A 55613-nucleotide genomic window follows, 5' to 3' on the forward strand; every position below is an offset into this window, starting at 1 on the left:
CCCGCGTCGAAGAACGCCTGAAGCTGTTCATCGGTCGGGTTGCCACGGGTTTCCATCACTTGCAGGGTGAAGGTGCGCAGCGCTTCGAGTTTGGGCGAAGGCAGTGGGGTTTCATTGCGCAGAGCCTGGGAGATTTCGTCTGATACCTTCATCATCTTTGCGATGCCGGTGTGCGCGGGCACGCAGTAATGGCATTCGTTTTCCACATTGATGGTCTGCCAGACGACGGTCTTCTCATTGTTGTCGAAATCGGTCTGCAAGAACAGGCTGTGCAGAACTTGATAACCTTCAAGGTGCTGTGGGCTTTCTGCCATCACCTTGTGCAGGCCCGGCAAACGGCCAAAGGCGGCCTGGGACTTTTCCAGCAGTGGTTTGGATGCTTCGGGTGCGGATTCGATATCATGAGACGGGAAAGTGGCCATGTCGGAACTCCTGTTTCTGGCGCGATGGGTGGTATTTAGGGTTTCTTGAGTGATCACTCAAGTATATATTTGAGCGAACGTTCAAAAATTGGTGATGCCGATGCCCCGTAAACCCGCATATGATCGCGACGCGTTGATCGAGAAGGCCCGTGACATCTTTTGGCGTCAGGGCTGGGCTGGTACGTCGCTGAAGGACCTTGAGCGGGAATTGAAACTGAAACCCGGCAGTTTCTACGCGGCTTTCGGGTCGAAGGATGCGCTTTATGCGTTGACGCTGGAAAGCTACACGCAAGAAGGCGTGGCGCGCCTGAAAGCCCTTGCTGAAAGACTGGGGCCGAAGGAAGCGCTCAAGGCGCAACCTCGTTTGGTCATCGAGGCGGTCGAGAACCCGGCAAAGGCTTGCATGTTGGCAAAGACATATGCCGAGTTGCAGGCGAAGGATCACGCGCTTGCGGATCAGGCCGCGCTTCACATGGCGGAAATGAAGGCGTGTTTCGCCGACCTGTTTCGCAGCGCCCAGGCTGCCGGTGAAATCCGGCCTGAACATGACCCGGATCGGCTGGCGGCCCGGTATCAGTCGGACATTCTGGGGCTTCGGTTGTCGGCCGAACGCAAGGATGTCGATGCGCTGGAAATCGCGGCGGATATCGCTTCTGACATCGACCGGTTATGAGGTGGATTCGGATGGGCAGAAAACGACCCGAGCACACACAAAATATTGGGGGATCGCGTGACAATCCCCACCAGAAAACGTATAAGGTACCAAAATAATATAGGTACTGACTGAATGTCCGAAGACGCACAGGCTCCTCAAGAATACGGCGCAGATTCCATCAAAGTTCTCAAGGGCTTAGAAGCCGTTCGCAAACGCCCCGGGATGTATATCGGGGACACGGATGATGGATCGGGCCTGCACCACATGGTGTATGAGGTCGTCGACAACGGAATTGACGAAGCGCTGGCGGGTCACGCCGACCATGTGACCGTGAAAATTCACGCGGATTCCAGCGTTTCGGTCAGCGATAACGGCCGCGGAATTCCGGTTGATATCCACCCGGAAGAAGGCGTTTCTGCGGCAGAGGTCATCATGACCCAGCTGCACGCGGGCGGCAAGTTTGACAGCAACTCATACAAGGTGTCGGGCGGCCTGCATGGCGTGGGTGTTTCGGTGGTAAACGCCCTGTCGGATTGGCTGGAGCTGCGCATTTGGCGCGCGGGCAAAGAGCACGTGGCGCGATTTGAGGGTGGTGAAACGGCAGAGCATCTGAAGGTTGTCGGCGAATGCGGCGATCGTACGGGAACCGAAGTGCGGTTTCTGGCGTCGACCGACACGTTCTCGAATCTCGAATACTCGTTCGAGACGTTGGAAAAACGGCTGCGCGAACTGGCCTTCCTGAACTCGGGCGTGCGGATCATCCTGATCGACGAACGCCCTGCCGAGCGGCTGGAGACCGAGCTGTTCTACGAGGGCGGCGTCAAGGAATTCGTGAAATACCTCGACCGATCCAAAACGCCGGCCATGCCCGAGCCGATCTATATCAAGGGCGAGCGCGACGATATCGGTGTCGAGATCGCCATGTGGTGGAATGACAGCTACCACGAAACGGTGCTGCCATTCACCAACAACATCCCGCAACGCGACGGTGGGACCCATGTGGCTGGGTTCCGGGGGGCTTTGACCCGGACGATCAACAACTATGCGCAGTCCAGCGGGATTGCGAAAAAGGAAAAGGTCAGCTTCACCGGTGACGATGCGCGCGAAGGTTTGACCTGCGTATTGTCGGTGAAAGTGCCCGATCCGAAATTCTCGTCCCAGACCAAGGACAAGCTGGTTTCCTCCGAGGTCCGTCCGGCCGTCGAAGGTCTGATGAATGAAAAACTGGCCGAGTGGTTCGAAGAAAACCCCAACGAGGCCAAGAATATCGTCGGCAAGATCATCGAGGCTGCGTTGGCCCGGGAAGCTGCGCGGAAGGCGCGCGAGCTGACCCGGCGCAAGACGGCGATGGATGTGAACTATCTGGCGGGCAAGCTGAAGGATTGTTCCGAGAAGGATCCATCGAAAACCGAAGTCTTCTTGGTCGAGGGTGACTCGGCTGGTGGATCGGCACAGACCGGCCGGGATCGTCTGACGCAGGCGGTTCTGCCCTTGCGGGGGAAAATCCTGAACGTGGAACGCGCCCGGTTCGACCGGATGCTGTCGTCTCAGGAAATTGGCAACCTCGTCATGGCGCTGGGTACGGGCATTGGCCGCGATGAATTCAACATCGAAAAGCTGCGCTACCACAAGATCGTCATCATGACCGATGCGGATGTGGACGGCGCGCATATCCGGACCCTGTTGCTGACCTTCTTCTATCGGCAGATGCCAGAGCTGATCGAGGGCGGGTACCTCTACATCGCACAACCGCCGCTGTACAAGGTTTCCCGCGGAAAGTCAGAGGTTTACCTGAAGGATCAGGCCGCTCTGGATGACTATCTGATCAATCAGGGCGTCGAAGGCGCGGTTCTGAAACTCGGCTCGGGTGAGGAAATCATCGGCCAGGACCTGACCCGCGTGGTGGACGAAGCGCGCCAGTTGAAACGTGTGCTGGACGCGTTTCCAACGCATTATCCGCGTCATATTCTGGAACAGGCCGCCGTGGCTGGGGCTTTCGTGCCGGGTGCAGTGGACGCCGATCTGCAAGGTGTGGCTGACAAAGTCGCCGCACGGCTGGATCTGATCGCGTTGGAATACGAACGCGGTTGGCAGGGTCGGATCACACAGGATCACGGCATCCGGCTGGCCCGTATCCTGCGCGGTGTCGAAGAGGTCCGCACGCTGGATGGCCCGATGCTGCGCTCGGGCGAGGCGCGCAAGACCGGAAGCTTTACGCAGAGCCTGCAAGAGATCTACAACTCTCCGGCCACTTTGAACCGTCGTGATCGCAGCCAGATGATCCACGGTCCGCTGGACTTGTTGCGCGCCATTCTGGAAGAGGGTGAAAAAGGCCTGTCCTTGCAGCGCTACAAAGGTCTGGGTGAGATGAACCCTGACCAGCTGTGGGAAACGACACTGGATCCGGATGCGCGGACACTGCTGCAAGTGCGCGTGGATGACATGGTCGAGGCGGATGATCTGTTCACCAAGTTGATGGGTGACGTCGTGGAACCTCGTCGGGAGTTCATCCAGAAAAACGCCTTGAGTGTTGAGAATCTGGATTTCTGATCATGGTGTAGGCCAAGCCGGAGCGGCCAAGCGACAAAAATCTCTGCCCGTTTCTGCACCCAATAAACTATGCATCCCAACTGGCACTAACGTTTCGATTGCAATTTAGAGCGACGAGATGGCCTTGATCACTGCTTCCCGGTTCTGAACAGCGCCGGTTTGTAGATACTCCATGGCTTTGAGAGCAGCTTCATGGGCTTGGACAGATGACCCGCCAACACAGTCCTCTACAACGCGGCAGAAGTAGTCTGATTGGTGACCATCGACGAATGTGTAGTGCACACAAACATCTGTCAGCCCGCCGCACAACACAAGTGTTTCTACCTTTAAACCGCGCAGCAGGATTTCGAAATCGGTTCCAAAAAACGCAGAATACCGCCGCTTCGGGACGATGTAGTCACTTTTGCGATATCCCATCTCATCTTTTGCAACTTCCGTTCTTGGATCACCTTCGAGACAGTGTATGTCTTCGTCACCATCCAGTTCACGGCCGAAGTCTATCCTATCGGGACGATGGATTTCTTGGATGAAAATGACTGGCACTTTGTTCTCATGTGCGGCATCAACCAAATCACGCGCGGCGATCATGCGCTCTTTGCAGCCCGGCATGTTGTCGATGGAGCGTACTTCGCTGTCATCAATAAACGTGCTCTTTTGAATGTCGATTACGATCAGGGCAGGTCTACCCTCGATCAGTTTCCTGGCTTGTTTGGTTTTAGTTGTCATGTTCGACCTCTAATTTGCCAGGTCGTCCTGAAAAACGCCCTTACTCGGCCGGGTCGTCCCAGCGGGCAGATCAGTTTTACTAGATGCGCTAGTGAGTACGGTAAAGAGCGCGCTGCTCTGTTGTGGAATGAAAAGCATGTGTTCGCGCCTAGGGCAACATTGCCCGCACAGCTGCCGTTAGGGGTAAGCGCAGAGAGAGTCTGCGCCGAGCGTAGATTGAGCAATAGTGCGAGCGGAACCAACGGCGGCTATGCAACTTCACCTATCGCTAATAGTGTAAGTACATGAACAGATTTCGAAATGCCCAACCCTCTGATGCAATTCGATGCTTTGAGATCGAGACTGATGCCTATGAAGGCGACGAAGCAGCTACCCTCGAAAAGATAGCAAAGAGAATCGAAGTCTATCCCGATGGTTTCCTTGTTCTTGAGGTCGAAGGTGAGATTGTTGGCTTTGTGAATTGCGGATGTGCGTACAACGTCGAAATGTCTGATGAGGAATTCAAAGAACTTGTAGGGCATGACCCTGGCGCGCCAAATGTTGTTATTATGTCTGTCGTCGTGGATTCGGCGCATCAAGGAATAGGCCTATCGCGGGCATTGATGAATGAATTCGTCGACCGCATGAGGAAAATGGGCAAATCCGCGATCTTCCTTATGTGTAAAGAGCATCACGTCCCTCTCTATCAGAGATTTGGGTACAAGTATCTTCGGCCATCAAGCTCTGATCATGGAGGAATGACTTGGCACGAAATGTCTATGGAAATATGAACCGTTGTTTGGTTGAGCCACGGTGAGTGGACATTTAGGGCCGACCGAGCCGCGCTACATTGAAAGGGATCTGCCGCGACCTCTCAATTGAGTTGTGTTGTTCGGTTTTGGGTTGAATTATACTAGTCAGATTGCACTCTTGATTGAGTTTTAATGCGTTAAAGTTGATAGAATTACGCTACGACAATCGAAGTTTGAGCGTGTATAGTGAACCGCGCAAACTTTTGGGCAAATCGTGCAAACTTATGCGCAAATGCTGCGTAAAAATATGGGCGAAGACCCCCAGATTTTCTGAAAAAAATAAATGTTAGGAATGCAGCGTTATGCGCACGCCTACATCATGTGGTAGCAAGTTCCTTTGCCGAACAGACCTGCGAATGAAGTCGGATGAACAGCTTTATCTGACTGGTCCCTTGAAATTCTGGACTGATCATTCCACATCTATGCCATGAACAAAGAAACCCTTCCAATTGCCGACATCAAGTCGCCCGCAGGCCCGGGTAGGCCTCGTGCCTTTGACGAAGCCGATGCTTTGGAAAAAGCCTTGTGCGTATTTTGGCACAAGGGCTACGAGGCCGCGTCGGTGGACGATCTGACCAAGGCCATGGGTTTGAGCCGTTCCAGCTTTTATGGAACCTTCGGAAATAAGCAGGCTTTGTTTCGCAAAGCCCTCAGCCACTATTCAAGACGTGGTTTGAAAGCTTTGCGCGACGTCGCGGACGCGGGCGGAAATGACCCCGTCGGCGCGATAATGGAAGCCTTGGCGAATCCGCAAGGAGGTCGTGACGGCTGCATGCTGATCAACTGCCTTACCGAGCTTGCCCCGCATGATGATGAAGTGGCCGATCTCGGGCGACATCATTTGGAGAGCATTGACAAAATTATTGCGGAAGCGCTTGAGCCTTCAGATCCGAGTCTGGCGCTCGACAGGGCGCGCGCCTATGCCTCCCTTGCTATTGGCACGCTAGCCTTGCGTAAGGCGGGCGTTCCCGCTGAGCAGATATCGCAAACCCTGAAACAAGCCCGGTTGGTGATTTCGCCATAAGGTCTTCCGCCACCATAACGAAATGAAACCTAACACAAACTCAAACAAGAGACAGTGAGCACAATATTGGACTAGTTGGTCCAATAATATCTGAACGAAGTTTACCAAAGAAGGAAGCAGCAATGGCTGATGAAAAACTGTTCTCGGGCATCAAAGCTGGTGCAATCGAGCTGAAGAACCGCATTGTCATGGCGCCACTTACCCGTAACCGGGCAAGAGCTGAGGATGACAGTGTCCATGAATTGCAGGCCGAGTACTACGCGCAGAGGGCAGCTGCTGGTCTGATCATCACGGAAGCATCGCAAATCTCGCCCCAAGGCAAAGGCTATGCCTGGACGCCCGGCATTTATTCCAAAGCACAAATCGACGGCTGGAAAAAAGTGATTGAGGCCGTCCATGCCAAAGACGGGAAGATCGTGATCCAGCTTTGGCATGTCGGACGGATTTCGCATTACAGCTTGCAGGAGGGTGGTGAAGCCCCTGTCGCGCCATCCGCAATTGGCGCTAAGGCCAAGACGTTTGATGGTGAGCAGTTTGTTGAAACTTCTGAACCGCGAGCTCTGGCCATCGAAGAAATTGCTGACATTGTTGCGGACTACCGGAGGGCCGCGGAAAACGCCAAAGAGGCTGGTTTCGACGGTGTAGAGGTCCATGCAGCCAACGGATACCTTATCGATCAGTTCCTGCGCGACGGGTCGAACAAGCGTAAAGACGAATACGGTGGTCCTGTTGAGAATAGAGCGCGATTCTTGAAAGAGGTGATGGACGCTGTTGTCGACGTGTGGGGCGCAGACCGCGTCGGTGTCCGCCTCAGCCCGTTCTCGGACGCAAACAACATTTCCGACAGCGACCCACAGGCGACATTCTCGCATGCGATCAAATTGTTGAATAGCTATGGGTTGGCCTATCTCCATCTCGTAGAAGGGCAGACCGGCGGCCCGCGCGATATTCCTGAAGGTGGTGACCTAAAGGCGCTCTATGAATTGTTTGACGGAGTTAAAATGGGCAACAACGCTTATGACCGAGACATGGCGATTGAAGCGGTCGAGACCGGCGCCGTCGATCTGGTGGCCTTTGGTCGGCCGTTTATTTCCAACCCGGATCTTGTCAACCGGCTGGAGAAAGACGCCGCACTGAATGAGCTCGATCCAACCACTCTCTACGGCGGCAATGAAAAAGGGTATACCGATTATCCGGCACTGGAAGAGGAAGCAGTCGCTGCAGAGTGATACATCGCTCTTAACCCCATAGCGACAGGCTATGCCAAGCAAAGTGAGCGCGCCGGCTTGGACGCGCTCACCCAGCAACTACGGAGATCTCTATTCTTAAGGCGAGGGCCTATCACCAGCCTGCAAATGAACTGCTGCCATATGATCAGGGTTGAATGTATCCAATCAGGATGCATCCTTGATTGAGAGGCGCCCGGTTTTAGTTGAGGAAGAAGTGCGGTGACTACAATCAATTGAACGCGTTTCTCGAGCCGCGCATTGTCGCAAGTAAATCGTGCAAAATAGTTCAGTCTTTTGGCGTAGTCTTTGCGGTTACGGCCCCTTGCGTTGCTGAATCCCGCAAAGGTCCTCCTTAGGAACCTTGGGTTCCATGCAGCCTTTCTTGCTTGGACTTTCGCAAATGTCTCCGATGCGCAGAAAGCGGGCTGTGCAGAGCCGTCCGGATCCGTCAATTCTTGCAATCTTCAATGGCTTTCAACGCTGTAAAGCCTTCGGACCAAGACCAATCATTCGAGTTCAACGTCGCATTGTACCTCTGAATGTGACATCAAGGATTGACCCTAGAACACTTTGCATCGGCTGCGATACGACGTGTTTGATCAGTATCTAGTCAGAGTATCAAGTATCGCTTGCCGCGTTGCGTCATCATTGTGGAAGATCCTGCCGGCGAGAAACTCCGATGGAAACTCAGGCCACGTTTTGCGCATTTCAGTGACCAGTCGTTGTGCTTCTTGCGAATGTCCCAGCTGATCCTGCGCAACGGCCTGGAATAGGAGCGACGGAGCACTTACGGGCGCACCGGCAGCGGGCGCGCCTTGAAATGCTTCGACAACCTTTTCGTAATTCCCGAGCATAAGCTGCGATACACCCCAAATATTACGTGCGCCAAAGCGGCCCGATCCTGACCTTAGTCTTTCGGGATTGCTAACCTCGGCAGCAAGTTCCGGTGCGTTAGCCAGGATGGCTGTGATGCCGACAAGATCCAGGATATGACCATCATTCGGAGCAAGTTCGACGGACATTCTTGCATATTTCTTAGCCTCGACTGGATTATTTTTGGCAGCCAATACCCAACCGTTTGCGCCGTTTGCCCAGGCATCTGTCGGAGACAGATCAAGCGCCCTTCCCGACATCTCCGAAGCCTTGCTGATGAGGTCATCTCTTTGCGCTGTGTCGGGGGACAAAATAGCCAAAGTCGCCAGAACTTGTGCCGATCCGGCGTAGCCATCGGAAAGTGCCGGGTCCAACTCTGTGGCATGTTGGAACATTCCCAATGCTATTTGCTGTCGTTTGACATCGAAAACAGGAAAAAACATTCCTCTGGCTTGATCCGCAAGGTTAGCCGCCTGAAGTCTCGTCAAGGACTGCTCACCAAGGGCTGCTCTTTCAGCCTGTCCTAGGGATTGGGTTGGGGGCAGAACCACATTGCTATCTTGAGCCAGCCAAAAGCCAATTCCAGCAATCAATACAAGACAACCCAGTCCAAGCGGCAGCATTTTTTTCAAACGCGGATGTTCTGCTAGCACATCGCTACTCGGTACCTCTGAAGTGTCGTATGCTGTCGTATTTTTTTGCGAAAACCGTGGCTTGTATCCACCCGGATCAACAAAAATGCGAACCCCTTTGCCGTTCCATTGATCTTCGTAAAACTCATGAAGCAGTCGACGCAGCCGTCTGGCTTCAACGCGAACGAGATTTCGGCCACCGGTGCCATCAATACTTCGACCGTAAACTTCGACTGCGATTGCTTTGCCACGGATTTGGGCGCCGCGACCAGCGAGAGTTTCTTCGACCACGTAAGTAATAAATTGCTGGAGTCGCGGCGAAGCCTGGAACGCGACGCTTGAAACAACGCTCTGAAGTGCCTGTCGGACAAGCTCCGGCGATGGCGGTGCAATATCTTGATCTATCGGCAATTCATTAGCTTGGTTCAAAGCAAACTCACCCCCAACTCACGGTGACTCACTTGGACTGCATCGTCAACCGCACTCATCTTGATCTGAGAATAGATAGTGGGAACCATGGATAATCCAGTGACTTGGGAACTGAGTGACGAGCTTCCAGAGCTTTCCGATGCGCTCTCAGGGTTTAACGAAACGGATGCGTTGCTCAGCGAGGCAATCGAAGACCTGAAGAAAGTATCGGCACTGTTGGATGACACATCAATACCAGCCCCAGAGCGCGCGGAATGGACCCACATCAAATCTGAGCTGATCAACGAGCTTCGCCGGATGGTGAAGCGAAGCCTTCGCAACACTTCTAACTGAGGACTGGTCCATGACTAAGGAAGACACTGGGAAAGACCTGGACAACAAACAGGGGCAACCAACAGAGCAAATCGAAGACCCGTCGCGGCGGAGTGTTCTAAAGGGCTTGGCCACTGGAGCGGCCGCGACAGGGGCAGCTGGGTTTGCGGCAGGAAGTGCCGAGGCCCACGAAGGAGATGGCCCCCTGGGAGAAACACTCAAGAACCCATATGGCGGTCGACCCGCAGGCGGCATATCATTGCCAGAGTACTTCCGCCCGACGAAGTACATGACCGGTTCAAACGCGAACTATTTTCCACTGAGTGAGGAGTTGGGGCCAGATGAGATGCGCATCTCATTCTGTGGTTCAACACCGTATCCACCGCGCGAAGATCAGGCGGGTACTTGTATCATGGTGGAGTTGGGGAATGGAAAGCGGTTCTTTTTCGATTTTGGATCCGGTTGTGTCCGCAACATCATTGCCATGCAAGTACCTGGGCAACTGATCAACGACATCTTCATCTCTCACCTGCATGTCGACCACTACGCCGATATTCCCTATATTTACCCATTCCGTGCCTGGTCGGGTGGCTACACGCCATTGCGCATTCACGGTCCCTCTGGTCGGACACCGGAACTTGGGACCGCCGGAATGGTCAAAGGCATGCAACAGATGCTCAAATGGCATCTGGAGGCCTTTGATGTGTTCCCGATTGGGGACGGCTACGAGATCGAAGTCAACGAATTCGATTTCCGTCAGGAAGGCGGCATCGTTTATGACGAAGATGGCGTGACTGTTAGGTCCTGGCCACGAAGCCACGCCAAGGACGGTGCGGTTGGCTATCGGCTCGATTGGAACGGGCTGAGCTTTGTATGGACCGGCGATGGTCGCCCGGATGAGCTTTCACGTAAATACGGCGAAGGTGTTGATGTCTTTGTAACCGAAATGTCGGGACAGGATATTGGTCAGCTGATGACCTACAAATATGGTATCCCACAGGATCTCTTTAACTACACCATCGATACGCATCACACCTCCCACTATGCCGTGGGTAAGCTCTTTGCTGACACAAGGCCGCGTTTGGGAATGGTGACACACTACACGCAAGACGAAGACATCGACGCTGAAATGCTGGCTGGTATTCGCGCTCATTACGACGGTCTGTTCCAATGGGGTCTCGATGTAGCCGTTGTGAACGTGACCAAGGATGCAATTTGGTACAGGAAAGCTGCACTGCCCGGAAAATCCGGTACCGTTCCGCCATTCCGGGAACTGGCTGCGGCAGCCGAGGCCGGACGTATTGAGCTTCCGGATGAAATCACACTACCGAACCCGAGGCTCACCCGAGCAGATCAGCAAGACCAGAAGTACAGAGATATGGAGATTGATCCACGCGAGTACTACCCAACTGACGTTTTCCGAGCACCCGGCGGGGACTGGCCGCAGGACTTTACCATCAAAGTTTCGGATGTAATCGGCACGCGTGATGAAGACTGAGAGGAGATCGAACGATGATTGAATTTGGTTCGACTTCTGCGATCCCCGTGACGATCCTTACCGGCTTTCTAGGAGCCGGTAAGACAACACTATTGAACCGCATCCTGACAGGCAATCACGGGTTGCGGGTTGCGGTTCTGGTAAATGACTTTGGATCCATCAATGTCGATGCCGATCTTGTAGTCGGCCTCGAAGATGATGTGATGAGCCTGGCTAATGGTTGCGTTTGTTGCTCGATACGAGATGACCTGATCGAAACGGTGGAAGCCGTACTTGCCCGGCCTGAGAAGCCGGAATACATCATCCTTGAGGCAAGTGGTGTGTCCGACCCGTCGTCTATCGCGATGACATTTACCGATCAGAAGTTTCGGGACATGATCCGCTTGGACAGCCTAATGTGTCTTGTCGATGCGGAACAGCTATTTGCCGCGCCGGAACAAATGGAACTGAAGCTCCGTCAAATCGCGTTCTCGGACATGGTTATTTTAAACAAGGTCGATCTCGTCGACAGGGCAGCTGTTCAGAAGGTGCACGATTGGCTTGGGTCTCGCTTCCGTCGATATCGCCTGGTCGAAGCTGTCAATGCCGACGTCCCACTGGATATACTTCTTTCCGTTGGTCGCTTTGCCGCCGAACAGCTCGAAACAGCGATACCCGATCATCACGAACATGGACCAGATTGTGGTTGTGACCACTCTGATCACTCGGACAGTTTCTCAACAACCATGATGAAAGCTGAACGCCCAATAAGCCTATCTTCTCTCCGGAACGCAATTCGAAAGCTTCCAGGCGATGTCTATCGCCTCAAGGGTTTTGTTTTTAGCGAGGAGGACCCGGATCATCGCATTCTCGTTCAGGTCGTTGGAAAACGTATGGACATCGCAAGGGATGGGGTATGGGGCCGCCGAAAACGCGAAACAAGGCTTGTTGCAATAGGTGCACCGGGTGCCCTGTCAGAATACGAGCTTTCCGATGCGTTGTTGGCGACCGCATAGCGGCAAGTTCAACCAAACTTGCTTGCGTATGAACCTTTATTTCCAACTCGTAACTGCCCGAAAGCCCGCAGCGCCGAGGACCAAATAAGGAGAAACACCTGATTGCTGAAACAGATTGGGAAATTGGTTCAAGCGATCACATGACCCGCACCTGCCACTGCGTTTGTATTATCGGGCACGGCTGTATGCGCGCAGGACGTCTCAGGTCCAGAACTTGACGATGCAGCCCCGGAACCCGGATTGCCGAGTACAGCCGGAGGACAAGATGCCGAGTTGTTTTCTGCTTTCCACGGGCCCGAGGCGTTACCTCGGGTCGCAAATCTCCTTTTCTGGGGATCTAGGGGCAAAGACAGGATGCCTATATTTTTTCAACCGAGGAAAAAATGGAAGCCATGCAGCGGGTGACGTCAGTGTTTTAACAAAGTCAGGCGAGGTCGGAACAAAGCACTGCGCGTCAGTGTTGCCCGCCAATGTTCCCGGTGAATTGCGTGCGGAGCTTCTTATCAGGGACTTTGGGAACGATTCCGACGATCCACCCGTGGCAGTCGAAGTTATTGGCTACCTGCATTTCATCGAGGCCGCACTTGATCTCCCAGGCGCGATTGTAGCCGTAACTTCGAAAGCAATTATTGGCTGAACCACGATAGGCAAAAGGCATTAATCTGATCCAAGACACCCGCCGAGGCGTATTTATCAAGTACCTCTTAACAAGGAGAAAAGAATGCTTCCACCCAGCATTATCGCTGCGACCCTTGGATTTTTCGCAGCCACTTCGCTTCAAGCTGGTGTTCAAATTCGCTTCGTAGAGGGCGCACCAAAGGACCGTTTTGTTCTGACAAATGTCGGAACGTGCGACGTCGAAGCCTCGACCGTCAAGATTGACTTGTCGCAATCTGCCGGACGTTTGATTTTCGACGTTACCGAAAAAGGCGCGGGCGTGGAGGTATTTCAACCTCTCGAATTCGTTGAAGGTGCTGAGGCACTGCGTCAGCTTCCTTCGGTCGTGGACGGGCAAAATACAATTGAACTTGAGATCGCCTCCCTCGCGGCAGGGGAACAACTCGCTTTTACCATCGATGTAGATGACACCATTGGGCAACGCGAAATCACTGTTTCTGGGTCGGAGATCGAGGGCGCCATGGTGTCATATACTGCCTCGGATGAGACCAATACTGCGACCTTCTCTTCCGAAGCGTTCGTCAACCTGACGACCAAGGATTGCTGAGAGCTGCCCGGCAATGTCGAACTGGTTGATCCGCATAGCATTTCTTGCGCTCATGCTCGGAGGCGGCATCCTGATCGGGATACTAACCGCACCCGGTGCTTGGTATGCGCAACTTTCTAAGCCTGCTTTCAATCCACCAAATTGGATTTTTGGCCCGGTTTGGACGGCGCTTTATGTTTTGATCGCGATGGCGGGCTGGCGCCAGTTCGAAGCAGACCGGAGCTCGGCCGCCATGAAGTTGTGGTGGGCGCAGATGGGGCTGAACTTTTTGTGGTCTCCATCCTTTTTCGTACTGCAAATGCCGTGGGTTGCCTTTGTGGTCATTGTTGCGTTGCTGGCTGTCATCTTCGTGTTCATCGCTCGGGTGAGGAACTCGGATCCAGTCTCCGCGCTGGCCTTCCTGCCGTATTGTGCATGGGTCGCATTTGCCACGGTGCTTAATCTTTCCATTGCGATACTGAATTGAGACGGAACAACATGCGTGCCAACTTCTTTGGGCTTTTTTCGGGTCTTGTTATGCTCGGATCTACAATGGCACAGGCTGATGAAAACCTTGCTGAGGACTTTTCCAAGTCTCCAGAGACGCGTTGGGACTATGTTGCGGACACAGTCATGGGAGGAGTCTCTTCAGGGCAAGTGCAGTTTCGTTCGGAAGGTGATGTCGCATTCGCGCGTCTGACCGGAACCGTCAGTACAAAAAACAACGGTGGCTTCATCCAGTTCCGACGCAAGTTGCCTGATCGGCCCGATGCGGGCGTATCGGGCGTAAGGCTGTTGGTCCGGGGTAACGGCGAGCAATACTTTGTTCACCTCAGGACACGTGGCACCGTACTTCCTTGGCAATACTATCAGGCCGAGTTTCCAACTTCAGAAAACTGGACCGAAGTCTCTTTGCCTTTGTCAGACTACAAAGCTTCAGGTGCCATGTTGCGCGCTATTCCCGTCGCTGACGAAATCACCTCGGTTGGAGTTGTAGCCTATGGGCGCGATCACGCGGCCAGTGTGGATGTCAGCGAGATTGGGTTTTACTGAAGGTCGCCCGGGCGATGGCCAGAAATATGTCTGGGCGTCCCCCTTTCGGTGTAGCCGCGCCCCCCAAAATAAGGGCGACATGCCATCAGATTATTTGTTAAAAAGCCCTAAAGCTGCGACCCAATTGGCAAAATACTCAGGAAACCGGAAATTATGTGATCCCAGGCTGATCCTGTCGGCTCGGATTCATACTCAAGGACGTTGCCATCATCATCTCTTGTCGCCCATTTAAGCTGGCCAGCTTGCTCGAGTGTGACGTGATATGTGTATGCGGGCAGCGCGTCGTCCAAGGCACCCATCGTCTGTGCAGTCAATGCTGGCGAGTCAATCAGAATTCCCATCTCGGTGTTGATGTTGACAGACCGGGGGTCCCAGTTGAACGACCCTACGAACAAGTATCGGTCATCAACCGCAAATGCTTTGGAGTGTAGGCCTGATCGCGATTGAGCCCAGTTAATCCCGCGGCGTTGAACTTGATAAGCGTCGGGACGCAGTTCGTAGAGTTCTACTCCACCGCGTAAAAGTGCTCGGCGTTTTTTAGCGTAGTGTGCGTAAACGGGTGCGACGTCGTTAGATGCAAGTGAATTGGTTACGACCTTTACGTCGACCCCGCGCTTCTCGAGTTCGGTCAACCATTTCACACCGTTGTTGCGCGGCACAAAATAGGCGGACACGATATTCACCTCACTGCGGGCATTTTCAAAATACGGAAGCAATCGAGACGCCAGAACGGGGTCTGAACTATCCAGACCCGCCGCTTTTGAAGGTGGATCAGAATATAGTTTCGCAGGCAGCCAATCCAGTGACAGGGCTCCATCTGCAAAGTTCTCTTGTGCTGACTTTCTGAGGGCGGCGCCGTACTGCGTTTGCTTCGCTTCTTCGACCAGTTCCTTCAACCTGCCTCGCGCATCGCTAAGGTCAAATTCTTCGGGTTCCCCAACGACCGCACGCGCCGGAACTGCGAACTCGCTGTTCCAGTAAGAGTCAAAGCTACGCGACACTTCGCGTACAACGGGGCCTGCGGCCAGCACATCCAAATCAGCGTAGTTCATTTCCTCCCGGGCCAGAAAGTACTCGGCACCGATGTTCCTTCCACCCACAATCGTGAACACATTGTCTGCCGTCATGGACTTGTTGTGCATTCTTCGATTGATGCGTTTGAAATCTGTGATACCCGCAATCAAAAGACTCTGATCCCGCCAAAATGGATTGAATAGCCTGATCTCAATGTTTTTGTGATTGTCCAACGCGGCCGTCATCGCGTCATAGCTGGACGTGTCCATGTCATCCAGCAACAATCGGACACGAACACCCCGATCTGCTGCCTGCAAAAGACTGGCTGCAAAAAGGTGACCTGTCGGGTCGTTGTGTAGAAGGTAGTATTGCGCGTCTATCGTTCGCTCGGCAGCAGCCGCCAACAGCAGCCGTGAAACAAGCGCTTCTTCTCCATCACTGATCAGCTTGATGCCTGACCGACCGTCTTTGGGGTCCCCAAGGCGATCGGCCGCCTGGCCCAGAGCCGTGCCCGAATTCGCCGGCAGCGCAGCCGATGCTGTCTTTTCATATGTACGGGATTTTGGAGCGCAAGCGACAAGAAACAGCGCGCAACAAACCCCAATCACGAACTTCCATTGCGCCATAGGTTTCCTCCAACCGTATGCCCTAGGTGACTACGCCGGACCATGCGATGGCAAGTTTGTTCTATGACGCCTGAGGTTGTTTCGTTTGTAAGTGTTGATTTCGCATACCAGCAATGGCGGAATTGTCAGTCTGATGCCGGGCGACGGTTTCGGAGTTCCGCAGCCGCCGCCGAACTTGGCGCAAAGCTCAGGGTAGGAAGGGCATGAAATGCATAACACGATTGAGATGTAAGTTCACGAGCCGCGCTCAGAAGGGAAAAGTGACCTGAAAATCAGCATCGGAAATAGCGACTGGCGAAGTCGTCGCGGGCTATGCCGGTACGGATAATTGGGCGACGTATACTTGTATCGGATCGACCGTAAACCTTGCTGCTTACCTTGGGACAGAGACGCAGAAAACCGGAAGCCTGCAATTGATTGATCAAGAAGTCTTCGATCTGTCGGTGGCGGCATATGTGTTGGACACATTTGGTGGAGCCATGATCAAGGGTTTCTCCGATCCATTCGGCATCCATGCGCTATGACCAATCGAGCGACCTCATAAAAAGGCTGAAATACTTGAAGTATTCGACGCAAGATATGAGGGCCTAGAGCGAAAAGCAGAACAGTCAGCAAGTTCGGACTATTGGTCAGGTGCGTACCAAATTGGCGAAGTGTATGCGCGTTCCTGCGCTGTCAATGGGACATTGTCTGGCATTTGAATTCCAAACTTAACGGCATCATACGCCGTCCAGCGGGGTGTCGGAATTTCGATAACTCGGGCGTAGTAAAATGCGCTTTCTGACGGATCAAAGTCGGGATCCTGCCACACGGTTCCTAACTCAGAAGCACCTATCGTGTTGGTCCACGAGGGGATTGAAAGGTTAACTGTGGTGCCTACGGATGGCAGCTTACCAGCGGCATCTGGTTCGCGGGAACCGGACCAGGCCACATCGTAGACTTTTTCCCGTTGCTCTCCATCTGCATCTAACCAACCCTTTATGATCTGGATTCGATCCAAGTTTGCTCCCATCGGATCACGAAGCGCGTATACCAGAAAAGTAGGAGAGCCTTCCCCAGGGCCAAGATCGCCACCCATCGGCACACCTTTGGTGTATCCTACAAGCGCCAAGTCCCGCCGCAAGGCATCCTCTTCGGTAAAAGTATATCCACCGAACATACGGACGCGCATTCGGGGACCTGTTGTTGCGTAAGTTTCACGCCGATGCATCGCATCCCAGATGGCTGTGCGGGAATTCTCCTCGGCCCATACTGCTGTCAGACCGCCGGTAATATATTGCGACGACCGCAGCGCAACCGTCCCGTCAGCATACGTCTTGCTGACATGTTGGCTCCGTTCTTCGCTGGGCTCGTAGCCGGTAAATTTTCCGAAGAAATTGTCGTTGTCAGGGGCGGTCAAACCTGTGTGCGTGTCACTGGCCCCACCCAAACCAAACTTGAAAGGGTTCACCCCTAAAATTTTTTGAAGCGACAGGCCGCGAAGCAACCCGGATCGGGCATATTCGCCGGGCAGCATATCCGTCTCTTTTCGAACCGAAGCATCAAGGTTACCGAAGTCCCACGTTTCGAAGTCAGCAAATTCATCGTCAGGTGAAAGGAACGGGTGAGCCTCACCGTCCCCCTTTATCTGGGTTGGTTCATATAGCCTTTCCCATTTGTTTCGCGCTTCTGCGTATGCGGGATCCAACGGCACCCCGTCTGCAAAATCGTCAACGAGCGGGAACATCCAGCCGTTCGATAAGTTTCCATTGTGCGGAATAGCAAGCACACGCCCGCCGGTTGTTTGCTCATAGTTTTCCAACCACTTCCAAAGATCACGAGGGTTTGGTGAGCCGACCGGGGGCGTCGTTGTATAAGGCAGTATCTGCCTTGTGAGCTCAGGACCGTCGCGAAATACCACGTTTCGGTGCAAATTGTTCCCTGCAACGAGAGATGTCCATTCATAGGCTATGAAGGTGCTGAACACGCCGGGGTCATTGTACTCCTCCGCGGCATCAATAATGTCGTCCCAAACACGGGCGTAAGCGGGATTGCCGGGTTGATAGTTCAGCGCAGGGGAAACCTGTCCTTGAGCAAATGCCGCGGTAAGCTCAAGCGCAGCTGCCAAGGCGGCTTCCCCACCTTTGTTGAATTCCTCGTGGAAATATCTGCCTTGCTCATCCGCCAGGATGTTGGGTGCACCCCCAATTATGTCGGTGATTGCTCCCATCGCATCCGAATGGTCTGTAATCATGAAGAAATCGAGAGGTATCGAAAGTTTTACTGGTTGACCCGTATTAGAGATTACCTCTTCGCCACGCGCAAACCGATAAGCATCTCGCGGCATCAGGCGTGTCCCGCCGCCGCCAGCGTCCCCGGAAAGACCGGTATGAACATGGGTGTCTCCAAAATAGACTTGAGTTGGATACGCGCGCTCAGCGTAAGGTGAATAAGGGCGACCAGAAGGTCCAGAAAGCCCAGACGGGTTTATTGCATCCTGAGCAAGGATTGGGTTCCCCAAAATGAGAGCGAGGGGTAAAACATAGCGAAACAACTTTTCCTCCATAATTGGAGGCATCATAACACAACTCCGGTACGGAGTATTTCCGGCCGAGAATAAATGTCTTCTGCACTTGAGGAGTAGACCCTCGGTGAACTTCACCAAATGGCTGCAACGAGCCGGGCGCAGCAAATTATCCCGTGGTCCTAGCGGTTTAATGAACTTTCGAAGAGCCGTCCAAGTGGTTCAAAGGCTGTTGAGCCGATGCTTCTCGAGTATCCCACAAAGCATAGTCTTGGCTTGGAGCCTGTGTTCTCGATGGCGTTCACGCGCCACATCCGGCCGACCTTCACTTATCGCTTGGAAAACAACACGATGATCCTCATTGGATTTGACTGGTAGCGGCCTGATAAACAGTGTCGTTGCGCGTGCGCGACGAACCTGGTCGCTCATCATGGCCACAATCGCTTCGACCCGCTTGTTGCCACCTAAACGCACGAGTTCCTGATGAAACAGCTCATCGGCCTCGGCCCAGGCTTCAAGGTCTTCGGCTTCGATGGCTTGGTCCATCTTTGCAATTGATCCGGCGAGTTCCGCCAATTCATCTTCCGAGTAACCCGCTTCGGCGGCGCGCTGTGCTGCGAGACTCTCGAGTTCCGTCAATATGTCGTAAATTTCACGCATATCATCTGACGAAACAGGCAGTATCCGCACGCCCTTCCGGGGCCGCATTTCCAGCAAACCCTTACTTTCCAACATCAGCGCAGCTTCCCGTATCGGGGTGCGGGACATGCCAAGGGTCTCGGCGAGTTCCGATTCCAGATGGTCAGTTCCGGCAGCAAGTTCGCCGGACAGGATCATCCGTCGCAAATCCCTTACAGCGCGTTGTGTATTGGAAAGAGTTTTTGCGTCCTGATCCTTCACGGCGTCTCCAGGTTGATCTTTCGTCCCTCCGCAGCCGAGAGATAGATTTTCTCTTCTATGCGGATCACATCCAAATATTCTCGGGCCGTGTTTTCCAGCGGCGTGCCCCGTAGAAGGCCCGAAATGACGTGACTTTGCAAGGCGTGGACGCAGTCTCCTCCAAATCCATCGTGATCGCTCGGAGGCAGAATCTGCTTTCGCTCCTGTTTTCCAAAAGCGCGGAGTTCAACTGAACCGTCGCCGTTAAGAACCAGCGATCCTTTCGTTCCTTCAATAAGCGCTTCGCCCATGGTTTGACGCAGGTTTTCGGCACTGTGATCAAGGCACCTGTTCCCGTCGAACAGAGCTTTCAAGCCGTTGGGGTGATCAAACAAGATGTAACCTGCGTCCTCGCCCGCGATAACGGGGTTCACTCGACGCAGGTCGGCATAAACCGCGCTGGGCGCCCCGAACAAAAAACGAAACGTGTCTACCCAGTGAACCGCTGTTTCATGAACGAGGAAACGCGGCATGTCCTGAAAGTAGGGCTGCCGGTCCAGATAGGCGCGTGGTCCCTGTCCGTCACCGGGCCGAAGCCGGAAAGTCGCTTGTAGAGGCGTTCCAATTCGACCTTCAGCCATCGCTTCCTTGATTGCGCGGTACCAAGGCTGGAAGCGGAAGTTCTCGTGTACAACAATAGTTGCGCCAACCTCTTCTGCTTCGGAAACAACCTCCTCCGCTTCACCCAGAGACAAGCAGAATGGCTTTTGGCAGATCAGCCACTTGATACCAAACCGCAGTGCCGTGCGGATGGCCTCGGCCTGCGCCACAGGTGGAAGGATGATGTCCACGAGGTCCGGTTCTTCTGCCTCCAACATTTTCGACAGATCATCATAAGCCGCCAGCCCTGTTTCCCTCGCTTTTTTGATATCACGGTTGCAGGATGCAACTGGAACAGCGCCGGGCATTCTTGACCAGCTTTCGTAGTGGAACTTGCTGAAGTATCCCGCACCTACACACGCGACCCGAATGGCTTCTTTAGTATTCATTCCGGCAATGCTTCCAATACTGCTGAGGCCGCTTCCTGAGTTCCAGCTTTGCCGCCCAAGTCTCGCGTCAGGTTTTGACCGTTCGCCACCACCTTTTCTACGGCCTCGCGCAATCGAGCGCCGTCGCTGGACAGTTCCGGGTGATCATGGGTCAAACCCAACCATTCAAGCATCATTGCCGCGGACAGGAACATTGCAAAAGGGTTGGCAACACCCTGTCCCGCAATGTCCGGAGCGGAGCCGTGACAGGGTTGGAACACGGCGTGGTTCAATCCGATATCTGCTGAAGGAGCCAGTCCAAGACCGCCCATAAGACCTGCACCAAGGTCAGAGAGGATATCTCCGAACATATTCTCAGTTACCAAAACATCGAATTCCCAAGGCTTCTGGACCATCCAGAGGGCGGTCGCATCAACATAAGCATGGTCTGCTTGTAAATCGGGATGGCGTGCAGCCTCGGCGTCAAAGATTGATCTGAAGAATGCAAAGGCGCGGAATACATTGGCTTTGTCGACACAGGTTACTCGTCCCGGGCCGCGACCGGACGCCTTGCGGTTGTTGGCGAGGTCAAACGCGAAACGGAATAGCTTTTCGGATACCTCGCGGGTGATCAGCAGGGTTTCACGCGCCTCATCTTCCGTGACTTCGCCCGTTCCTTGGGTGAAGAACAACCCTTCGGTGCTTTCACGAATCAAAACAAAGTCGATCTCTTTTCCGGGAGGCAACTCCAAGGGTGTCATTTGTCCGCTGCTTACCTTTACCGGACGCACGCCAGCAAAAAGGCCAAGCTGCTTTCGCAGGTCTATCTGTGGAGAAATCTCGGTTCCGTCAGGATATCGAACATCCGGTAAACCCATTGCTGACAGCAGAATCGCGTCGGCCATGCGTGCAGTTTCGAGTGATCCTGATGGGAAAGATTCTCCAGTTTTGGCGTAGTGGCCTGCGCCTGCTGGTGCGTCTGTAAACGCCAACTCGTAGGTCGGATTGCCGCGCGAGAGATGGCGCAAAATTTCAAGCGTAGGCGCCATAATTTCCGGGCCGATCCCGTCCCCGTGGAAAACCGCGATATCGTAAGTCTTTTTCATTTTGGCCCGCTTCCTTCCCGTTTTGCATTCATAGCGCGATAGCAGCTTCCACTACAGTCCGTTGACAATGCATTCTTTAATGTATACGCAAATAAATGCAACAATAAACGCGAAGTTGTTTTGGGAGGACTTGGAAATGAAACTAAAGCTAGGGCGGTTAGCGGCCGCAGCCGTGATGGCGACCGGGATCGCAGGGGCAACTGCCGCGCAGGATTATCCCTATCGTGATATCACCACAGCTGTGGTCTGGGGGGCCGGTGGCGGCACGGACACGATTAACCGAATGATCATGGCTGAGATGGAAAAACACCTTCCGGTCTCGATCAACGTGATCAATCAAACTGGCGGGGTCGCAGGCTCCAACGGCATGGTCTATGTTATGAACCAACCAGACGATGGTTATACATTGGTCGGGCTGTCAGAATCGAATGTCACGGCCGCTGTGCAGGGGGGGTGGGACAAGAAATTTGATTTTTGGTATCCGTTTATTGTCGGCGGATCGCCTGATCTGATCTCGGTTCCAGCGGACAGCCCTTACAATACGCTGGAAGAACTGGTCGACGCTGCCAAAGCTGCTCCGGGTACTATTCCAGCAGCGGCGTCCGGTGCAGGTTCGATCCACCACTTGAACCTTCTGGCCATCGAAAAAGGGTCCGGTGCAGAATTCAAATTTGTTCCATACAAAGGCTCAGCACCCGGGCAGGAAGCGGCGATAGCGGGTGAAGTTGCGTTGGTTGTGACTTCACTGGCTGAACAGGCTCCGTTGATTGAGGGCGGTCAACTTAAACCGCTCGCAATGTTGACGCCCGAAGATGCGCAGATTGCAGGCACAACAGTGCCATCTGCCTTTGGCATCTATGACGGGCTCGACCAGTATCTGCCGCTCAAACAGGCCATCGGGTTTGCAGTTCACAGTTCAGCCGGAGATGACGTAAAGGCCGCACTTGGTGATGCCTTCGAGCAGGCGATTGCGTCCGACACCGTCGCTGAATGGGCTGCGGCAAACAAATACGATGTCGGCGGTCAGCACGGCGAAGAAGCTCAAGAATTGTTTGCGAACCTTGAGGCTACCTTTGCCTATACCTTGCAGGACCTTGGTGCTGCCACTGTCGATCCGGCCTCGCTGGGTATCGAGAAGCCCTAATCCGATCAATTTTGAAAGGGCGCGTTCGATCGCGCCCCTTCCTGAAGGAGGCAGGCCATGGACAAACCTGACGAAACACTGATCCTGCGGACGCGCGATTTTTGGGCATCGATTGTTCTTATCACAGTGTCCCTCTTTTTCCTTTGGAAGACATTGGACATTCCACTTTGGGGTGAAAACCGCGCCGGTGTAAGTGGATCTGATTGGTACAACTCGGCTGCAATTGTACCGTTATTCATCTTCGGCGGGTTACTTGTCCTTTCCTTCGTTTTGCTGGCTATTTCGGTCCGTTCGGGCGGAGCTCAAAACGCGTTCAGTGCCTTGGGGATTGGATGGGATAAGTGCGAAGCCTACCGTGCTTCGACAATAGGCCTGATCCTTCTTGCATATGTCGTCGGACTGGTTCCCAGAGTGGACTTCATTTTGTGCTCTGGGTTGCTGATCACGGCTTTGACTTACGGCTATTACGGGGGTCATGCGCGGCGTGCTTTGGTGGCCTGTGTCGCAGTTGTCGCTGCCGGTTTGTTTGCGTTCGCCGTGTTTCCCGCGCAGGCGGATTGGAATGAACACGGTGATGATTGGTTTACATTGGCCGTTTGGGTCACGCTTACACTTGTGGTGTTGTCCAAAGCGGTTACTGAACGCGTTTTGCGGTTCGTTCCAGTGGTGGCGATACTTGCCCCGCTCATCCTTGTAAGCGCGATGGCCTTTGTTTTCCGGCAGAACGTGCCCGCGCGCGGCGGACTGATCTTCAAGCAAATCGAATACCACTATTACGTGACGCTTCGTCCGCTTTGGAAAGACTGACCGGATGGACTTTATCCTTTCGCAACTCGCTGGATTTGGGGCCGCTTTCGTGGGCCTGGCAGTGGACCCGCTGACCTATCTGTACTTGGTCGCATCCGTATTCCTGGGCATCGCATTTGGAGCATTGCCCGGACTTACGGCAACCCTGGCCGTGACGATCTTGACGGGCTTCTTCGGTAACAAAATCCCGCTCGACTATTCGCTCATTGCCTTGCTCGGGGCCTATGTCGGCGCGATTTATGGCGGCTCTTACCCCTCAATTCTATTGAATATACCGGGCACAGCAGCCAGCGCGGCGACGGCCATGGATGGCTACCCTCTGGCCAATGCGGGTCGAGGGGGCGAAGCATTAGGGCTCACCACGACGGCCAGTTTCATTGGCACAGTAATCGGGACCATCACGCTTTTGATTTTCGTCTGGGCGCTGCTTTTGGTTTCAAAGAACATCGCAAGCCCAGAGAAAGCATTGTTGGCCCTGTTCGGCATTCTGCTTTCTGGCACTTTGATGAGCGAAGACCTGGTGATCAAGGGATGGATCGCTGGTCTGATCGGGCTTGCGATGTCCATGGTGGGGCTCGACCCGCTGTTGTCTGAACCACGCTATACCTTCGGCTGGTCTTACCTGATGAGCGGATTTCAGGTTGTGCCAGTTTTGATGGGAGCCTTCGCCATCCCCCAAATTATCGACGGCTTGAGGCATGTTGAGACTGGGAAAGTCCTAGCCCTGAAAGGCCGTATTCTTCCAAACCTTCGCTCAATTCGACGCTACCTGCCCACCATTGGCCGGTCAGGTGTGATTGGAACCGGGGTAGGAGCTCTTCCCGGAGTTGGCGAAGATGTAGCCGGTTGGGTCAGCTACGGTGTCGGCAAGACCGTATCTGCCGAGGGCGACAAGTTTGGAAAAGGCTCTTTGGAGGGTCTGCTGTGTTCTGAGACTGCAAACAACGCCTGTATTGGTGGTGCTCTGATCCCTCTTTTGGTGTTGGGCATTCCCGGTTCGCCACCCGCCGCGGCTTTGATGGGGGCGTTCAAGATCAACAACGTGATCCCAGGACCCACGATAGACCCCGAGATCATTCTGCGCGTGGTTGCAATTTTAGTGCTGGCGTCACTGACGATGTTCCTTATGGGGCTTTTCACCGCTCGGGTCTTTATCAAAATACTCGCCATCCCGCAGACCATCTTCTTGCCCGTCGTTATGGTTTTGACAACAATTGGGTCTTTCAGCGTTGGTGGGGGCATCAATGATCTCTATCTGATGCTTGGTGTGGGTGCCGTTGCCTATTTCATGAACCTGATGAAATACCCAATCGCCCCGTTGGTGATTGGTGTTATTCTGGGCGGCCTGTTTGACGAAACCTTCCGCCGGTCGCTGTTTCTGTCGGATGGGGATCTTTCGGTCTTCTTTTCTCGACCCGGTGCGACCATTCTGCTGCTGCTCAACATTGGTTTGATCCTCAGCCAACTGCCTGTCGCAAAGCGCGCTTTCTCACGCCTAAAAGGAATTTCTGTCTGATGTTTGCGGTTACTGTCACCTTCACTCTCAAGCCCGGTACGAGAGACACCTTTTTACCGCTGATGGTCGAAAACGCTTCAACCTCTCTGCGTGAAGAACCCGGATGCCATCAGTTTGACGTTTGCTTCGGTGACGATCCCGAGACGGTGTTCCTCTACGAGGTTTATGAGGACGCTGCCGCGTTCGGCGTTCACCTCGAAAGCCCGCATTTCAAGTCCTTCGATGCTGCGGTGGCTGATATGATAGAAGCCAAAGCTGTTCACCAGTATTCCGAGGTCATCCGATGAACAATTGGGAAATCCACGCCGTCAAATATGCAGATCGCAATGCCCGCACTCGGCGCGATAGCTTCATCTTGGATGACAATCACGACGCGCCTCATGCGATGGATTATTTCGTTTGGGTGCTCAAACGCGGCGACAAAGTCATTCTGGTAGATACTGGTTACGATAGCGGCGAGGCCACTGCCCGGGGTCGTCCCATCGCGATGGACCCTCGCGAGGCTTTGCGGCCCTTAGGTATTTCGCCCGAAGCGGTGACCGATGTCATCGTGACCCATCTTCATTATGACCACGCGGGGGGGCTGCATATGTTCCCTAACGCGAAGTTGCATATGCAATCGGCGGAAATTGCCTTCGCCACGGGCCCCTGTATGTGCCACGATCATCTGCGTGCGCCTTTCTCGGCGGGCCATATTTGCGAGGTCGTAAAGCGTCTCTATTCAGGCCACGTCATATTCTACGACGGAGAAGCCGAGATAGCAGATGGGGTGACCGTGCACTGCATCGGGGGGCATTCGCGCGGGTTGCAATGCGTTCGGGTAAGGACGTCAGGCGGGTGGATGGTACTCGCCTCAGATGCCTCGCATTACTACGAGAATTTCATGGCGCGCAAAGCTTTTCCCATCGTCGTCGACCTGCAGGACATGATGGATGGTTTCGAGACGCTCGAGAGGTTGGCTTCGCATCCTCGACTCATAGTGCCCGGCCACGATCCACTTGTGCGCGAGATTTATCCCGTCGGAGCAGCACCGCATATCCATAGGTTGGATCCAGGGCCGACGAAGGACATCAAATTATGAAGATCGGCGTCATAGCGGACGACTTCACTGGTGCGAGTGATATTGCGAACACCTTGGCAAAGGGCCTTAAGCCGGAAGGTGGGTTACGCACGGCTCAGTATACAGGCATTCCAACTACCCCGGCGGATAAGGAGATCGAAGCAGGTGTGATCTCTCTCAAAAGCCGCACTGCACCCGTCGATGAAGCTGTTGCAGATAGCGTGCGCGCCCTGCGCTGGCTCGCGGATCAAGGATGCGGTCAGTTCATTTTCAAGTATTGCTCGACCTTCGATTCCACGTTGGCGGGAAACATCGGCCCCGTTGCGGAAGCGTTGGCCAATGAACTGAGTGCGCAAAAGGTGGTTTTCTGTCCGGCCTTTCCCACCACGGGGCGTACCGTCTATCAGGGACATCTTTTTGTGCACGGCAAGCTGTTGCACGAGTCTGGGATGGAAAATCACCCTCTTACTCCGATGACGGATGCCAACATCCGGCGATGGTTGCAGCGTCAGACCAAAGAAGCGGTCGGGTTGGTGCCCATTGACGCCGTGAAGCAAGGATCCGAGGCGATTGCTGCTGCTTTGAAAAACGCCGACGAACGATTTGTGATTGGCGATGCGATTTCGGATGAAGATTTGTTGGCCTGGGGTGAAACTCTAAAGGGTGCCAAGCTCATTACTGGGGGATCGGGTATAGCACTGGGGTTACCAAGAAACTTCTTGAGAGGGACTTCACCCAATAGTGCTGGCAGTGTGCTCCCCGCTATCACGGGGCCCGAGGCGATCCTTGCAGGGTCTTGCTCAGGCGCTACTCGTGAGCAGATCGATGTTCATGCGAGTTCCCATCCGACCTTCTCAATCGATGTTTCGGGCGTCATTTCCGGGGATGTGACCACGCAAACCCTGTTGGAATTCTTTGAAACGCACTTGGGTCAGGCGCCGCTCGCATATTCGTCGGGAAACCCGGAAGATGTGCGCGCGATCCAAAACCAATTTGGTCAGGAAGAAGTAGCGGAAAAGCTGGACAATCTCTTTGCAGACACCGCGCGAGAACTTGTCCTGACGGGGTACAAGCGATTGGTGGTGGCAGGAGGGGAGACGTCGGGCGCTGTCGCCAAGGCTGTGTCTGCGGCACTGGGGTCTCCTGCCATGTCGGTTGGGCCAGAGATTGACCCGGGCGTGCCGGTCCTGAGCGTTGGAAAAACCGAACCCATCGCGCTGGCGTTGAAGTCTGGAAACTTTGGCGCTCCGAACTTCTTTTTGAAGGCTCTCAGAATGATGGAGGCAGGCACATGAAATCTGAAGAATTGGTATTGCGGCAGCAGATGTCGGAGTTATGTGCCTCGCTGTTTGAGCGTGGATTTTCCGTCGGCACTGCGGGCAATGTCTCCGCACGTCTACACGACGGTATCCTGATGACGCCAACCAACTCAACTTTAGGAGATATCTACCCCGAGCGCATCGCCAAGATTGATTTGGATGGAAACCACGTCTCTGGCGACAAGCCGACCAAAGAGGTTTTTCTGCATCAGGCCTTTTATGAGACTCGACCAGAAGCGGGCGCGGTGGTTCATTTGCATTCGACCTGGGCCACCGCCCTGTCGTGTCTGGAAGACACCAATCCAGATGATTGTATTCCTCCGCTGACGCCGTACGTGGTGATGCGCGTCGGCAAGGTCAAACTGGTTCCATACGTCAAGCCGGGTGATCCGAAATCTGGTGACCTGATCCGCGAACTGAGCGGTAAATACAGTGCTGTACTGTTGGCCAACCACGGACCCGTAGTCTCGGGAAAGGATCTGTTCTCAGCAGTTTGTGCAGCAGAAGAGTTGGAAGAAACGGCCAAATTGCTCGTGACACTGCGGGGTATGCCAACCCGAACGTTGGATGCAGAACAAGTCGCAGAACTCAAAGAGACATTCGGAGGGATTTAATCCAACGCAAAATACTGACTGTGCAGACTTTTGGGCAAATCGGGCAGGGCTATGGGCGTTAAACTTGAGTTTAATGAACGAAATCTATGGCAAGAAAGCCGCGTTTTGAGGCACCTAAACCCGGTGTGGCTTATCAATTGCGGGCGTTCTTTGCTGGCCGAATGCAAATACTGCACCGGACTCTGACAAACGCTTATGCTCTCAATGTCTCATTTCTCACGGGTGACCGGGACTTCAGTTTAGATGACAAAAATTAGATTTCCGCGGAGCGTGCGGTTCAAATACAGGGGTGTTTTTGATGAACTGTGAGCGGAACTTGCGGCCTAGCTGCTTCTTCAGCCGCCGGTTCTAAGAATCCAAAGCACGCAGCTTCTCGTCAGACAGTTCCATGCCGCCAAACTTCGATTTGTATTTGTAGAAGGTGCTCTGGCTGATCCCAAAGCGCTAGAAAACATTCCCGTATTCTCGCAAGCTTCCTGTTGCTTTATCATCTGAATGATCAGTTCGCGGGTGAATCTCACTTTCACTTGTCCGTCCTTTAGTTGACCAGACTCTACGCAAAACAGGAGAAGATTTGCGGGCTCAGGTCATGTCCTGAAGAAACACAAAAGTCTTGATCTGAACAAATCCCGGCGGCAGCATTGACCTGCGTTGTTCGAAAAATGGGGATACCGTTTGCAAGGCCTTCTTAGTTTCTTCCCATGTAGAGTCTCGGGTTGCTTGCGATGATACATTCCTCACCTGAACTGCTGGCAGTTTCCAGGCGTTGGTACGAGATTCTCAGAACCAAGAAGAATACTGAGGAATTGCGGAACTTTCTGTCGAAAGCAGAAGAACTTCGGTTCGTTGGAACCGGCGAAGGCGAGTATTGGAGCGGCCAAGCCGTTCGTGATGGGGTTAGCGGCTTTTTCGCGGAAATCCCGGCACCGGTCGTTTTCGAAGAAATTGAAGCGGAAGCCTTCGAAAACGGAGAAACGGGATGGTCATCCTTTGTCCATAAGATTCAGTTTGTCGGCTTTGATGAAGCCGTCTTCTATCGCACCGTCCTGATTTTTGTCCTGGAGGGAGCGGCCTGGAAGATCATCAATCGCCACGCTTCAGTACCCACTCCGAATATTGAACTTGTGGGTAAGGAACAGCTGGCCATCCAAAAACTGATTGATGCCGCACGCGATGAAGGGCCCGAGCTGACCCAAACCGAAGGTTTAGCTTCGGTACTTTTCACTGATGTGGAGGGCAGTACGGCATTGGCAGAGGCGTTGGGTGATCAGCGTTGGTCGGTGCTGATCGAAAACCATTTCCGGGTCTTGTCGGCGATCATTGAAAAGCATCATGGCCAGTTCGTAAAATCCCTTGGAGATGGAACGTTGTCTGTCTTTCCGTCTGCGAAAGAAGCATTAGCGGCTGCCGTCAAAATTCAGAAGGCCATTGCGTCGGTGTCCGAAGAGCCGTTTTTCGGTATTCGTATTGGAATTCACACTGGCGATGTCGTGCAATCACGTGGAGATTTTTTCGGTACCGTGGTCAACAAGGCGTCACGCATTACAACGGCTGGTGTGGCAGGTGAAATACTCGTTTCAGATGTGACCCGCGCCATGGTTGCCGGACAGACCGGTTTTTCGTTTTCCGGCCTAGAACCCAGACTGCTCAAAGGTCTACGTGGCCACCACGTACTATATCGGCTCCAGTGGAATAATTGAGCGTTGACTTTAACTTAACCCGACAAGTCGAATAGCGCCCTCGCGGATCAGTTGGGTACAAAGCACTGTGTTGCACAGTACAGAAAATCGCTAAAATACTCCGGTGGATTGCGGCTATCGCCCTATTGTCACGTGTGCAGTATGCAACAAGATCAGCATACAATTTCTCGCGTGCCGGATGGTTCGGTTGGGTCAGTGTCACGTCCTTGCAAAGACGAGATGTGCTGTAGATGCTTCTGTCACTCGTCCACAACACGAAACTCACCGGAAGGCGCGTCAGTAGGTGGTTCTTCGAACTCATTGGAAATCAGACCGCGACGGATGAGTTCTCGAATGGCGGCCGCTCTGGATGGCAGTCTGTTCTCGAACCGCCAATCATCGATGGCCTTAAGCTCTTCGAGGTCGAGCATTAGTTGCAGTTTTTCAGTGCGCTTTGGTGGTCGATTTTGATCAGACACCGGCATGACCTCAGTAGCTTACGTCAGTTACTCCAAGCATGTATGGCAATGGGCCTGTGTGTCTACATCAATGTTGGCATGTTGGGCTGGATACCCATGATCATGAAGCGCCCCATTATGTGTTGGATACATATAATAAGTATATGATTTTAATTGAAATTTTTCATCTTCTCCCTAGTTTCTACTCTGTAAGAAACGAAATGGAGTGAAAATGATACAGCAAGTTTTAAAGTCTGAAGTTCAGGAAGAAACGAACGATACAGGCATCGACAAAAATGCGTGGATCGCCAACGCGGTGACAGAAATACTGGCCGATACAATGATCCTGATGGTGAAAACGCAAGGCACACATTGGAACGTCGTCGGCCCGCTTTTCCTGCCGATTCATGAGCTGACAGAGCGTCAGTATCGTGACCTGTTTGAGGCCGCTGATGAATTGGCCGAGCGCGTGCGCGCGTTGGGTCAGGTGGCACCGATTTCGTTCACTGACATGGTTAGCCAGGCAAAGTTGACCGAAGAAGAAACGGTCAAAGACGCAGAAGGTATGATCAAGCAGTTGGTTGCAGACCATGAAGCGATCGCCCGAAACCTGCGTGAGACTGCCGCGACCGCCGCCCGTTATGGCGATGGGGCTACAGAGGATCTGATGAACGCCAGGATGGCCAAGCATGAAGAAGCAGTCTGGATGCTCAAGGCGATTGTTGCGGCCTAGTGGGCGGCTCCCGTCGATCTGAACCACCGTTTGAGAAGAAAGGAAAACTCATGACACGTGTTGGGTACGAGAAAAAGGCGCAGCTGCAACTGGATAGTTGGAATGCCCAGATTGATGTTCTTGAAGCCAAGCTGAAAGTGGCGGAAGCGGATGCCAAGATCGAGCTCGAGGAACAACTCAGCAAGCTCTACAAGGTAAGGTCTGACGCAGAAGCTCAGCTGAAAGAGTTGAAGTCGACCAGCGACGAGGCCTGGGAAGACGTCAAAGAGGGCTACGAGGCTGCATGGAATGACATGCAGAGTGCTTTGAAAAAAGCGGCCGACCGGTTCGCGTAAAGCAGAGTTCGTTTAGAAAGCGCGTGTTGTGAATGGGGACTGGAATGCAAACACCCAGAGAATTAGTGAGATATTTTCGCGGGTTCCTAACCATCCCTGCCGCCATAAGTCTTTCAGGTCTTGTGGTGGCTGGGATTGTCTTCAAGACCGAGCAAGCGCTTGTGAAGTGGGGTTGGTCCGCGTCCGATTGGCTCAGCGTTTCGAATCGCACTGCGAGCGATGTACTGAGCGCAATCTCGGCAGCATCCATGTCCGCATTGGTCATGGTCTATTCCATTGTTCTTCTGGTCTACACCTTGGCAGCTGGATCTATTGGCCCCAGGCTCTTGCAACGCTTTGGCGAAGACAGGGTAAATCAGATTGCAGTTGGTTCACTTGGAGCAACGTTTTTATACAGCTTGATGATCTTGTGGTTGGTACGCGATGACACATCAGTGAACCTAGCCGTGGTGGTTGGCATAATCTATTCGATCGTCTCAGTTCTATTGCTGCTGCTCTTCGTCCATACAGTATCGACGCGCGTAACCATTGATCAGGAGGCGGCGCGGATTTCTGAAGCCTTGGATGGTCAAGTGAGCACCGCGATCGAAAACAGTGCAGATATTCCATCTTCAGAGGCAATCCCCGAGGAGGGAGACAAGCGCCCGGTCCCGGCTTCGGGAACTGGTTATGTGAACTCGATCAACACCGAAGAACTGGTGCATGCGGCCAAACAAGCAGGAGCAGTCGTCGTTTTTGATGTGCAGCCTGGTGACTTTATGGTTCCATCGGACATTTTGGCCAATGTTCAAGGTGATTGTAATGAGAGCCTCAATGAACTGGTGCAAGCGGCAGCTCCGTTGATCCCCGCGCGAGACCCTAACGGAGATATCCGTTTTTCTGTCCATCTTCTCGTTGAAATCGCACTTCGGGCATTGTCGCCGGGTGTCAACGACACGTTCACAGCAATTGTCTGCATCGACCGTCTATCGGCCTCTCTGGCCCGTGCGTGGTCGTCCAAGCTCTGCACGGGTGTGTATCGAGATGACGACGGAGCCGTGCGGGTGGTTTACCCATCCATCACGGCAGAGTCGTTGTTTAACGACTCGATTCCAGCTCTAAGACGCGCCGCTCGGGGCAATGGCCTCGTGACGGCCGCCCTTATTCGAGCTTTGGTGCGCATTGCTGAAGCGGCTCCAGAAAAGGAAGCGTGGGCTGTTGTAGATGAACTATCCGCAGTCAGAGATGAGACCCGAGAAAGCGATATGCTGGAGCGCGATATTGATAAGTTTTGTGGTCAAATCGAAACGGCAATGCGAAGGCTTAGTTAAACATCCCTTACACTTGCAGTCCCGTTCTGCCGGGGAGAAGTGCTTGGGCCATCGGCAGTGTTATCGAGAAGTACTTGAGTGCCGGGCTTGCCTTCAAGTAAAAAAAGACGGCAAGCAGGTGAAAAAAGCAGACGGCAGTTTTGACTGCCAAGCAGCTAAAAAGCAGACAGCAGGGAATGATCGCATAAAGCCCAAAACGGGCGGGCACTGAATTCAAGCAGAATTGACTTTCCCAGCTTTCAGATAAAAGGGTTGTGAGTTTCCTTCTTTAATTCGAAGTACCCCAATTCATGCCAAGGTGGGAGGAGTTGCTATGAAAACAGCGGTTGTGACTGGCGCCGCGGGAGGGATGGGGAAGGCCATCTGCCGCCAATTGCGGGCAGATGGGGTCCACGTCATTGGACTGGACCTTAATGAGGCGGGTCTGGACGAACTGGCAACAGAATTAGGCCCAGATTTCACGCCGATCTCCGTTGACCTAACGGATTCCATGGCTATCGCTCAGACGTTTGATGGCATTAAGTCAGCGCACGGCGGTCTGGATGCTTTGGTAAACAACGTGGGCACCTGCTTCATGTCCGACTTCCCGCACATTCCGCCCGAGGAACTCGAAAAACAGATGGCAATCAACTTTAACTCTGCGTTCCATTGTTGCCAGCAGGCGGTTCAGTTTATGTTGGAACGCGAAGGCATCAAAAAGATTGTAAATATCTCTTCGAACGGAGCTTACAATTTCGATGTGTTCGACCCTCCGCACTACCGGGCGTCAAAGGCTGCTATGGATACCCTTACGAAAGACCTTGCCCGTCGATACGCACAGGAAAAAATCTGTGTGAATTCGCTGGCACCTGCCATGACGGAAACACCCTTGTTCAATGTCTTGACCGAGGAAGTCTTGGAGAAAGCCGTTAGTGCCATGCCGCATGGTCGCGCGATGCTACCCGAGCAAATCGCCTCTTGGGTCAGTTTTCTAATTTCGCCGGCCGGTGATGTTTCCAGCGGGAACGTGATTATTCTGAATCAAGGGCGCGACGTCAGATAACTGGCAGGCGCAACATCACTATTCGGGAAAAGTGAGCTACAGGTTGGGATCAACGGTAGACTTCTGGTGCTTTCTTCAGAGCGGGCCACTGCTTGGGACAATGCCCATAGATTACAAAGGCATCTTGTTCGGATGCTAGACGCATCAACCTGTCTGCGCTGGCAATTGCGGCATCTTCGTCCCATGAACCTGCAAACTTCTCGTCGATTTCTGCCGGTCGGGATATCGCATCACTCGTTAACAAAATTGCACCCGAAGGAAGATCGACCATCACGGCGATCTGACCTGGCGCATGACCGGGCGAGGCCAAAACGAAGATGCCCGGTCCAATCTCTGCGTCGCCATCAACCAAGAGATAATCCTGATCGGGCCATTCCAAAGGCCGTATATCGCCCCAATACAATGGGCGAAGCAAGGCTCGCTCCGCGGAAGAGATAAGAATTGGACTGCTTGGAAAGTCGCCCAATGCGCCGATATGGTCGATATGAGTGTGCGTACAAATCTGCAATGTGATGTCTGACGGAGTCAGTCCGAGTTTTGCCAGTTGTGCGCGTGGCAGATTGTCTGGTTCACACTTCAGGACCTCGCCGAACTCGTCCAATCGATCTTCTTTGACTGCGGCGTCGGTATCTGTCGCGTATTTTTCAGGAAACCCAGTGTCGATAAGTATTGCTTCTCCTAAGTCCGTCCGGATCAGAAACCCGCAGATCCCAATAATGCGGCCGGTGGAATGGACCTTGAATAGCCCGTAGTCCAAAACTGCCAAGTCACTCGGTCGCCCTTTGACAAATCCTTCTGCTTGCACAGACTCTCTCCCTGATTGACTACAAGGATTTTGAGTTGAGCATGAAAGTCAAGATACACACACTCTTTCAGTACCTGCTGGATACCACCGAAGCGGATCCAGAAGCTTTCGTTGGGTTTTCCTTGTCAGAGTCGCCGCGTTTGGGTGAGTTCATAGATGCGTTGGACCCAGCACTGCCGCTGGATTGGAACCAAAAGAGCTTTCGGGGCCTGCCTGCTTTACGACGACATGTCTTGGACCGCGCAGGCTTGTCTGATGTTTGCAAACCAGACGATGTTCTGATCACCGCAGGCGCTGCGGAAGCCAATTACCTTGCATTTATGCAATTGGTCCAACCGGGTGACGAAGTCGTAACAGAACGCCCGGGCTGGCCGCAAGCGGGCGTATTGGCAGAGGCTGTTGGCGCGACTCTCAAAGTTGTAGACCGAGAAGAGAGTGCTGGTTGGGTATTGCCGCTGGACGAAGTTGAAGCCGCAGTAACGGAACGCACGCGGCTCATCTTTGTCACCAACCCCAATAACCCAACCGGCCGCCTGATGACCCGGGCAGAGCTGGAAAGGCTTGTGCAAATTGCAAACCGTGTCGGCGCATGGCTGGTTGTTGATGAAGTTTACGCAGGATTGGAATGGGACGGGTCCCGTGCCCCTTCGATTGCCGGTTTGTATCCGAGAGGTATCACGACGGGCAGCGTGTCCAAAGCATTGGGGCTCCAGGGGCTGCGCACCGGCTGGATGATTTGCCGTGATCCCGATCTGATTTGGGATGCCATAATTCTGCGGGAAAACTCCAGCGAGATTATGAATATACTCGGCGAAGTCATTGCCGAAATCGCTTTGAGGCCTGACCGATACAATCAGTCAATGAAAACTGCGCGGGCAGCTGGGATGAAAACACTGGAACGCCTTGATCGGTTTGTTGCCGAACAACCCCGCCTCGATTGGGTCAAACCTCAGGCTGGATTGATTGGTTTGGCACGGCTTGACGGGATTGATGGCGATGTTTTCGCCAAACTCTTGCTCGCCGATCCGTATCGGACATTTCTTTTACCGGGCTCGTCTTACGGGATGCAGAACCACGTCCGACTAGGCGTCGGAGGAGGTGCTGCTGCCAATCTCGACCTTGGCCTAGAGCGCATGGGTGAACTGTTGGCGAACTGGCAGACTTAGGACATTCATTTTGACGGTTCGGGCTGCAAAGTCGGTCTAACAGTGCAGCCCGATCAAAGCTGACACTAAGCCCAATTGTGGTTCAAGTTCGCCTACCTTGTGTTGAAAGTTCTTTCGCTAGAATAACGCTGTCGGCGCGCTATCTCGAAGAAGGAACAGCCTAATACACAACCCGGTTCCACAATGACAGCTTTGACAATTGAAGACGTGCAAGACTATCCGCGGCCACCTGCGCTGCGGGAGGTGCCCCATAACGTGCGGATAGAGTTTGGCGGTCGAACAATCGTAGAAACCGATCAGGCGTTTCAGGTACTCGAGACCCACCACGCCCCAACGTACTACATCCCACCGCATGACATTGATGCCGTTCTGACAAAAACCTCGGTCAGGTCATACTGCGAATGGAAGGGCGTTGCGAGTTACTGGGACGTTCAGAGCGGGGCGGCCAAGGCCACAAAAGCCGCATGGAGTTACGAGGAACCAACCACCAGGTTTGAACAGATAAAGGGCTATGTCGCCTTCTACGCCGGGCTTATGGACGGTTGTTTCGTTGGCAAGCATCGTGTGATCCCGCAACCCGGGGACTTTTATGGGGGTTGGGTCACCGAGAATTTGAAAGGTCGCATCAAAGGCTCTCCGGGCACGGAATTTTGGTGAGGATGTATGACTGACCCTAAATCCTCAACAACCTCTTTGGCAGTTCCTACAAGCCGTTTGGTCCGTGTTGCCGGTTTAAGCAGCATGACGGCAGGCATTGCAGGAAACGTGGCAGTGCGCGCCCTTCGAGAGATCGGTCGCGGTGCGCGACCCGATATGCGTGGTTTGTTGATGACCCCAGGTAACGTGACACGGATCGCGGATCAGCTTTCGCGCATGCGAGGGGCGGCGATGAAGGTGGGTCAGCTGATTTCGATGGATGCAGGCGAGGCCTTGCCACCTGAGCTGGCTGACATCATGGCACGTTTGCGGGATCAGGCGCATTTCATGCCACCGAAGCAATTGCGTGACGTCCTGAACCGAAACTGGGGTACAGATTGGCGCAAATCCTTCAAAACGTTCAATGTAAGGCCCATTGCGGCGGCGAGTATCGGGCAAGTACATCGTGCAACTTTGAAAGACGGGCGTGATATGGCGATCAAAGTGCAATATCCCGGTATCGCTCGCAGTATCGACAGCGATGTTGCCAATGTGGCCGCGCTGGTTCGAATGTCCGGTCTACTTCCCAAAAGCTTTGATCTGGGGCCGTATATCCAAGAGGCCCGCAGTCAATTACATGAAGAAACGGATTATCAACGCGAGGGGCGGCACATGCGCCACTTTGCTGACCTCTTGCAGGGTGATGATGCGTTCGAAATTCCGGAGTTCTTTCCGGATTGGAGCACTCCCGAAGTTCTAACGATGTCCTTTCTGGAAGGTCGCCCTATCGAGACCGTGAGTGATGCGACCAGAGAGGAACGCAATCGAGTCTCAGAAGCCTTGGTCGATCTCACGCTGCGCGAGGTTTTCGAGTTCGGTATCATGCAAAGCGATCCAAATTTTGCCAATTACCGATACAACCCGTCAAATGGGAAGATCAGCCTCTTGGATTTTGGCGCGGCCCGAGCCCTGCAACCATTGGCAATTGATGGGTATATGCATCTGCTGCGTGCTGGCCTGCGGGAAGATGAAGAAGAGCTTCGTAACGCTGCCATCCAATTGAAGCTTGTTGAAGGTGATGGCCCGTTCGACGACCGGATCCTCGGAATGATCCGCAGTGTCTTCGACGCAATCCTATCCGCGAATGAATTTGATTTTTCTGACCGAACGCTCTCCAACCACCTGAACAAGGAAGGCATGGCCTTGGCCCGGGCCGGGTATATCCCGCCCCCAATGCCAATGGATATTCTTTACCTTCAGCGAAAGATTGGGGGGATGTTCTTATTGGCCACGCGATTGAGTGCCTCGCTGCCTGTAAAGACGCTTCTTGCAAAGTATGTCATCTGAACGACCCCTATCCTCCCTAACCCAGCAAACCGAGCAATAGCAGAACCCGCGGCACCGATATGCGTGACCAACCCAAAACAAAGCGCGAGTATAATGCGAGTGTTGCCAAGTGCGGGTTCGAGCCCCCGTTTTACGAGCCAAACCAGTCCTTGAAAACGACCATCGTCCAGATTGATCATGTCGACGAACCTGTCCCGTTAGCCGACTTCGCTCCGACCCAAGACGCGATCCTCGAAAGCATCGGTCTTAGTGGCAGGAAGCACCGGTATGCAAGCTCTAGCAAAGGCGTTATCCCCGGCAAGCTTGCCGCCCGTGCCAGCCAATGCCATTTGGGTAAAGTGCCCCAGAGTTCCGTAAACGCGCGTGCACCGGATACTAGTTGTCCATCTGGTCGACGCACAGTGAAACGATCCATAGCTTCTTGCCGCGTTAGATCTTCATCAATTCGAACATTTGGTTTTGAAACGTCGACAAACCTCAAGCGTTCAGCGCCCTCGCAGGAGGCATAGTGCTCGATCTCAACGGAGCAAAGCGGGCAAGATCCGTCGTAATAAACCGTAGCAAACGAATGATCAGTTGCGGCGTCATCAGATGTGAGCGCAACCTCAGCTTTGTCCGTTTTGTCCATTTTGTTTGACCTCGTCTTGCGGGCTTCATCCGCCCCGTTGCTAGACTTAGCGCAGATACCGAAGAAACGAGGGTTCAGCCTTGACATACAGATGCGTTATGAGGCCGCAACTTGTGATGATGTTAGCAAAATTTTAGCGATTGCGTCGCCCGAATTGCAGGCGTGCGGGCAATTTTATCGAATAGGGTGAGGGGTTTGTAGGTACCTCGTTGTTTTCCGAAAGGCACTGAAAAGTTGCCCTACCAGAAGATGACTACGGCAATCTCACAAGCTCAGCGGTTGGCGCAGCTCATGATCCACGGGGCTTGATACCGCATAAGTCAAGCTTACTGCTTTCGATGCGCAAACAAGATGGTCCCGTTTGAATACCTCCCTCTTGCGTTTACACTGCTTTCGGGGCGGATGCTCTGAGGTCCGTTGCCAACCGTGCCTGATAGCGTTCAAATCGACGGGCTGGTTTCTTTATCCTTTACTCAGAAATCAGAAATTCAAATAAGACAGAGATGGGCTAACCCGCTCCTTTTTTGGTGGTTTAGGGCCCAGAGCGATCACTTGCCAATGTCACCTTTGTCGGGGTCTTTTTCTCTTGGCCACATGCCTTGGTTGGGTTCGCGAGCGCTTCCGACATTCATGTTCCGAAGGCCAATGGTTTCTCTGCAAAAACCACGTCACAGCGGAACGCGAGGAAGACTGGAACATAGATCCATTTCTAGTGGCCATGCGTACAATCCTTGAAAACGGAGGTATCGTGCAGGTCGTCTGGTTCAAACGGGATTTACGGGTAAATGATCATCCGGCACTGGCGCAAGCGTCTGAGGTCGGGCCAGTTCTGCCACTCTATGTGGTTGAACCTGAGCTTTGGCAGCAACCTGACGCGTCAACACGGCAGTGGAACTTTGTTGCTGAGACAATCGCTGAGTTGCGTGATGACCTTGGGAAACTGGGACAACCACTCATTTTGCGCAAGGGACAAATTGTGGCGGTCCTTTCCGAGTTAAAAGATCGTGGTCTGATAGACGTACTTTGGTCACATGAAGAAACAGGAAACAATTGGACGTATCAGCGGGACCGTCAGGTTGCTGCATGGTGCAGGGACCACGGCGTGCGGTGGCACGAAGTACAAAACCATGGCGTTCTTCGCAGGCTCAGGTCTCGCGATGGCTGGGCGGAACGTTGGGACCGGTTTATGGCTTTGCCCGTTGCTTCACCAGTTGCGCTTAAGCATATCGACATAGAACCAGGCTATATTCCCACGGGGCGCGACCTTGGCTTGCGGGATGATACATGTGTTGGTCGTCAAGCCGGTGGACGAGCTGTGGGTTTGGAACGTCTGAGCAGTTTTCTGACCCACCGTGGCAAAAGATACCAACGCGAAATGTCCAGCCCCTTGGAGGGGGCCGTTGCGTGTTCGCGGCTGTCGCCCTATCTGGCTTGGGGTGCGCTTTCGATGCGCGAGGTGTCGCAAGCTACTGAAAATCAGAGACGCCGGTTGCCGCCGCAGGCAAAGGATTGGCGTAAATCGCTTCGCTCGTTTTCGGGCCGTTTGCATTGGCATTGCCATTTTATTCAGAAACTTGAGGATGAACCCCGGATTGAATTTGAAAATCTGCATCGGCTCTACGATGGTCTTCGACCGAAAGCGCCAGATGCCCAGCTCTTGACCGCATGGTCCAACGGAGAAACGGGATATCCATTTCTGGACGCATGCATGCGGTCATTGCAGGCAACGGGCTGGCTTAACTTTCGGATGCGCGCAATGGTGATGGCCACTGCGAGTTATCATCTTTGGCTGGATTGGCGGGCCCCGGGTGAGCATTTGGCGCGCATGTTTACCGACTATGAGCCGGGCATTCACTGGAGTCAGGTGCAGATGCAATCAGGCACCACTGGCATCAATACCGTGCGCATCTATAATCCGGTTAAGCAGGGCTATGATCAGGATCCAGAAGGGTTGTTCATTCGGACATGGTTGCCGGAATTGTCCCAAATTGCGGATCAGCATATCCATGAACCCTGGAAAGCTCACAACGCGAAAGACATCATTGGAACGCTTTATCCAGAGCGTGTTTTTGACCATCTAGCGGCAGCCAAGGCCGCGCGCGAGCGGGTTTGGGGCGTGCGCCGAAGTGCGGAGTTTCGTTCCGAAGCACACGCCATCGTGACAAAACACGCCAGCCGAAAGAATCGGCGGAATCCTCGCAAAGTCGCGCGGGCGTCTCAAAATCAAAAGCAACTCAGCCTGCCTCTGGAGGATCAGTGATGAAGATGCGCAACAAAGCCGACTTACCCCAGAAGGTCTGCCCGGTCTGCCAGCGCCCGTTCACGTGGCGCAAGAAATGGGAAAACGTTTGGGATGAGGTGAAATACTGCTCAAAAAAATGCAGATCGGCTGCATGATCGAGATGTTTTCAGAACTTGATGAAGCGAAAGAGACGTTTGATTTCAAACCCACAAGGACCAACGGTCTTATAAGGCTGGAGCAGTTCGTGGGACGCACCGGGCGCCATTACGCAAGTGCGCGAAACTACGATTTTGGGACTGAGCGTCGCAGCAATGTTTCGGGTTTGTCACCTTGGCTGCGCCACCGTTTGATAACGGAGAAAGAAGTACTGGCAACGGTTTTAGCGTCGCATAATTTCGACGCGGCGGAGAAATTCGTGCAAGAAGTTTTTTGGCGCACGTACTTCAAGGGTTGGCTGGAACAAAGGCCCAGCGTCTGGTCACTGTATCAGCGGGATTTGCTGAGCGCTTGTGAGCGATTAAGAGATGATGAGGGCTTAAAGACCCGTTTCAATGATGCAGTGAACGGCAATACCGGCATCGACTGTTTCGACCATTGGGCGCGGGAACTGGTGGCGACAGGCTACCTTCATAACCATGCGCGCATGTGGTTTGCATCAATCTGGATTTTTACACTTCGCTTACCTTGGCAGCTTGGCGCGGATTTCTTTTTGCGACATTTGCTGGATGGCGATCCCGCATCGAACACGCTGAGCTGGCGCTGGGTTGGCGGATTGCACACGAAAGGCAAAATTTACCTCGCGCGCCCTGACAATATTGCCAAATACACTGAAGGACGGTTTCAACCTAAAGGCCTGGCTAAATTTGCAGAACCGCTGACCGAGCCGGTAGATCACCCGCTCGTTCCCCTTTCAAGTCCGCACATGCACTCAGACAGCCCTTATCTGTTGCTGTTGACAGAGGATGATCTGTCAGCTCATCAATTGATGCCGACACCGCCCGTTGCCGCGATTGGACTTTTGGCGACGCGTGGTCGGTCTCCAAACCCGTTGGGAGACGTTGTACAGGATTTTGCCAAGGGCGCGATGAGCAGCGCTTTGGAACCCCACGGAAAACTCGGGCAATCGACCGAGGACTGGTGTGGTACGTTGATCGAGGCAGCACGGAATGCAGGTGTTACGACCATTGCAACAGCCTATGCGCCTGTCGGTCCCACTCGGTCACGGCTGGATCGTGCGGAACCTGTATTGAGAGACGCAGGCCTTTCTTTGAACAGGATAATGCGGCCGTACGACGCTTTAACATGGCCTCATGCGAAGGCCGGGTTCTTCGGCCTTCGAAAGAAGATCCCGTCGCTTCTACGCCAACTGAACTTGGCCACCCAACAAAGACCATAGCCCATGTCCACTGCCGCCCTTTTACTTCCCAACCAATTGTTTGCCCAACACCCGGGCCTGGCCGCCCGGCCCGATACTGTTGTGCTTTTCGAAGACCCGCTGTTCTTTGGCGACGCGTATTATCCCGCCACGATGCACAAGCAAAAGCTTTGGCTGCACCGCGCCACAATGGCGCGCTATCGCGATGGCTTGGTCGCCAAGGGCTTTGATGCTGCGATCTGGCCCTTTGAGCGGCAGCCGGGTGCATGTCTGCGGCTTTTTCAGAACCTGCGTGATCGTGGTGTCAGCCGAGTGATCATGGCTGATCCAGTAGACTTCATTGCAGAAAGACGTTTTCGGGCAGCGGCTGGCAATACCGACATCACGCTCGATATCCAGCCATCCCCCGGCTTTCTGAATACGCGGGCCGACAATCTGGATTGGTCTGCCGGTCGAAAACGCTGGTTCATGGCAGAGTTCTACAAGGGCCAACGCCGCCGTTTGAACGTGTTGATGGACAGCGGCCAACCGGCCGGGGGACAATGGAGTTTTGACGAGGAAAACCGCAAAAAAGTGCCCAAGGCGCTGTTGAGCAGCCTGCCTTGGATCGACTGGCCTGCCCATGACGCAGTTGATGAAGCCGCAAAAGCGAGCGTTATCGCTGAGTTTCCAGATGCATTGGGCAGCCTGGATACGCTATTTTATCCGACGTCACACAAAGCTGCATCCGATTGGCTGGAGCAGTTTTTGGAACGGCGGTTCGAACACTTTGGCGACTATGAAGATGCCATTGTCGAGGGGGAAAACTGGCTGTGGCATGCCGTTCTTACGCCCGCTTTGAACATTGGCTTGTTGACGCCTAAGCAAGTTTTGGACGCTGCCCTGGCGCATGCTGATCGCAAGGGAATTCCCCTGAACTCGGTAGAAGGATTCATCCGCCAGATCATTGGCTGGCGCGAGTTTATGCGTGCTACCTATGAGAACCTTGGTGTGCAGATGCGCACTACAAACCATTGGGGCCATCATCGCCCTATGCCTCGTTCTTTCTACAACGGAACCACTGGTATTGATCCGCTGGACGACACGATCAAAAGGGTGCTCGAAACCGGGTATTGCCACCACATTGAACGCCTTATGGTACTGGGAGGATTTATGTTTCTGTGTGAGATTGATCCAGACCATGTCTATCGCTGGTTCATGGAAATGTTCGTCGACAGCTATGATTGGGTGATGGTTCCCAATGCCTACGCGATGAGCCAGCATGCCGATGGCGGGTTGATCACCACCAAACCGTATTTTTCCGGCTCAAACTACATTCGAAAAATGAGCCATTGGGGCAAAGGGCCCTGGGCAGATATCTGGGACGGGCTTTATTGGCGCTTTATCCTGAAACACACCGATAGACTTGCTGGCAATCCCCGTTGGGCGATGATGTGCCGTACGGCTGGGCGCATGTCGCCAGAGGTCAAAAACAAGCATGTCACGACGGCTGAAGACTTTTTGCGACGTATGACGTGAGCATGAAATTTACCCGCGCAGTGTCCTGCGCTGGATTAAGATCGCTTAATCCCAGCCACACTCTAACGGAGGTTCTGATTGAGGCGGACAAAGGCAGATGCGTACAAAGCAAGCTGAAATAACTTGCGGAAGCCATTGTGGCGGTGTGAGCTTCGTTTTCTAGCTATCAAAATTCGGGAATATCAAAAACATACAGTCGCGATTTCTCGGCAACATCTGTCAGGATGTAGAGAAGTCCATTGGGTTCATCCAGAGCGATCCCTTCTGGATGCTTTACAACCTTACGGTCGCCGTCTTTCATATAAGTTAGTTCTATTTTCTCTGCCGTTCTCTTCTCGGGATTGTACAAAAAGATCTGGCGCCCTTTGTCGCTCAGAATCCAAAGTACACCTGAGGACGCAGACCAAGCCAATCCGCTTACATCCAGCTCGTCGTCATTTACGCGATCGGAAATAAAACCAGATTCGCGATCCAAGGGGGTGATTTCCTCAATCTCCGTCAGCTCTGGGGACAATACCAGCAACAACCGCGGTTTCCCTTCGATGACCACGAATACTCGCCCAGTGTCCGGATCGACTGTGATGCCCTCAGGCCCTTTGTTCAATGGATTGCCGACGAGCATTTCAGCTGCATCCGAATAACCCTTGAGAGTAGCAAGTGGAACCGTTGTCAGTTGAATGGGGTCGGTTGGGTGAACGACTAGAATTGACCGGTCAGTTTCCTGAAGAACCAAAACAGATCCATCTTTTCGCGAAGCGACACCCTCGAGGTCTGATCCCTTCAGTGATGGCAACTTGAAAGAGTTTCCCAATGCCCCGTCGATTCCAAGGAGATGCAGTTTAGGTTCGGCATCGCTGACAGACCACAAGAAGCCTTCAGCGCTGGAGAGCGACAGACCTGAAGGCTCTGAAAATCCTTCTGATTTGTCTGCGACCTTGAACCTATCGACCAGAACCAGATCAGCACTTTCGGCGCAGGCAAGACCAGCCCATGGCAGGAGCGCCGCCGCCAAAAATCCGGGCGCAAAAGCGAGCCGTCTAAGTATAAAGAAGCTCCGTGAAATTTCAGGTTTTGACGGAAACAGTTTGTTTTCTGCCATTCAGTTTTCTCGCCCGTGGATCACATCCCTTTATCGCGTTCTTATCACAACTCAGATGCGATGTCGGAAGAATGCTCATTGAACTCTTTACCTGATCCCGCTTGTTGCGATTGAATTGAATGGGGCACGATGTGCCTGTGGTGAAGCCTAAGCCCTTGGCCTGAGCAGGAAGGAAGAAAAGCTGAATACGACATTCCCGTTTAAAACCGCGTTGTTGATGCTGCTGTTGCCAGGCGCTGCGGTGTCGCAAATCGACCCTGCAACGATGCTGGCCGGAGCTTCGGAATCGGAAATTCTGATCGAACGCCAATGGACTCAGTTTCGCGGCAAACAGGAACTGTATTTCTTTACTCTCGATGTGGTGGTCACGATCATTCTGGCTGGCTTGATCGTCTATCATCCGGTGAGACGCAAAGCCCGTAGAAGCATCGGCGACTTGGTCATGCCGAGGCTGTTCTTCCTTTATGCTCTTATTGGCATGGCTGTTGGATTCCTGGTGGTTCAGCACGGATCAATGATTGGTTTTGTCATATTTGGCATCGGAGCTTTGCTCAGGTTTCGCTCCAATCTGGATGATCCGGTAGACACCGTCGAAATGATAGTCGTAACTGTTCTTGGTCTTGCGGTCGGTTTGGGCTTGCCGCTGATGGCCACACTGGTGGCGGTTGTATGTTGGTGTTTCATTTGGCTTGGAGGGCGAAACAAGGGCGTGGAAATTTCGCTCAAAGCTTCAGACGAAGAACACTCATTGAACGTCAGCGGCGCCATTGAAGCCATGGCCGCAGACGCTGGCTGGAAGCTGGTCAGAAAACACCACGTCCCTGGCAAGTCTCGCGTTTCATTGCTTTTCATTACTTCGGGTGGACTTTCAGAAGCCCGGATCGAAGAGATGATAAACGATCTGGTCCCCGAAAAAGTTGAGTTGAAACTCAGCCTCTAGTTATTTCACAAGGTCCAATCGTTTCAACACCGCATTCGGGGATCTGATCTCTTTCGGGAGCGACTTGAAGTTTACCGACCTTTCGAAATCGGGCCCTCGATATACTGCTATCCCAAACTCTGCGTTCGGCTGGAATGTAACATGAGTGAAGCTGTGAGGTGATCTGGCATTATCACCAATCAGCCGTCGTGGACCACCGCCCAAACAAGCTTGCGAAACATAAGCCACACCGTCTTTCCAGCCTGGGTAAAAGGCATGATGGTGGCCGGACAGATGCAGAACGACCCCGCTTTGCAGGTAGGTTTTCTCAAGTGTCGGGTCACCGATGATTTCGCGTTCTCGCTGGATCGCAAAGGGCCACAGCGGCAGGTGGCTGAAAGTGACAATCGGGTTTCCATTCGCCGCCAGTTCCTCAAGTTGGTCCTGCTGACCGCCGGATAGCGGCCCAAGGGTCGTGGCATCCAAAGACGCAAACGTGACGCCTTGCATCTCAAACGCGTAGAAGAACGGATAGTCATCCGAAACCAGGAAGTCGACGTCTGGCTTTCTCGGCGCCCATTCCTCGGCGTATATTTTTCTTTCATGTTCGAACCCACGGTAGGCAGAGGCATCATGGTTTCCTGGCGTGACCGCAAATGGAATCCCGGCGGCCTCCAAAGGATCTGAAACGGCCTCGTGAAAAGCCTTCCACATCTCTCTGACCTGTTTGTCTGACAAGTTGGGAATGCGCTGACCCGCAACCATATCTCCGGTCGAAATCACTAGATCTGGATCAATCTCGATTATCCGCTTAATCGCCTTGTCGACGCGCGCATCGTATTTTACCGAGCCATAGCTTCCATTCAGATCTGATATGACGATGACATCCAATGCCGCCGCTTTGCAGGCGAGCAAAGCGGTCCAAATGAACACCGCAATAAGAGCAGAACACCTACGGTTCATAACAGTCCACAGCCTCAACCTCGGTGTCGTTTTTCAAAAAGAATGCGACGGGGTCCAAGTCGAACATCAAAACACCTTTTGAACAATTGCTCTGGAGAATGGACGTTGCCAGCGCTGTATTTCTAACGGCTTGCGCAATCTGCCTATCTGACAGGCCAAAGCTTTGCGACAACCAGTCATAAATCGGGCCTTGCGTTTGAAGGTCGTTATTCAAAGCAAACAAGCGCTGGTAAGTGCTTGGAGAAAAGTGTCGCATTTTCTCCAGCATCTGAGTGGATTTCGCAAAGTTGGCATATTCGACACGCCCACCAGCATCGTTGTCGTTTAGATTGCTGCGACGGATCAATAATGCATCGGCTGGAACATCTCCATCGTTTGGCTTATGGTGCTTGGCCTTCTTGTGCTTCAGGTCTCCGTCTTCGACCCAATACCAATAGGGTGTGAAGTCTATGTTTCCTACGCGGTCCTGCTGGCTAAAGATGAAGTCGAGCAGAACAATCTCGGTAAGTTCTTGCATCCAAAATGCCATCTGTTGGTCGCTGACATCGGGGCCGAGATCCTTGTTGATCTGCCGATCCTTTCGACCTTCCCTGACACCCTCTGCAATGGCCTCGGGCAAGGGTTTTGAAGACCGCAAGGCCAAGAAGGCGGGTGTTTCCTGAAAATCGCGGTTTTGGCCTTTGCCCCAACCGGATTTACGGGTGCCGTTGATTTCCGAGCCGTAGCGATGACCGGGGCTGTCAAGCAGGACACCGTATATCTGCGTTCGATCCGCGGTGAACAGATCATCGGTTGGCTGGTACGAGTTCGGATCGGCATCCGCAGCCAAGAATACCCGCCAGCCTTCATGGTTCATGCGCCCGCCATGAGAGCCACCAGAAATCGCAAGGCCGGGCTCTGCGACCTCGGTGAGATGCGCCTGAGCGTCCATGCTACGCCAGACCGCCACCGGAACGTTCACCGTCGCGTCGAAATACCTGGAGAAATGGTAGTAGAGCAGCGAAGAGGTTGAAAACGTTCCGCTTGTACCCTTCTGGTTCATGGTGGATTTGAATTTAGCCACCCTGTCCTTTGCCAGATCTTTTGCCGCCTTCCCCTCTTTGCAAGCGTTTCTCTCGAATTCGGAACGGTTCCCGGCGTAGGGTCCTTCCGAAATATCGTAGACGCCCATTCCTGGGCTGGTGCTCCAGGTTTTTGGGCAAACAGCAATTTCGGAGGCATAGAAATCAATCTCGCAATAGGTTGTTTCTTCCTCAAGATCGCTTTTCTTATACTCGCCCGTTGGAACTTTTTCGATCCGAATACAGCGTTCAGTAACGCCGTTGGGACTATCAAATGTCGTGGCTTCACCGAGAACATCGTCGTTCGCCCACAAGATGGTGGGTGCAATGAAAGCAAGAGACCCCAGAAGATGGAACTTCATTTGAATAGTCCTCCGGATATCATCTAGGGCAAATCGCAGCCCGTTGTTCGGCGGAAATCTTCAGATTGGGGTCGACACTGAAGTTGGAGAATTTTGCGTCAATCCACTTGTCGCATCCGCCTGAACATGGGGCACCGTTTCGGGCATCATTCCAATATTCCTTGGCCCTTTCTTCTGTCCAACCGCAAAACTGAACGAGCGCCATCGCCGACAATGCACCCGAGGAATGAACGCCCCACATGCAGTGTACCAGGACAGGGCCCTTTCCAGGGTTTTCAATTACTTCGTGTATGGATGCCATGACGGCACCGGGACGGGAGGATCTGGCGCTCTGATAGTCAAAGGATCCGTTCCCACAACTGGTGCGGCCGTACTGAGTGTTTTTGCCGAAGTCGGCATAAAATCCGGTTGAAAACCCTTTTTCGCACAAGGTTTCGCGTTGAACGTCACTCAGACCTGTTCGATCCTTGTCGCCGCCCTTGAAACCGGATCGATACAACACACCGCTTAAGACTGGGCGGAAGAAAGCGACGCCATCGACGCCTCCGTCGCCACTTTTTGAAAGCATTTGGCTGTTGCTAGGGCCACCGTTTCGGCTGGTGACGTCAGAAATCGCAGCGGTTGCCAGAACACCAATGAATATAAGTGACGTCAAAAACCGCATGCGTGTTCCTTTCTGTGTTCAGCCCGTGATGCTCACACTTTTCCTGCCGGCAATCTCTCGGAGAGACACATTCACCGTAAACATCTTTGGTGGCGGTTAGCGTCCCGCCGCGAAGCTTCAAATTGGCCACACCAGATTGATGATAACGACGACCACGAAGTAGGCCAGAACAACTTTCCAATTCCACTGGTGTTTGTTTTCTTCGTTGATCACGCCGGCCGATTTCAATGCCAGGTTTGTGATAATCAAAGCGACAACGATGACCGCCGCATGTGCCAGATCGAAATGCAAACTAGAGCTCCTTTTTTCTGATTTGGGATTGTTGAAAATTGTCAGCAGTCGCCTGATGGCAGCATAGTTACATCTGAATACCTTCCTTCAGATGTCGTGATCCGCGCACATGCGCCGGTATCTTTGTTAAACCAGTAAGAGGTCAGCCCTTCGCTTCGGATAAGTTCAAACCCAAGACTTTGGATGCCCATTTCAGCCTGACCCGCTCTGGCCCCTTCAAATGACGAAAGATCGTTAGAGCTGCCCACAGTTGGTGCACTCGCATCCACTGACCCGCCACTCTCGTCGCATGCTGCGAGTACAGAAATACACACTGTACCGATCACCAAAAAGACTTTGGATTTCATCTGTTTTTTCCTAGCTGATTTGAGTTGCCGTTCCAGGGTTTTCCGTCGATCACCTATTCAATTCCTAAAATTACGTTGTAGCCGACGGAAGAGTTGCCGCGGTTGATGACCTCGACAACATGATCACCGGATTGCCACAGCTGCCCTCGATACTCCTTGTCCGCCGACATCAATCCCAACAGTTCAGAACCATCGGGGTTGCGAATAACGTAATCCAATGTGCCGTTTCGCGGAGCAACGCGAACGTAAAGGAACTGTTCGTTTTTGGCGCCAAGGACATATTGCTGGGACGCTCCGGGCGCGAGTTGTCCAACGAGTTCGGCGCCAGTTGAACCAGCATCAAATTTGACGCGTTGGCTTTCAGTAGATCCGTCGGCACCGGCCATAGCTCCACCACCATCATCCATCGCCTCGACAACCGACATCTCTCCAATGCTTCCATCCTTGTACGCGATGCATCGCCAGAGTGTCCCACCTGCGTCACGTAACATGACCAGCGTGCCAGCTTCGGAAAACTCTGAGCTCTCAATCGTACCGGATTGACCGTCTGGCCCACCAACTTGCCGTAAATGATCGATACACGCGTCATCGGCTTCCGACATTGCAAGAGCAGCTGTGCCCGAAATTGCAAACATGGGTGTGAGGAGGTTCAGTAAACGGAGTTTCATCAGATTGTCCCCTGTTGGCTAATCCTTACAGTGTTCTTCTGTACAAAGCGGAACTTCACTTCGCTTCCCGCAACTTGGACAGAAACTCATCGCATGCCTGTGCGCTGCCGACGATCTCGTCCGTCGTTTCAACTCCCTGCAGTGATGCCATCTCGGAATTCACGCGATTGAGGATCTGATCCGCTTGCTCGGCGGTGATCAGATTCTCGGCTTGTGCGCCTTTCAATGTAGAGCAGACACCGGCGGACAAGCCTGTCGCAACGCCAACACCCATCGCGGCACCTCCACCCAAGGTCATCGCCCCAACCACGCCGAGGACGAGCCCGATCACGATACCCAAGATCACTTTTCCCATGTTTTCCTCCCTTTTGGTGGGAATGCGTTCGGCGTTCACTACTGCCGCAAACTGCGTACCCATTTGCAAATCAAGACCAGCGCTAGAAGATTGAAAACCGGTGCGAGCGCCGCGAACCACGGTTTGGTCGACTCCGAGAGCAAGTCCGCTACGAGTATCCAGGGCAACCCCAACGGCAAAAGGAACACCCCGGACAAAGAGTCTTTTTCTTGCCCCAACCAGCCAAATGTACCCGTCAAGAACGCAACCAACGCCAACAGGTAAAGGATCGCGAATATGATAGTGGCTATTCTACAAACCAAGTCGAGCATTCCGATGAGCGAGCCAGTGCTGCGCGGCCGTGTTCAGCCACGCACCAAACAGGTCACAATGCGCCTTCGTCGCCCAGGAACTCGATACCGGCTGTGGCGCCATCACTGTAAGCAATACAATTCCATGGGGCACGATCCTCGCCAACGCCGACGGTGACCTGGGTTCCCGCCTCGCTAAACGCAGACGACAGCACAACGACTTGCGAATTGTTCGTTGTGTTGGCTACGTCTCGCAAACACGCTTGCTGAGCGGGCGTGAGCTCGGCAGACGCGCTTGATGTACCCGTATCGTCGCAGGCCGCAAGCAGTGCGAAACATGTCGTGCCTGCAACCATCACCATCTTGTTGGTCATTTTCTTCTCCCTTTAGGTTCTTTGATCTCAATTGAATTAGAGGCGACGTTTTGAAGCTCCAGCGCCTAAGCGGCCAATAGTGCATACCTCGAACTGGTGACTGCCGTTCCCAAAAGACTCGCCATTCAAGGTTTGGCCGGCAGAACAATATTGCGTTGATCGCATGCACTGCCAACAACGCGTGACCGCACTGGAAAAAGCTGGAGCGAACGTTGGAAGAAGAGCTAGTGCTTTGAGTCTTGGCATCGCGTTCTCCCAACGCTCGATCATTGAAAACGCCTTCCGACTGCCAGCACTCACTCCGGCAGTCGGAAGGGCCCGGTAAATCGGGCGACAGCGACAACAACGGAGGTAAAATAAAGTTGCGTCGAATTCTCATATTTGAATCTAATTTTTCATAAATCAATATTTTTTCCGCGCGTAAATTTCTCTAGGCTTTCGTGCGAAAGGCTTTTGCTTTCAAACAAAAAGAATGTGGGGATTTTCAGAAAAGCGAGTGTTCCCTACGCAGCCAAGCGTTTTTGACGCCGCCAAGAAAGGACGAAGGGACAAAAACATGGGATTCTTTGAAGCAGTAAAAACGTGTTTTTCGAAATACTTCCAGTTCTCTGGTCGGGCTTTACGATCAGAATACTGGTGGTTCTTCTTGTTCGTGGTTCTCGTGAGTGCCGTATTAGCTGTGCTGGATACGATCATATTCGGGACCAATCCCGAAACGGGGCAGGGATCTCGGGTTCTGTCCTCTGTTTTCCAACTGGCCGTTCTTATTCCCATGCTGGCCGCCGGTTGGCGGAGGCTGCATGATACAGGGCGACCTGGCTGGTACTTGCTGCTGCCGATGGCGCTTAGCATTACAACGCTTTTTGTTATGCTGGGCGGGGTGGCGTTCTTTTCGGTATTGGAGCAAGGAACGGAAAACCCCGATACATTGCGTGGACCCGCGGCAGTTTTGGGCGCAACCGGCATTGTTGTGTTCTCAATTCTTCAACTGGTTCTGTCCATCCTGATGATCTGGTGGCTGACACGACCTTCTCAAGAAGGCGCAAACGAATACGGCGCACCTGTTTCCTGATCTGGTTGCCCGGGCGGTGGGCCCGAAGCTCTGCTGAAAGAAAGAGCCAAATGCAACACCGTGGAGAGAGAAAGAATGAATTTCAAGCCGATTTCCGTTGGAGCGCTGATGATGGCAATGGCAACCACAGCATCGGCGGAGTGGTCGTTCAGTTCCGGGCCCAACCCCAATGCGTTTATTCAGACCGGAAACACGACGCTGGAACTTCAGTGTAACCATATCCGCTTTGCTCCGGCCGGATTTGAGGACAGCCAGGACATTGTGCAGAAGCAGGGGCTTTCCATTCGTTTCTTTAAGGACGGCACCACCGAAGTTGGGGCATTTCAGGTTGGCGTAGAAAACGCTGCCGTGCAGATCGTCGACAACTATCCCGTCAAGGTCAGTTTTAATAGTCAGCAGGATTATGGTTTTGTACTGGACCAGCTTGCGGCCAATGCATCGGTTAATCTGTCGATGATTGATCAAGATGTCAGCTACGGGATCTTTGACTTGAAGGGTTCCGGCACGGCAATTCGGTCCCTTCGTTCCGCCTGCGATTCAGGTGCTCGCCAGGGGGGTTCCTACGAAGCGCCCAAAGGCATTGTCTATTGTGGTGGCGGAGCGATAAAACGCCAGATCGAATATGTAATTCTGGACAATCCAGAGGGGGAGTGGGACGCGCGAGTAACGGTCAACGGCGAGTCGATCAGAGCCATGACAGCCTACAGTTACTTCGGAAACTCTGTACCGCCCGCCGGATTTGTCGTCGCCCTGCTTGGGGAAGACAGGTCCGAATTTCTGATTTTTAACGAAGGCGCGGAAAACTGGCTGGAATACGGGGACTTCAGATATGATCAATGCAATTGACGCCGCCTTCCAACCAGCTTCCCCAATAGTGCACCAGCTGAAGTATTTGGTTTCCGGGATCGTACTTGTTTCGGGTCTAGTTTGGATCTCACCAGCTGTCGCGGCTGATGTATCGCAACTTCCGCCCGGTTTGCAGGCGAAGGTTGATCTGGCGGCACGAGCCTGCGCGGAGTTCAACGACGGTCAGTTTGACATAGCCTGGGGCGCGGTTGAACGGGTCGATCTCGACGGAGATCTACAACGCGACTGGGTTCTGAATGAGTCCGGTTTCGCGTGTTCAAGCGCCGCATCTCTTTACTGCGGAACTGGCGGATGCATGTCGCACTTTTGGGTTAGCGAAGAGGTGCATTCCTTGCTCAACCAAGGCTGGACGGTCGTTGATTTTGGGAGCCAACGCATTGTCATCGCGGACGTGCATGGATCCGATTGCGAGGGAATAAATCCGACGCCATGCGTCAGCGCAAGTGTTTGGGATGCCGAAGCCAAGACTTGGCGCTCGTCTGCTGGAAGCTGGGAGTAAACTGTTTTTTGTGTTTAGCAACTGTGCCAGAGGACCCTTTTTGTTCCTGGGGTTCTCTGTGGCATGCAAATCTGTGGGATAGCTGTGCAAAGCTGTGACCAAACACCGCGCAGATTTATGGGTAAGGTTCTGCGGTTTTTATTAAGTCACGGCGCGGCCTATACCCTTCAACCGCAGGTAAATCCCCACGAACTCAGACAAAAGAACAGATGACAAAGAGGCAACAAGCGGCAGATCAGAGTGGTCGGCTCCTGCTGCATTTTGAAGCCTCAGCATGTGCTTCCCCGCAAGTTCTTCGTCAAGACACCTCAGGTGGTACCAGTATTAATCGAGCTGATCGGCAGCTCTTCTGGCTTTCATTTCAGCGAGCTTGGGCGACTTTGTGCGAAGGGAAGGCACGCGAGCAGCAACCAGACCACAGCCATTGGCAACTTGCCGATTTTGGGAAGGACGGGAATGGATGTAGGCATCACAATGTTCAAAAACCAAGTTCCCGTTTTCGCAACACGTCGCGCCCCTGGAACAAGGAACGGCCGTTGGTACAGAAGCGGCCATTGCAGCCAAAGCAGGCTAGGGCCATTCACCCCCGGCTTGAACTCGCAAAAACCTGAGAAAGCTTGCTCTGTTCCATCGTGCTATCGACAGCAAGTTGCGTGGATGCCGTCGACAACACAGATCTCGAAGGACAGCGGCGAAACACCCAAGCACGCGAAATACTCTATTCGAAATCCCACATTTTCACAGATTTGCTGTGATCCAGTTGGGAGCTCGGCACCTGATCAGTGGCAGGCCAATTGCTCAAGCTTAGGGCTTGGCCTTTTGCACAGTTTGCCCGCAGGTAGGGCAGTGATCGGCCTGTGACACGGTCTCAGCATGCACGCGGTTTCGGATATGATCGGCAGCGCGACGCGAGAGACCCAATTGCTTGCGAACGGCTTCAATAACGGCCTCGTCGGCGTCGCAGATATCGCCGTCTTCCAAGGCCTTTCGAAATTCACGTTCCAGGCTGGCCCGTCGGCGGTGCAACTGGTCGTTCAGGCCGCTGGCAATGATCCCTGCGGGCAATGCGGCCATCCCAATGCCAATCACTGTGATCGCAGCGCCGAAGATCTTACCGGCAACTGTCACGGGCGTTACGTCGCCATAACCAACGGTCGTAAGCGTTGCCATCGCCCACCACATCGCCGCTGGGATCGATCCAAATGCCTCCGGTTGCGCCTCGTGCTCTGCTAGCCATGCACCGCTGGCAGCAAAGATCAGCATCACCATCAGGATGAAAAAACCTGCAAAAAAGGCGCCGGCCTCTTCCTCAAACACAGCGAGCAGCATTCCGAGTGCAGGCGAGTACCGAGTGAGTTTGAGGAGCCGCAACATGCGGAAGGTCCGCAACAGACGCAGATCAACCGGGAAGATCAAATAGAGCAGCGCAGGTAATATCGCTAGTAAATCGATGATGGCGATCGGGGAGACGGCCCAGGCAGCGCGCGTTTTGTAACTTGGATTTTCGGTGGCGACCCACAGTCTTGCCGCGTATTCGACAACGAATACGAATAGAGAAAAACCCTCAAAGAGGTTCAGCGCCAGGCCCCAACGAGTATATATGGAGTCGACCGTTTCCAGGATAACGGCGGCCACGTTCAGTGTGATGAGGGCAATTAGAGCTATCTCAAGCAACCATGGACCGGTGGCCGCCCTGTCCGGGCGCTCGAGCCACCAATAGACTTTCCTTTTTAGATAGCCCGAATTTGTAACTGCCTCACTCATGTCGAAACTGCGTCCAGGCGCGCGTCAGGGGAATCGCGATTTGCGATAGCAAGGCTGTGCCCCAGATCAGATTGCCAACCAACGAGGGAACATGGGGGACGATAAAGAAACAGGCAATAGCCAGAACGATCCCAAATACCCTTACATCCCAGCGCCCAAAGTCCGATGCAAGACGGTGTTCAATAACGTTCTGGAGCACCCAAAGCATGGCGATATATCCTGCAAGGCCGAAACAGCCAATGGCGGCATATTCGGTCGGGTATGGCTCCCAAAAACCGACTTTGACCTCGGCAGCTAGGGCCACGCCTACCATGACGCCGCATAACATCAAGATCAGATGCGCAAGCCACCAGATGACCAATGTCGACACCTTCTTGTCGTTGGGCTTGGCGTTGCCGACAAAGTCAAAATAAATCCAGCACATGACGAACATCGAAACGCCGCCGATGACGAAATTAACAAGCACATCAAGTGAGACTTTGTAGATGCCTTTCTCGGACAAAGTTACGACGAGTTTGAAGAACCCCTCGCCCAGAACGATCAGTGTCAGCAGAGCAAACCGTTCCGCCATATGGCCAAGGCGCGGGACGAAACGTTCGAAGCGCAATACAGTGAAGCCTGGGATCATGTACATCGCCTGCGTGGCCACCATTGCGGCAGCAAACACCCAATAGGCCAAGGGTGTTGGCAGAAATGCCGTGATGGCAAAGATCACCGCAAAAACCGAAAAATTCC

56 protein-coding genes (2 of these 56 cut by a window edge) are annotated in these 55613 nt (G+C 53.4%); 34 read left to right on the forward strand and 22 right to left on the reverse strand.

The window, feature by feature from the left end; translation table 11 throughout:
• A protein-coding gene (locus ACR0E2_RS16990; RefSeq protein ID WP_480447272.1) for a carboxymuconolactone decarboxylase family protein crosses the window boundary here: on the reverse strand, window positions 1–422 show its 5' portion. 145 nt of this gene lie to the left of the window's left edge; the window shows 422 of its 567 coding nt (coding positions 1–422); its start codon is at window positions 420–422; its stop codon lies beyond the left edge, outside the window.
• Between the two features lie 100 nt (window positions 423–522).
• On the opposite strand from ACR0E2_RS16990, the gene ACR0E2_RS16995 reads away from it, so the two are divergent.
• A complete protein-coding gene (locus ACR0E2_RS16995) occupies window positions 523–1095 on the forward strand; it encodes a TetR/AcrR family transcriptional regulator (RefSeq protein ID WP_480447274.1) in 573 nt (190 codons plus the stop codon).
• A gap of 114 nt (window positions 1096–1209) precedes the next feature.
• Complete coding sequence (gyrB, locus tag ACR0E2_RS17000) at window positions 1210–3627, forward strand: DNA topoisomerase (ATP-hydrolyzing) subunit B (RefSeq protein WP_152456615.1); 2418 nt, start codon at window positions 1210–1212, stop codon at window positions 3625–3627.
• 105 nt (window positions 3628–3732) lie between these two features.
• On the opposite strand, the gene ACR0E2_RS17005 is transcribed toward gyrB, so the two are convergent.
• Window positions 3733–4353 carry a cysteine hydrolase family protein gene (locus ACR0E2_RS17005; protein WP_480447276.1) on the reverse strand — a complete coding sequence of 207 codons (621 nt, stop codon included), beginning with the start codon at window positions 4351–4353 and terminating at the stop codon, window positions 3733–3735.
• A 284-nt stretch (window positions 4354–4637) separates the two neighbouring features.
• Here ACR0E2_RS17005 and ACR0E2_RS17010 point away from each other — a divergent pair, with 284 nt between their 5' ends.
• The 3 genes from ACR0E2_RS17010 to ACR0E2_RS17020 all read left to right on the forward strand — a co-directional run bounded on the left by ACR0E2_RS17010 (window position 4638) and on the right by ACR0E2_RS17020 (window position 7397).
• Window positions 4638–5123, forward strand: coding sequence for a GNAT family N-acetyltransferase (locus ACR0E2_RS17010; protein ID WP_480447278.1), 486 nt, complete (start codon window positions 4638–4640; stop codon window positions 5121–5123).
• A 448-nt stretch (window positions 5124–5571) separates the two neighbouring features.
• A complete protein-coding gene (locus tag ACR0E2_RS17015; RefSeq protein WP_171120716.1) occupies window positions 5572–6168 on the forward strand; it encodes a TetR/AcrR family transcriptional regulator in 597 nt (198 codons plus the stop codon).
• Window positions 6169–6290: 122 nt separating this feature from the next.
• Window positions 6291–7397 carry an alkene reductase gene (locus tag ACR0E2_RS17020; RefSeq protein WP_480447279.1) on the forward strand — a complete coding sequence of 369 codons (1107 nt, stop codon included), beginning with the start codon at window positions 6291–6293 and terminating at the stop codon, window positions 7395–7397.
• A gap of 599 nt (window positions 7398–7996) precedes the next feature.
• Here the strand turns inward: ACR0E2_RS17020 and ACR0E2_RS17025 are convergent.
• Complete coding sequence (locus ACR0E2_RS17025) at window positions 7997–9331, reverse strand: tetratricopeptide repeat protein (protein WP_480447280.1); 1335 nt, start codon at window positions 9329–9331, stop codon at window positions 7997–7999.
• 87 nt (window positions 9332–9418) lie between these two features.
• On the opposite strand from ACR0E2_RS17025, the gene ACR0E2_RS17030 reads away from it, so the two are divergent.
• The 6 genes from ACR0E2_RS17030 (at window position 9419) to ACR0E2_RS17055 (ending at window position 14393) form a co-directional block, all read left to right on the forward strand.
• Window positions 9419–9664, forward strand: coding sequence for a hypothetical protein (locus tag ACR0E2_RS17030; RefSeq protein WP_152456619.1), 246 nt, complete (start codon window positions 9419–9421; stop codon window positions 9662–9664).
• Window positions 9665–9674: 10 nt separating this feature from the next.
• Complete coding sequence (gene gntH, locus ACR0E2_RS17035) at window positions 9675–11141, forward strand: guanitoxin biosynthesis MBL fold metallo-hydrolase GntH (RefSeq protein ID WP_216600366.1); 1467 nt, start codon at window positions 9675–9677, stop codon at window positions 11139–11141.
• Between the two features lie 14 nt (window positions 11142–11155).
• Complete coding sequence (locus ACR0E2_RS17040) at window positions 11156–12136, forward strand: CobW family GTP-binding protein (protein ID WP_480447281.1); 981 nt, start codon at window positions 11156–11158, stop codon at window positions 12134–12136.
• Window positions 12137–12857: 721 nt separating this feature from the next.
• Complete coding sequence (locus ACR0E2_RS17045; protein ID WP_480447282.1) at window positions 12858–13361, forward strand: aggregation factor core; 504 nt, start codon at window positions 12858–12860, stop codon at window positions 13359–13361.
• A 13-nt stretch (window positions 13362–13374) separates the two neighbouring features.
• Window positions 13375–13827, forward strand: coding sequence for a TspO/MBR family protein (locus ACR0E2_RS17050; protein ID WP_480447283.1), 453 nt, complete (start codon window positions 13375–13377; stop codon window positions 13825–13827).
• 11 nt (window positions 13828–13838) lie between these two features.
• Entirely contained in the window at window positions 13839–14393 is a 555-nt protein-coding gene (locus ACR0E2_RS17055; protein ID WP_480447284.1) for a CIA30 family protein, read from the forward strand.
• A 107-nt stretch (window positions 14394–14500) separates the two neighbouring features.
• On the opposite strand, the gene ACR0E2_RS17060 is transcribed toward ACR0E2_RS17055, so the two are convergent.
• The 5 genes from ACR0E2_RS17060 to ACR0E2_RS17080 form a co-directional block, all read right to left on the reverse strand.
• Window positions 14501–16033, reverse strand: a complete 1533-nt coding sequence (locus tag ACR0E2_RS17060; RefSeq protein ID WP_480447285.1) for a phospholipase D family protein — start codon at window positions 16031–16033, stop codon at window positions 14501–14503.
• 622 nt (window positions 16034–16655) lie between these two features.
• Entirely contained in the window at window positions 16656–18593 is a 1938-nt protein-coding gene (locus ACR0E2_RS17065; RefSeq protein WP_480447286.1) for a DUF3604 domain-containing protein, read from the reverse strand.
• 165 nt (window positions 18594–18758) lie between these two features.
• Window positions 18759–19436 (reverse strand): GntR family transcriptional regulator, encoded by a 678-nt coding sequence (locus tag ACR0E2_RS17070; RefSeq protein WP_480447287.1) that lies wholly within the window; start codon window positions 19434–19436, stop codon window positions 18759–18761.
• Window positions 19433–20464, reverse strand: a complete 1032-nt coding sequence (locus tag ACR0E2_RS17075; protein WP_480447288.1) for a Gfo/Idh/MocA family protein — start codon at window positions 20462–20464, stop codon at window positions 19433–19435. The genes ACR0E2_RS17070 and ACR0E2_RS17075 overlap by 4 nt, the downstream gene beginning before the upstream one ends.
• Entirely contained in the window at window positions 20461–21549 is a 1089-nt protein-coding gene (locus ACR0E2_RS17080) for an isocitrate/isopropylmalate dehydrogenase family protein (RefSeq protein ID WP_480447289.1), read from the reverse strand. Before ACR0E2_RS17080 ends, ACR0E2_RS17075 begins: the two co-directional genes overlap by 4 nt.
• Before the next feature lie 136 nt (window positions 21550–21685).
• Here ACR0E2_RS17080 and ACR0E2_RS17085 point away from each other — a divergent pair, with 136 nt between their 5' ends.
• From ACR0E2_RS17085 to ACR0E2_RS17120, 8 genes are all read left to right on the forward strand, one after another.
• Complete coding sequence (locus tag ACR0E2_RS17085; protein WP_171364195.1) at window positions 21686–22693, forward strand: Bug family tripartite tricarboxylate transporter substrate binding protein; 1008 nt, start codon at window positions 21686–21688, stop codon at window positions 22691–22693.
• Between the two features lie 57 nt (window positions 22694–22750).
• Window positions 22751–23500: a hypothetical protein gene (locus ACR0E2_RS17090; protein WP_480447290.1), complete on the forward strand. Its 750-nt coding sequence runs from the start codon at window positions 22751–22753 to the stop codon at window positions 23498–23500.
• A gap of 4 nt (window positions 23501–23504) precedes the next feature.
• Window positions 23505–25016, forward strand: a complete 1512-nt coding sequence (locus tag ACR0E2_RS17095) for a tripartite tricarboxylate transporter permease (protein WP_480447291.1) — start codon at window positions 23505–23507, stop codon at window positions 25014–25016.
• Window positions 25016–25303, forward strand: a complete 288-nt coding sequence (locus tag ACR0E2_RS17100; protein WP_480447293.1) for a putative quinol monooxygenase — start codon at window positions 25016–25018, stop codon at window positions 25301–25303. The genes ACR0E2_RS17095 and ACR0E2_RS17100 overlap by 1 nt, the downstream gene beginning before the upstream one ends.
• On the forward strand, window positions 25300–26097 hold the full coding sequence (locus ACR0E2_RS17105) for an N-acyl homoserine lactonase family protein (protein ID WP_480447294.1): 798 nt from the start codon (window positions 25300–25302) through the stop codon (window positions 26095–26097). The genes ACR0E2_RS17100 and ACR0E2_RS17105 overlap by 4 nt, the downstream gene beginning before the upstream one ends.
• A complete protein-coding gene (otnK, locus tag ACR0E2_RS17110; RefSeq protein WP_480447295.1) occupies window positions 26094–27371 on the forward strand; it encodes a 3-oxo-tetronate kinase in 1278 nt (425 codons plus the stop codon). Before ACR0E2_RS17105 ends, otnK begins: the two co-directional genes overlap by 4 nt.
• Window positions 27368–28009: a 3-oxo-tetronate 4-phosphate decarboxylase gene (gene otnC / locus ACR0E2_RS17115; protein ID WP_480447296.1), complete on the forward strand. Its 642-nt coding sequence runs from the start codon at window positions 27368–27370 to the stop codon at window positions 28007–28009. Before otnK ends, otnC begins: the two co-directional genes overlap by 4 nt.
• Before the next feature lie 725 nt (window positions 28010–28734).
• The gene (locus ACR0E2_RS17120; protein WP_171641865.1) at window positions 28735–29709 is read left to right on the forward strand and encodes an adenylate/guanylate cyclase domain-containing protein; all 975 of its coding nucleotides are present in this window, start codon (window positions 28735–28737) and stop codon (window positions 29707–29709) included.
• A 239-nt stretch (window positions 29710–29948) separates the two neighbouring features.
• Here the strand turns inward: ACR0E2_RS17120 and ACR0E2_RS17125 are convergent, their stop codons facing one another.
• On the reverse strand, window positions 29949–30119 hold the full coding sequence (locus tag ACR0E2_RS17125) for a hypothetical protein (protein WP_170791963.1): 171 nt from the start codon (window positions 30117–30119) through the stop codon (window positions 29949–29951).
• Between the two features lie 259 nt (window positions 30120–30378).
• On the opposite strand from ACR0E2_RS17125, the gene ACR0E2_RS17130 reads away from it, so the two are divergent.
• The 4 genes from ACR0E2_RS17130 to ACR0E2_RS17145 all read left to right on the forward strand — a co-directional run bounded on the left by ACR0E2_RS17130 (window position 30379) and on the right by ACR0E2_RS17145 (window position 33566).
• Window positions 30379–30879 (forward strand): Dps family protein, encoded by a 501-nt coding sequence (locus ACR0E2_RS17130; protein ID WP_171171700.1) that lies wholly within the window; start codon window positions 30379–30381, stop codon window positions 30877–30879.
• 50 nt (window positions 30880–30929) lie between these two features.
• On the forward strand, window positions 30930–31214 hold the full coding sequence (locus ACR0E2_RS17135; protein WP_152456639.1) for a sll1863 family stress response protein: 285 nt from the start codon (window positions 30930–30932) through the stop codon (window positions 31212–31214).
• Window positions 31215–31258: 44 nt separating this feature from the next.
• A complete protein-coding gene (locus tag ACR0E2_RS17140; protein ID WP_480447297.1) occupies window positions 31259–32524 on the forward strand; it encodes a DUF2254 domain-containing protein in 1266 nt (421 codons plus the stop codon).
• A gap of 313 nt (window positions 32525–32837) precedes the next feature.
• Window positions 32838–33566, forward strand: coding sequence for an SDR family NAD(P)-dependent oxidoreductase (locus tag ACR0E2_RS17145; protein ID WP_480447298.1), 729 nt, complete (start codon window positions 32838–32840; stop codon window positions 33564–33566).
• Between the two features lie 49 nt (window positions 33567–33615).
• Here the strand turns inward: ACR0E2_RS17145 and ACR0E2_RS17150 are convergent, their stop codons facing one another.
• Entirely contained in the window at window positions 33616–34371 is a 756-nt protein-coding gene (locus tag ACR0E2_RS17150) for an N-acyl homoserine lactonase family protein (protein ID WP_480447299.1), read from the reverse strand.
• Window positions 34372–34412: 41 nt separating this feature from the next.
• Between ACR0E2_RS17150 and ACR0E2_RS17155 the strand changes: the two genes are divergently transcribed.
• The 3 genes from ACR0E2_RS17155 to ACR0E2_RS17165 all read left to right on the forward strand — a co-directional run bounded on the left by ACR0E2_RS17155 (window position 34413) and on the right by ACR0E2_RS17165 (window position 37520).
• A complete protein-coding gene (locus ACR0E2_RS17155; RefSeq protein ID WP_480447300.1) occupies window positions 34413–35537 on the forward strand; it encodes a pyridoxal phosphate-dependent aminotransferase in 1125 nt (374 codons plus the stop codon).
• A 183-nt stretch (window positions 35538–35720) separates the two neighbouring features.
• Window positions 35721–36194 (forward strand): DUF427 domain-containing protein, encoded by a 474-nt coding sequence (locus tag ACR0E2_RS17160; RefSeq protein WP_171641851.1) that lies wholly within the window; start codon window positions 35721–35723, stop codon window positions 36192–36194.
• A gap of 255 nt (window positions 36195–36449) precedes the next feature.
• Window positions 36450–37520, forward strand: coding sequence for an ABC1 kinase family protein (locus tag ACR0E2_RS17165; protein ID WP_480447301.1), 1071 nt, complete (start codon window positions 36450–36452; stop codon window positions 37518–37520).
• A 175-nt stretch (window positions 37521–37695) separates the two neighbouring features.
• Here ACR0E2_RS17165 and ACR0E2_RS17170 read toward each other — a convergent pair whose 3' ends face one another.
• Window positions 37696–38235 (reverse strand): thiol-disulfide oxidoreductase DCC family protein, encoded by a 540-nt coding sequence (locus ACR0E2_RS17170; RefSeq protein ID WP_480447302.1) that lies wholly within the window; start codon window positions 38233–38235, stop codon window positions 37696–37698.
• 631 nt (window positions 38236–38866) lie between these two features.
• Here ACR0E2_RS17170 and ACR0E2_RS17175 point away from each other — a divergent pair.
• From ACR0E2_RS17175 to ACR0E2_RS17190, 4 genes are read left to right on the forward strand one after another with little or no spacing between them, the layout of a single operon-like run.
• On the forward strand, window positions 38867–40408 hold the full coding sequence (locus ACR0E2_RS17175; protein ID WP_480447303.1) for an FAD-binding domain-containing protein: 1542 nt from the start codon (window positions 38867–38869) through the stop codon (window positions 40406–40408).
• Window positions 40409–40413: 5 nt separating this feature from the next.
• Entirely contained in the window at window positions 40414–40545 is a 132-nt protein-coding gene (locus tag ACR0E2_RS17180; RefSeq protein ID WP_480447333.1) for a DUF2256 domain-containing protein, read from the forward strand.
• Window positions 40542–41786, forward strand: coding sequence for an FAD-binding domain-containing protein (locus ACR0E2_RS17185; protein ID WP_480447304.1), 1245 nt, complete (start codon window positions 40542–40544; stop codon window positions 41784–41786). Before ACR0E2_RS17180 ends, ACR0E2_RS17185 begins: the two co-directional genes overlap by 4 nt.
• A 3-nt stretch (window positions 41787–41789) precedes the next feature.
• Window positions 41790–43283 carry a cryptochrome/photolyase family protein gene (locus ACR0E2_RS17190; RefSeq protein ID WP_480447305.1) on the forward strand — a complete coding sequence of 498 codons (1494 nt, stop codon included), beginning with the start codon at window positions 41790–41792 and terminating at the stop codon, window positions 43281–43283.
• 166 nt (window positions 43284–43449) lie between these two features.
• On the opposite strand, the gene ACR0E2_RS17195 is transcribed toward ACR0E2_RS17190, so the two are convergent.
• Complete coding sequence (locus ACR0E2_RS17195; protein ID WP_480447306.1) at window positions 43450–44382, reverse strand: SdiA-regulated domain-containing protein; 933 nt, start codon at window positions 44380–44382, stop codon at window positions 43450–43452.
• Window positions 44383–44596: 214 nt separating this feature from the next.
• Between ACR0E2_RS17195 and ACR0E2_RS17200 the strand changes: the two genes are divergently transcribed.
• Entirely contained in the window at window positions 44597–45322 is a 726-nt protein-coding gene (locus ACR0E2_RS17200) for a DUF4956 domain-containing protein (RefSeq protein WP_480447307.1), read from the forward strand.
• On the opposite strand, the gene ACR0E2_RS17205 is transcribed toward ACR0E2_RS17200, so the two are convergent.
• The 8 genes from ACR0E2_RS17205 to ACR0E2_RS17240 all read right to left on the reverse strand — a co-directional run bounded on the left by ACR0E2_RS17205 (window position 45323) and on the right by ACR0E2_RS17240 (window position 50676).
• A complete protein-coding gene (locus tag ACR0E2_RS17205; RefSeq protein WP_480447308.1) occupies window positions 45323–46264 on the reverse strand; it encodes a metallophosphoesterase family protein in 942 nt (313 codons plus the stop codon). It lies immediately after the preceding gene.
• Complete coding sequence (locus tag ACR0E2_RS17210; RefSeq protein WP_480447309.1) at window positions 46254–47687, reverse strand: hypothetical protein; 1434 nt, start codon at window positions 47685–47687, stop codon at window positions 46254–46256. Before ACR0E2_RS17210 ends, ACR0E2_RS17205 begins: the two co-directional genes overlap by 11 nt.
• A 19-nt stretch (window positions 47688–47706) precedes the next feature.
• Window positions 47707–48351 (reverse strand): protein-tyrosine phosphatase family protein, encoded by a 645-nt coding sequence (locus ACR0E2_RS17215; protein WP_480447310.1) that lies wholly within the window; start codon window positions 48349–48351, stop codon window positions 47707–47709.
• A gap of 117 nt (window positions 48352–48468) precedes the next feature.
• Window positions 48469–48642 carry a hypothetical protein gene (locus tag ACR0E2_RS17220; protein WP_170755412.1) on the reverse strand — a complete coding sequence of 58 codons (174 nt, stop codon included), beginning with the start codon at window positions 48640–48642 and terminating at the stop codon, window positions 48469–48471.
• Window positions 48643–48683: 41 nt separating this feature from the next.
• On the reverse strand, window positions 48684–48989 hold the full coding sequence (locus ACR0E2_RS17225; RefSeq protein ID WP_480447311.1) for a hypothetical protein: 306 nt from the start codon (window positions 48987–48989) through the stop codon (window positions 48684–48686).
• Between the two features lie 53 nt (window positions 48990–49042).
• Window positions 49043–49657: a hypothetical protein gene (locus ACR0E2_RS17230; RefSeq protein ID WP_480447312.1), complete on the reverse strand. Its 615-nt coding sequence runs from the start codon at window positions 49655–49657 to the stop codon at window positions 49043–49045.
• 55 nt (window positions 49658–49712) lie between these two features.
• Window positions 49713–50012, reverse strand: coding sequence for a hypothetical protein (locus tag ACR0E2_RS17235; RefSeq protein ID WP_480447313.1), 300 nt, complete (start codon window positions 50010–50012; stop codon window positions 49713–49715).
• A 364-nt stretch (window positions 50013–50376) separates the two neighbouring features.
• Window positions 50377–50676, reverse strand: coding sequence for a hypothetical protein (locus ACR0E2_RS17240; RefSeq protein WP_152456658.1), 300 nt, complete (start codon window positions 50674–50676; stop codon window positions 50377–50379).
• Window positions 50677–51148: 472 nt separating this feature from the next.
• Between ACR0E2_RS17240 and ACR0E2_RS17245 the strand changes: the two genes are divergently transcribed.
• From ACR0E2_RS17245 to ACR0E2_RS17255, 3 genes are all read left to right on the forward strand, one after another.
• Complete coding sequence (locus ACR0E2_RS17245; protein WP_480447315.1) at window positions 51149–51748, forward strand: DUF805 domain-containing protein; 600 nt, start codon at window positions 51149–51151, stop codon at window positions 51746–51748.
• Between the two features lie 75 nt (window positions 51749–51823).
• Complete coding sequence (locus tag ACR0E2_RS17250; RefSeq protein WP_480447317.1) at window positions 51824–52594, forward strand: hypothetical protein; 771 nt, start codon at window positions 51824–51826, stop codon at window positions 52592–52594.
• On the forward strand, window positions 52578–53114 hold the full coding sequence (locus ACR0E2_RS17255; RefSeq protein WP_480447318.1) for a hypothetical protein: 537 nt from the start codon (window positions 52578–52580) through the stop codon (window positions 53112–53114). Before ACR0E2_RS17250 ends, ACR0E2_RS17255 begins: the two co-directional genes overlap by 17 nt.
• 804 nt (window positions 53115–53918) lie before the next feature.
• On the opposite strand, the gene ACR0E2_RS17260 is transcribed toward ACR0E2_RS17255, so the two are convergent.
• Both ACR0E2_RS17260 and ACR0E2_RS17265 read right to left on the reverse strand, forming a co-directional pair.
• Window positions 53919–54878: an ion transporter gene (locus tag ACR0E2_RS17260; protein WP_480447319.1), complete on the reverse strand. Its 960-nt coding sequence runs from the start codon at window positions 54876–54878 to the stop codon at window positions 53919–53921.
• Window positions 54871–55613 carry the 3' portion of a low temperature requirement protein A gene (locus ACR0E2_RS17265; RefSeq protein WP_480447320.1) on the reverse strand. It continues 448 nt past the right edge of the window, so 743 of the gene's 1191 nt are visible here — the last part of the coding sequence; its start codon lies beyond the right edge, outside the window; it ends in the stop codon at window positions 54871–54873. The genes ACR0E2_RS17260 and ACR0E2_RS17265 overlap by 8 nt, the downstream gene beginning before the upstream one ends.

The sequence above is a fragment of the Ruegeria sp. A4 genome, assembly GCF_056543025.1.

What these genes read in the sequence shown, in the direction of transcription:
- ACR0E2_RS16995 (WP_480447274.1), top strand. Translation starts at nt 523, where the DNA reads ATGCCCCGTAAACCCGCATATGATCGCGACGCGTTGATCGAGAAGGCC.
- gyrB (WP_152456615.1), top strand. Translation starts at nt 1,210, where the DNA reads ATGTCCGAAGACGCACAGGCTCCTCAAGAATACGGCGCAGATTCCATC.
- ACR0E2_RS17005 (WP_480447276.1), bottom strand. Translation starts at nt 4,353, where the DNA reads ATGACAACTAAAACCAAACAAGCCAGGAAACTGATCGAGGGTAGACCT.
- ACR0E2_RS17010 (WP_480447278.1), top strand. Translation starts at nt 4,638, where the DNA reads ATGAACAGATTTCGAAATGCCCAACCCTCTGATGCAATTCGATGCTTT.
- ACR0E2_RS17015 (WP_171120716.1), top strand. Translation starts at nt 5,572, where the DNA reads ATGAACAAAGAAACCCTTCCAATTGCCGACATCAAGTCGCCCGCAGGC.
- ACR0E2_RS17020 (WP_480447279.1), top strand. Translation starts at nt 6,291, where the DNA reads ATGGCTGATGAAAAACTGTTCTCGGGCATCAAAGCTGGTGCAATCGAG.
- ACR0E2_RS17030 (WP_152456619.1), top strand. Translation starts at nt 9,419, where the DNA reads ATGGATAATCCAGTGACTTGGGAACTGAGTGACGAGCTTCCAGAGCTT.
- gntH (WP_216600366.1), top strand. Translation starts at nt 9,675, where the DNA reads ATGACTAAGGAAGACACTGGGAAAGACCTGGACAACAAACAGGGGCAA.
- ACR0E2_RS17040 (WP_480447281.1), top strand. Translation starts at nt 11,156, where the DNA reads ATGATTGAATTTGGTTCGACTTCTGCGATCCCCGTGACGATCCTTACC.
- ACR0E2_RS17045 (WP_480447282.1), top strand. Translation starts at nt 12,858, where the DNA reads ATGCTTCCACCCAGCATTATCGCTGCGACCCTTGGATTTTTCGCAGCC.
- ACR0E2_RS17050 (WP_480447283.1), top strand. Translation starts at nt 13,375, where the DNA reads ATGTCGAACTGGTTGATCCGCATAGCATTTCTTGCGCTCATGCTCGGA.
- ACR0E2_RS17055 (WP_480447284.1), top strand. Translation starts at nt 13,839, where the DNA reads ATGCGTGCCAACTTCTTTGGGCTTTTTTCGGGTCTTGTTATGCTCGGA.
- ACR0E2_RS17060 (WP_480447285.1), bottom strand. Translation starts at nt 16,033, where the DNA reads ATGGCGCAATGGAAGTTCGTGATTGGGGTTTGTTGCGCGCTGTTTCTT.
- ACR0E2_RS17065 (WP_480447286.1), bottom strand. Translation starts at nt 18,593, where the DNA reads ATGATGCCTCCAATTATGGAGGAAAAGTTGTTTCGCTATGTTTTACCC.
- ACR0E2_RS17075 (WP_480447288.1), bottom strand. Translation starts at nt 20,464, where the DNA reads ATGAATACTAAAGAAGCCATTCGGGTCGCGTGTGTAGGTGCGGGATAC.
- ACR0E2_RS17080 (WP_480447289.1), bottom strand. Translation starts at nt 21,549, where the DNA reads ATGAAAAAGACTTACGATATCGCGGTTTTCCACGGGGACGGGATCGGC.
- ACR0E2_RS17085 (WP_171364195.1), top strand. Translation starts at nt 21,686, where the DNA reads ATGAAACTAAAGCTAGGGCGGTTAGCGGCCGCAGCCGTGATGGCGACC.
- ACR0E2_RS17090 (WP_480447290.1), top strand. Translation starts at nt 22,751, where the DNA reads ATGGACAAACCTGACGAAACACTGATCCTGCGGACGCGCGATTTTTGG.
- ACR0E2_RS17095 (WP_480447291.1), top strand. Translation starts at nt 23,505, where the DNA reads ATGGACTTTATCCTTTCGCAACTCGCTGGATTTGGGGCCGCTTTCGTG.
- ACR0E2_RS17100 (WP_480447293.1), top strand. Translation starts at nt 25,016, where the DNA reads ATGTTTGCGGTTACTGTCACCTTCACTCTCAAGCCCGGTACGAGAGAC.
- ACR0E2_RS17105 (WP_480447294.1), top strand. Translation starts at nt 25,300, where the DNA reads ATGAACAATTGGGAAATCCACGCCGTCAAATATGCAGATCGCAATGCC.
- otnK (WP_480447295.1), top strand. Translation starts at nt 26,094, where the DNA reads ATGAAGATCGGCGTCATAGCGGACGACTTCACTGGTGCGAGTGATATT.
- otnC (WP_480447296.1), top strand. Translation starts at nt 27,368, where the DNA reads ATGAAATCTGAAGAATTGGTATTGCGGCAGCAGATGTCGGAGTTATGT.
- ACR0E2_RS17120 (WP_171641865.1), top strand. Translation starts at nt 28,735, where the DNA reads ATGATACATTCCTCACCTGAACTGCTGGCAGTTTCCAGGCGTTGGTAC.
- ACR0E2_RS17125 (WP_170791963.1), bottom strand. Translation starts at nt 30,119, where the DNA reads ATGCTCGACCTCGAAGAGCTTAAGGCCATCGATGATTGGCGGTTCGAG.
- ACR0E2_RS17130 (WP_171171700.1), top strand. Translation starts at nt 30,379, where the DNA reads ATGATACAGCAAGTTTTAAAGTCTGAAGTTCAGGAAGAAACGAACGAT.
- ACR0E2_RS17135 (WP_152456639.1), top strand. Translation starts at nt 30,930, where the DNA reads ATGACACGTGTTGGGTACGAGAAAAAGGCGCAGCTGCAACTGGATAGT.
- ACR0E2_RS17140 (WP_480447297.1), top strand. Translation starts at nt 31,259, where the DNA reads ATGCAAACACCCAGAGAATTAGTGAGATATTTTCGCGGGTTCCTAACC.
- ACR0E2_RS17145 (WP_480447298.1), top strand. Translation starts at nt 32,838, where the DNA reads ATGAAAACAGCGGTTGTGACTGGCGCCGCGGGAGGGATGGGGAAGGCC.
- ACR0E2_RS17155 (WP_480447300.1), top strand. Translation starts at nt 34,413, where the DNA reads ATGAAAGTCAAGATACACACACTCTTTCAGTACCTGCTGGATACCACC.
- ACR0E2_RS17160 (WP_171641851.1), top strand. Translation starts at nt 35,721, where the DNA reads ATGACAGCTTTGACAATTGAAGACGTGCAAGACTATCCGCGGCCACCT.
- ACR0E2_RS17165 (WP_480447301.1), top strand. Translation starts at nt 36,450, where the DNA reads ATGGATGCAGGCGAGGCCTTGCCACCTGAGCTGGCTGACATCATGGCA.
- ACR0E2_RS17170 (WP_480447302.1), bottom strand. Translation starts at nt 38,235, where the DNA reads ATGTCAAGGCTGAACCCTCGTTTCTTCGGTATCTGCGCTAAGTCTAGC.
- ACR0E2_RS17175 (WP_480447303.1), top strand. Translation starts at nt 38,867, where the DNA reads ATGCGTACAATCCTTGAAAACGGAGGTATCGTGCAGGTCGTCTGGTTC.
- ACR0E2_RS17180 (WP_480447333.1), top strand. Translation starts at nt 40,414, where the DNA reads ATGCGCAACAAAGCCGACTTACCCCAGAAGGTCTGCCCGGTCTGCCAG.
- ACR0E2_RS17185 (WP_480447304.1), top strand. Translation starts at nt 40,542, where the DNA reads ATGATCGAGATGTTTTCAGAACTTGATGAAGCGAAAGAGACGTTTGAT.
- ACR0E2_RS17190 (WP_480447305.1), top strand. Translation starts at nt 41,790, where the DNA reads ATGTCCACTGCCGCCCTTTTACTTCCCAACCAATTGTTTGCCCAACAC.
- ACR0E2_RS17195 (WP_480447306.1), bottom strand. Translation starts at nt 44,382, where the DNA reads ATGGCAGAAAACAAACTGTTTCCGTCAAAACCTGAAATTTCACGGAGC.
- ACR0E2_RS17205 (WP_480447308.1), bottom strand. Translation starts at nt 46,264, where the DNA reads ATGAACCGTAGGTGTTCTGCTCTTATTGCGGTGTTCATTTGGACCGCT.
- ACR0E2_RS17210 (WP_480447309.1), bottom strand. Translation starts at nt 47,687, where the DNA reads ATGAAGTTCCATCTTCTGGGGTCTCTTGCTTTCATTGCACCCACCATC.
- ACR0E2_RS17215 (WP_480447310.1), bottom strand. Translation starts at nt 48,351, where the DNA reads ATGCGGTTTTTGACGTCACTTATATTCATTGGTGTTCTGGCAACCGCT.
- ACR0E2_RS17225 (WP_480447311.1), bottom strand. Translation starts at nt 48,989, where the DNA reads ATGAAATCCAAAGTCTTTTTGGTGATCGGTACAGTGTGTATTTCTGTA.
- ACR0E2_RS17230 (WP_480447312.1), bottom strand. Translation starts at nt 49,657, where the DNA reads ATGAAACTCCGTTTACTGAACCTCCTCACACCCATGTTTGCAATTTCG.
- ACR0E2_RS17235 (WP_480447313.1), bottom strand. Translation starts at nt 50,012, where the DNA reads ATGGGAAAAGTGATCTTGGGTATCGTGATCGGGCTCGTCCTCGGCGTG.
- ACR0E2_RS17240 (WP_152456658.1), bottom strand. Translation starts at nt 50,676, where the DNA reads ATGACCAACAAGATGGTGATGGTTGCAGGCACGACATGTTTCGCACTG.
- ACR0E2_RS17245 (WP_480447315.1), top strand. Translation starts at nt 51,149, where the DNA reads ATGTGGGGATTTTCAGAAAAGCGAGTGTTCCCTACGCAGCCAAGCGTT.
- ACR0E2_RS17250 (WP_480447317.1), top strand. Translation starts at nt 51,824, where the DNA reads ATGAATTTCAAGCCGATTTCCGTTGGAGCGCTGATGATGGCAATGGCA.
- ACR0E2_RS17255 (WP_480447318.1), top strand. Translation starts at nt 52,578, where the DNA reads ATGATCAATGCAATTGACGCCGCCTTCCAACCAGCTTCCCCAATAGTG.
- ACR0E2_RS17260 (WP_480447319.1), bottom strand. Translation starts at nt 54,878, where the DNA reads ATGAGTGAGGCAGTTACAAATTCGGGCTATCTAAAAAGGAAAGTCTAT.